The 42,223-nt window shown below is 41.3% G+C and carries 34 protein-coding genes and 6 pseudogenes; 18 read left to right on the forward strand and 22 right to left on the reverse strand.

Annotated elements, in window-relative coordinates:
• Window positions 1-307 (reverse strand): annotated as a pseudogene (locus HWQ44_RS14615) (hypothetical protein); the annotation flags it as partial.
• Window positions 308-408: 101 nt separating this feature from the next.
• Window positions 409-1,110, reverse strand: a complete 702-nt coding sequence (locus HWQ44_RS14620) for a hypothetical protein (protein WP_292719690.1) — start codon at window positions 1,108-1,110, stop codon at window positions 409-411.
• 303 nt (window positions 1,111-1,413) lie between these two features.
• Between HWQ44_RS14620 and HWQ44_RS14625 the strand changes: the two genes are divergently transcribed.
• Complete coding sequence (locus HWQ44_RS14625; RefSeq protein ID WP_292719691.1) at window positions 1,414-2,547, forward strand: heavy metal-binding domain-containing protein; 1,134 nt, start codon at window positions 1,414-1,416, stop codon at window positions 2,545-2,547.
• Between the two features lie 117 nt (window positions 2,548-2,664).
• Here HWQ44_RS14625 and HWQ44_RS14630 read toward each other — a convergent pair whose 3' ends face one another.
• Window positions 2,665-3,543 (reverse strand): NmrA/HSCARG family protein, encoded by an 879-nt coding sequence (locus HWQ44_RS14630; protein WP_292719693.1) that lies wholly within the window; start codon window positions 3,541-3,543, stop codon window positions 2,665-2,667.
• A 130-nt stretch (window positions 3,544-3,673) separates the two neighbouring features.
• On the opposite strand from HWQ44_RS14630, the gene HWQ44_RS14635 reads away from it, so the two are divergent.
• Window positions 3,674-4,591: a LysR family transcriptional regulator gene (locus HWQ44_RS14635; protein ID WP_292719695.1), complete on the forward strand. Its 918-nt coding sequence runs from the start codon at window positions 3,674-3,676 to the stop codon at window positions 4,589-4,591.
• Window positions 4,592-4,860: 269 nt separating this feature from the next.
• On the opposite strand, the gene msrA is transcribed toward HWQ44_RS14635, so the two are convergent.
• The 3 genes and pseudogenes from msrA to HWQ44_RS14650 all read right to left on the reverse strand — a co-directional run bounded on the left by msrA (window position 4,861) and on the right by HWQ44_RS14650 (window position 6,653).
• Window positions 4,861-5,538, reverse strand: coding sequence for a peptide-methionine (S)-S-oxide reductase MsrA (gene msrA, locus HWQ44_RS14640; protein WP_292719697.1), 678 nt, complete (start codon window positions 5,536-5,538; stop codon window positions 4,861-4,863).
• Window positions 5,539-5,620: 82 nt separating this feature from the next.
• Window positions 5,621-5,862, reverse strand: a pseudogene (locus HWQ44_RS14645) (hypothetical protein); the annotation flags it as partial.
• A 206-nt stretch (window positions 5,863-6,068) separates the two neighbouring features.
• The gene (locus HWQ44_RS14650) at window positions 6,069-6,653 is read right to left on the reverse strand and encodes a TetR/AcrR family transcriptional regulator (protein WP_292719699.1); all 585 of its coding nucleotides are present in this window, start codon (window positions 6,651-6,653) and stop codon (window positions 6,069-6,071) included.
• 140 nt (window positions 6,654-6,793) lie between these two features.
• On the opposite strand from HWQ44_RS14650, the gene HWQ44_RS14655 reads away from it, so the two are divergent.
• The gene (locus HWQ44_RS14655; protein ID WP_292719701.1) at window positions 6,794-7,276 is read left to right on the forward strand and encodes a GNAT family N-acetyltransferase; all 483 of its coding nucleotides are present in this window, start codon (window positions 6,794-6,796) and stop codon (window positions 7,274-7,276) included.
• Between the two features lie 133 nt (window positions 7,277-7,409).
• Here HWQ44_RS14655 and HWQ44_RS14660 read toward each other — a convergent pair whose 3' ends face one another.
• Window positions 7,410-8,030: an HAD family hydrolase gene (locus tag HWQ44_RS14660; RefSeq protein WP_292719703.1), complete on the reverse strand. Its 621-nt coding sequence runs from the start codon at window positions 8,028-8,030 to the stop codon at window positions 7,410-7,412.
• Between the two features lie 46 nt (window positions 8,031-8,076).
• On the opposite strand from HWQ44_RS14660, the gene HWQ44_RS14665 reads away from it, so the two are divergent.
• Window positions 8,077-8,307, forward strand: a complete 231-nt coding sequence (locus HWQ44_RS14665) for a hypothetical protein (RefSeq protein ID WP_292719705.1) — start codon at window positions 8,077-8,079, stop codon at window positions 8,305-8,307.
• A gap of 62 nt (window positions 8,308-8,369) precedes the next feature.
• Here HWQ44_RS14665 and HWQ44_RS14670 read toward each other — a convergent pair whose 3' ends face one another.
• A complete protein-coding gene (locus tag HWQ44_RS14670; protein WP_292719707.1) occupies window positions 8,370-9,608 on the reverse strand; it encodes an AIPR family protein in 1,239 nt (412 codons plus the stop codon).
• A 412-nt stretch (window positions 9,609-10,020) separates the two neighbouring features.
• Here HWQ44_RS14670 and HWQ44_RS14675 point away from each other — a divergent pair, with 412 nt between their 5' ends.
• Window positions 10,021-11,166 (forward strand): SpoIID/LytB domain-containing protein, encoded by a 1,146-nt coding sequence (locus tag HWQ44_RS14675; RefSeq protein ID WP_292719709.1) that lies wholly within the window; start codon window positions 10,021-10,023, stop codon window positions 11,164-11,166.
• A gap of 7 nt (window positions 11,167-11,173) precedes the next feature.
• On the opposite strand, the gene HWQ44_RS14680 is transcribed toward HWQ44_RS14675, so the two are convergent.
• On the reverse strand, window positions 11,174-12,208 hold the full coding sequence (locus tag HWQ44_RS14680; RefSeq protein WP_292719711.1) for a serine hydrolase: 1,035 nt from the start codon (window positions 12,206-12,208) through the stop codon (window positions 11,174-11,176).
• Between the two features lie 647 nt (window positions 12,209-12,855).
• Here HWQ44_RS14680 and HWQ44_RS14685 point away from each other — a divergent pair.
• Window positions 12,856-13,688 (forward strand): annotated as a pseudogene (locus HWQ44_RS14685) (polysaccharide deacetylase family protein).
• A 57-nt stretch (window positions 13,689-13,745) separates the two neighbouring features.
• On the opposite strand, the pseudogene HWQ44_RS14690 reads toward HWQ44_RS14685, so the two are convergent.
• From HWQ44_RS14690 to HWQ44_RS14710, 5 genes and pseudogenes are all read right to left on the reverse strand, one after another.
• Window positions 13,746-14,755: pseudogene (locus HWQ44_RS14690) on the reverse strand (IS630 family transposase).
• Between the two features lie 378 nt (window positions 14,756-15,133).
• Window positions 15,134-16,849 (reverse strand): SulP family inorganic anion transporter, encoded by a 1,716-nt coding sequence (locus tag HWQ44_RS14695; protein WP_292719713.1) that lies wholly within the window; start codon window positions 16,847-16,849, stop codon window positions 15,134-15,136.
• A gap of 28 nt (window positions 16,850-16,877) precedes the next feature.
• A complete protein-coding gene (locus HWQ44_RS14700; protein WP_292719715.1) occupies window positions 16,878-17,216 on the reverse strand; it encodes a DUF2252 family protein in 339 nt (112 codons plus the stop codon).
• A complete protein-coding gene (locus HWQ44_RS14705; protein ID WP_292719716.1) occupies window positions 17,170-17,457 on the reverse strand; it encodes a DUF2252 family protein in 288 nt (95 codons plus the stop codon). Before HWQ44_RS14705 ends, HWQ44_RS14700 begins: the two co-directional genes overlap by 47 nt.
• Window positions 17,458-17,943: 486 nt before the next feature.
• Window positions 17,944-18,195 (reverse strand): hypothetical protein, encoded by a 252-nt coding sequence (locus HWQ44_RS14710; protein WP_292719718.1) that lies wholly within the window; start codon window positions 18,193-18,195, stop codon window positions 17,944-17,946.
• A gap of 84 nt (window positions 18,196-18,279) precedes the next feature.
• Between HWQ44_RS14710 and HWQ44_RS14715 the strand changes: the two genes are divergently transcribed.
• The 3 genes from HWQ44_RS14715 to HWQ44_RS14725 all read left to right on the forward strand — a co-directional run bounded on the left by HWQ44_RS14715 (window position 18,280) and on the right by HWQ44_RS14725 (window position 20,935).
• Window positions 18,280-18,732, forward strand: coding sequence for a hypothetical protein (locus HWQ44_RS14715; protein WP_292719720.1), 453 nt, complete (start codon window positions 18,280-18,282; stop codon window positions 18,730-18,732).
• A gap of 161 nt (window positions 18,733-18,893) precedes the next feature.
• The gene (locus HWQ44_RS14720) at window positions 18,894-19,148 is read left to right on the forward strand and encodes a hypothetical protein (protein WP_292719722.1); all 255 of its coding nucleotides are present in this window, start codon (window positions 18,894-18,896) and stop codon (window positions 19,146-19,148) included.
• Entirely contained in the window at window positions 19,085-20,935 is a 1,851-nt protein-coding gene (locus HWQ44_RS14725) for a strawberry notch-like NTP hydrolase domain-containing protein (RefSeq protein ID WP_292719724.1), read from the forward strand. Before HWQ44_RS14720 ends, HWQ44_RS14725 begins: the two co-directional genes overlap by 64 nt.
• 106 nt (window positions 20,936-21,041) lie before the next feature.
• Here HWQ44_RS14725 and HWQ44_RS14730 read toward each other — a convergent pair whose 3' ends face one another.
• A complete protein-coding gene (locus HWQ44_RS14730; RefSeq protein ID WP_292719726.1) occupies window positions 21,042-21,476 on the reverse strand; it encodes a hypothetical protein in 435 nt (144 codons plus the stop codon).
• A 147-nt stretch (window positions 21,477-21,623) separates the two neighbouring features.
• Here HWQ44_RS14730 and HWQ44_RS14735 point away from each other — a divergent pair, with 147 nt between their 5' ends.
• The 8 genes and pseudogenes from HWQ44_RS14735 to HWQ44_RS14770 all read left to right on the forward strand — a co-directional run bounded on the left by HWQ44_RS14735 (window position 21,624) and on the right by HWQ44_RS14770 (window position 33,454).
• A complete protein-coding gene (locus HWQ44_RS14735) occupies window positions 21,624-23,681 on the forward strand; it encodes a pentapeptide repeat-containing protein (RefSeq protein WP_292719728.1) in 2,058 nt (685 codons plus the stop codon).
• A 36-nt stretch (window positions 23,682-23,717) separates the two neighbouring features.
• Complete coding sequence (locus HWQ44_RS14740) at window positions 23,718-24,431, forward strand: pentapeptide repeat-containing protein (RefSeq protein WP_292719730.1); 714 nt, start codon at window positions 23,718-23,720, stop codon at window positions 24,429-24,431.
• Window positions 24,355-26,295 (forward strand): NACHT domain-containing protein, encoded by a 1,941-nt coding sequence (locus HWQ44_RS14745; RefSeq protein WP_292719732.1) that lies wholly within the window; start codon window positions 24,355-24,357, stop codon window positions 26,293-26,295. Before HWQ44_RS14740 ends, HWQ44_RS14745 begins: the two co-directional genes overlap by 77 nt.
• Before the next feature lie 151 nt (window positions 26,296-26,446).
• Window positions 26,447-27,466 carry a TIR domain-containing protein gene (locus HWQ44_RS14750; protein WP_292719733.1) on the forward strand — a complete coding sequence of 340 codons (1,020 nt, stop codon included), beginning with the start codon at window positions 26,447-26,449 and terminating at the stop codon, window positions 27,464-27,466.
• Between the two features lie 59 nt (window positions 27,467-27,525).
• Window positions 27,526-28,065 (forward strand): pentapeptide repeat-containing protein, encoded by a 540-nt coding sequence (locus HWQ44_RS14755; protein ID WP_292719734.1) that lies wholly within the window; start codon window positions 27,526-27,528, stop codon window positions 28,063-28,065.
• Between the two features lie 30 nt (window positions 28,066-28,095).
• A pseudogene (locus HWQ44_RS14760) lies at window positions 28,096-28,878 on the forward strand (pentapeptide repeat-containing protein); the annotation flags it as partial.
• 18 nt (window positions 28,879-28,896) lie between these two features.
• On the forward strand, window positions 28,897-30,336 hold the full coding sequence (locus HWQ44_RS14765; protein WP_292719735.1) for an AAA-like domain-containing protein: 1,440 nt from the start codon (window positions 28,897-28,899) through the stop codon (window positions 30,334-30,336).
• 7 nt (window positions 30,337-30,343) lie between these two features.
• A complete protein-coding gene (locus HWQ44_RS14770; protein WP_292719736.1) occupies window positions 30,344-33,454 on the forward strand; it encodes a CHAT domain-containing protein in 3,111 nt (1,036 codons plus the stop codon).
• Window positions 33,455-33,636: 182 nt separating this feature from the next.
• Here HWQ44_RS14770 and HWQ44_RS14775 read toward each other — a convergent pair whose 3' ends face one another.
• From HWQ44_RS14775 to HWQ44_RS14805, 7 genes and pseudogenes are all read right to left on the reverse strand, one after another.
• A complete protein-coding gene (locus tag HWQ44_RS14775) occupies window positions 33,637-33,795 on the reverse strand; it encodes a hypothetical protein (RefSeq protein WP_292719737.1) in 159 nt (52 codons plus the stop codon).
• Window positions 33,796-34,099: 304 nt separating this feature from the next.
• A pseudogene (locus HWQ44_RS14780) lies at window positions 34,100-35,441 on the reverse strand (transposase).
• Window positions 35,442-35,526: 85 nt separating this feature from the next.
• Window positions 35,527-35,721, reverse strand: a complete 195-nt coding sequence (locus HWQ44_RS14785; protein ID WP_292719738.1) for a hypothetical protein — start codon at window positions 35,719-35,721, stop codon at window positions 35,527-35,529.
• A gap of 205 nt (window positions 35,722-35,926) precedes the next feature.
• Window positions 35,927-36,886, reverse strand: a complete 960-nt coding sequence (locus HWQ44_RS14790) for a hypothetical protein (RefSeq protein ID WP_292719740.1) — start codon at window positions 36,884-36,886, stop codon at window positions 35,927-35,929.
• Window positions 36,887-37,190: 304 nt separating this feature from the next.
• Window positions 37,191-38,342: a ferritin-like protein gene (locus HWQ44_RS14795; RefSeq protein ID WP_292719742.1), complete on the reverse strand. Its 1,152-nt coding sequence runs from the start codon at window positions 38,340-38,342 to the stop codon at window positions 37,191-37,193.
• Between the two features lie 211 nt (window positions 38,343-38,553).
• On the reverse strand, window positions 38,554-40,491 hold the full coding sequence (locus HWQ44_RS14800; RefSeq protein ID WP_292719744.1) for a hypothetical protein: 1,938 nt from the start codon (window positions 40,489-40,491) through the stop codon (window positions 38,554-38,556).
• Between the two features lie 569 nt (window positions 40,492-41,060).
• Complete coding sequence (locus HWQ44_RS14805; RefSeq protein ID WP_292719746.1) at window positions 41,061-41,345, reverse strand: hypothetical protein; 285 nt, start codon at window positions 41,343-41,345, stop codon at window positions 41,061-41,063.
• 153 nt (window positions 41,346-41,498) lie between these two features.
• Here HWQ44_RS14805 and HWQ44_RS14810 point away from each other — a divergent pair, with 153 nt between their 5' ends.
• Window positions 41,499-42,020, forward strand: a complete 522-nt coding sequence (locus HWQ44_RS14810) for a hypothetical protein (RefSeq protein WP_292719748.1) — start codon at window positions 41,499-41,501, stop codon at window positions 42,018-42,020.
• Window positions 42,021-42,223: the final 203 nt, after the last annotated feature.

Genomic DNA, 42,223 nt, shown 5'->3' on the forward strand with positions numbered 1-42,223 from the left:
GTAAAATCTGGGTGATAGTAAATAAACCAATAAAACTACGATGCCAGCTATTCAGTAGATTGCGATCGCTCTGTGACAAATCTGCATGACTGGCGATAAATAACTCTATAAGTGAACCATCGCCAATTTTACCTTCTGTAATAAACCTGTCAATGATTACTTGTTGTTGGGTGCTACCGCGATTACCGCTAGGCATCTGTGCCGCTGCATAAATGTCGAGTGCTTGTGCTAGTTCGCCATCAGCATCTAGGACAAAATCAACCAAGGCTTGTTTAAGTGTGTGCGATCTTTCTACTATGGCATCCACAAGCGAATCTTTCTACTCAACAATTGTATGTAGCCTATAGCGTTTTTGAGGATTATCACATCTAGCAATAGCTAGATTTCTTTAGCCATAGCGGAATGGCACTAAGAAAAGAGAAAATTGTTGAGGCTAGCAGGGGTTTGTGACTTAGATGCTACACAAGGTACAGTATAACTCCGCTCTAGTCCCTGCATCATCTGTCGCCAGTGCTGACCTCCATCATCACTGCGATAAAAACCGTTCCCAGTCGTTGCATATAACCGCAAACCATCACCAACAGGGACAACTGTATGCACATCCCAATACAATCCCTCGTTTAGGCTATCCCAAGTCTCACCCTGGTTCTGACTTAAATAGATTCCTCCCTCTTCAACTCCGATATAAACACCATCTCTATTCGGAGCTGGCGCGATGGAGCGAACATGAGGAATATGCGGTGGCGGCGGGAAAGTCCATTGCTCATAACCTGGTATTTGCCGGATCGATTCGTACCCTTTCCAATTTTTTCCTCCATCATCACTTTGATAAAGCACTGCTGGTGACACTCCTAAATAAAGTCGCCCCGTCAGATGAGGATCAATCGCAAATGACCAAACTTCCTCTTTCACTGGTTTTGGGTGAACAATCTCCCAAGAAGCGTTTTCTGTTTGACACCAGAGTGCATCCTCTCTTGTCAACGCATAAACCTTCAGACCGTTTGTTGCCAGAAATTTCACTCTTCGCGGTGCTGATTCAACTTCAACAACTGTGTTATCACTTTTTAATTGGAAAATACCATTTTCTGTACCAATCAAAATTTGAGACATAAACTTTTTCTTTTGAAGATACTTTACTACTTTCAGCTTAGAACTTTTATTAGTGAAATACATCTACCACACCGATAGCTAACGCGAACGTCTTGCATTCTGACTCTAGCAGGACTAAATTCTTCTTCAACAGTTTTTGTTTTTCAGTCTCAAGAAGTCCGTTGCGGTACAGCAATGCAACCCGAATGGGTAATAGCTGATGCCCAAGCCCCAGCTTATCCCTTGATAATCAGTTATAAATGACTAACTCCCCATTTTGAACGGGGTTATTATACACTCATCTAAATTACTGGAGTCAAAGGCATGGTTGCAATCAGCGGACTCTCTGGCAATGAAATCTTTTGTCTTCGACAACAGGGTATGTATCCGGGAGATTTAGTCATTGGAAACAGTGTCTTTTCACTGGGATTAATTGGGGGAATTTCATCAGGACTCAAAACCATTGTTGGCGGAGAAGTCTCTGAAGTCACTAGCATCATTCATGAAGGAAGGCAAAAAGCTTATGCCCGAATGTTGGCTGAAGCAGAAAAGCATGGCGGAATTGGCATCACAGGTGTTAACAATGATTTAGTGCAACAAGTCGGCAACGTCGAATTTCTCTCCATTGGCTCCTGTGTTCACAAAGGTGACGAAAAATCTGAAAAATTAGAATTTTCTACCTCTGCCGACGGACAGGAACTCTACTGCCAAATTGATGCGGGATTTGTACCGAAAAAGTTTGTCTTTGGCAATGTTGCCTACTCCATTGGAGTCGGCGGTGGAATACTTGGCTCCCTCAAAAGTTTAAAACGTGGAGAAATTAAAGAATTTTCCTCTATATTCAACCAAACCCGTCACTTAGCCTTAAAGCGAATTCAGTCTGAAGCCTTAAATATAGGTGCTAATGCTGTGCTTGGAATTCAGACATCAATTATTCCCTTTGCCGGGATGCAAGAGATGGTAATGATTGGTACTGCATCAAACCATCCTGCTCTTACAATAGCATTTAGTCAAAGTCCTATTACCAGCGATTTAACTAATCAGGAAATGTGGAATCTGATCAACCTGGGTTATATGCCTTTAAAATTGGTTTTGGGTGTTTCCGTATATTCTCTTGGTTTTGTTGGAGGAATCACATCCGCATTCAAGTCCTTTGTGCGTGGTGAAATTAATGAATTAACTACATTAATTTACGAAGCACGCGAACAAGCCATTGCCAACATCGCCACTGATGCTCGTAATAGTGGCGCTGACCTCGTTGTTGGGATTAAAACTTATGTTTATCAGTTAGGTAGTGGGATTATCGAGTTTATGGCCATCGGCACTGCTGTCAAAAAGCTGCCAGGAATTAACACTCACTCCACTACTTTAATACCACAAGCAATTATTTCAGATCGAGACACCTTTGTAAACACTGCTGAAGGTACTCTCATGACCAAATTAAATCAACCCTCATAAACATCCATTTTGCTAGAAAAAATAAAACTCGTCCCAGTTTTTATTCAGTACGAGTTTTATTCCAAATCACCTTCCAAATCAAGAGCGTCAAATTGTTTAGTTTAATGTTTACGCGCTTTAATCTGGTTTTGTCCAGTCGTGGTCGCGCAGATAGGATTCAAAGTCGCTTGAGGAAGGAAAGTCACGTTTCAACTGTGCTAAATCCGCTCCGTAGCCGACATTCTCAAACCAGCGATACATAATGGTCACTTCCTCCCCAGCTTGCTGCTCAAACGCTTCAAACGGAATTTGCTGGTATTCGACGGTTTTGCCCAACACGAGGCTGAACGCGGCAGCGATTTCTGGCATGGTCATCTCCACACTGGCGACTTCGATTTCGCGGTTCAAGAACTCGGCGGGGCGATCGAATACCTCAGCGACCATTGCTCCGTAATCTTCTTCAGAAAGTTGCTGCAATTTTGTTTCAGGACTGAGCGGTTGGGAGAGCGTGCCCTGCTCCACCATTGGACGCATTGAGGCGTAGTTGTAAAAGAAGAAAACTGGACGCATGATTGTGTAGGGCAAGCCCAACGAGCGAACGTACTCTTCGACTTGAAATTTACTGTCGAAATGGGGAATGCCCGTGTTGCGTTCGGCGCTGCCCACAGAACTGTAGACGAAATGCTCGACACCTGCCGATGAAGCTGCGTCTGCAACGCTTTTACCATCTCGGATCTCGGCTAATAATCCGCCTTCTTTGAGAAAAGTCTGCAATGAAAAAACACCATAAGCACCTTGCAGAGCGCGATCAAGCGACGCACGATCCCTGAAATCTCCGGCGACGAGTTCTGCCCCCGCTTGTTGGAGTGCATGGGCGGCGGACTTGTTTGGATCGCGCACAAAAGCACGTACCTTGAAGTTACCGCACTTTAAAAGATGACGCGCCACTGCGCCACCCTGATTGCCCGTGGCTCCGGTGACTAAAATAATTTTTTCTGCTGTTGTTTGCTGTATCATGTCTGTTTTTTTTATGCTGTTTGTGTATTTGAAATTTATCTTGTCTAAACAGTAGCTTGTGCAGAAAAAAAGAAAAAGTAGTTAAAATTCAAAACAGTTGTGCAAAAAATTCAAAGATGCGTTTCGGTTAATGGACAAGCTCAAAAGCCTGATGATTTTTATCCGCTCCGCTCAATCTGGCAGCTTTTCGGAGGCAGCACGACACTTAGGTATGGCTCCTTCAGCCGTGAGTCGAGCCGTATTGCGCTTGGAAGATGACTTGGGGGTGCGCTTGCTCCAGCGAACAACTCGCAGTTTGACCCTGACCGAAGATGGCAACCGATTTTATCAACGCTCTGAGCAAATTCTCAACGATTTGGAAGAAGCCGAACTCGGAGTCAAACAATCCCAATCAATGCCGCTCGGAACATTGCGGCTCGATCTGAGCTTTGTGTTTGGCAAAATACATATCGCTCCGGCTCTACTGCAATTTGTCACACAATATCCAAAGCTAAATCTGAATGTTTCTTTTAACGATCGCGTGATCGATCTGATTGAGGAAGGCATTGACGCGACAGTGCGGATTGGAATGAGCAGTGATAGCCGTTTAATCATGCACCATCTGGCAACTGCACGCTACATCACTTGTGCCTCACCGCAGTATCTCGCTCAGTATGGCACGCCCACAATACCCACAGAACTTTTGCGGCATCGCTGTGTCAACTTTATCTATCCACAGACTGGGCGAGAGCCTAAATGGAAGTTTGAACAAGATGGAAAAGCGATTGACCTTTGTGTTGAGAGTTATCTGCGATTCGATAATTCAGAAGTCATTTTAGAGGCAGTCATTCAAGGAGCCGGTGTAGTTCAATTTCCAAAATTTATCGCAGCCAAAGCGATCGCGCGTGGAGACCTCCAACCAATTCTTCAATCCTACGCGACCCAAGTTGGATTACCGATCTCTGTGTTGTACCCGCAAAAACGCTATCTCTGTGCTAAAGTTCGCGTCTTTGTTGAGTTTATGACAGAATTGATGGCTGCATTAAAGCGAGTTGATATTGTAGATTGAAAGCTATTTATTGAGAGACAGTAGGTGTTGCAGAAAATCTTCAGCAATTTGTCGAATCAATTCAAAATTACAAGACGCTCGTGGACTCGCTAACGCTGCGCTATCAGTGAGGGCAAGAAAAGAGCGAATTAATCAATTCAAAATTTTTGTTTCTTCTTAATGAGAGCATTTTGAATTTAATCGAAAGAAGCATGGACGAGCATCTTACAGGATAGGTTAATCTTTCAGTGGTTCAAGGGGATGTTAAGAGTCGAATGCTGTAAATCCCCTTACTTGCTATACATATCAGGGAACTTTGCTTGAAGTTTAGCCAGCTTCGGCAAGTCATTCACTACCACATAGTGATCGCTCGGATGATGCACTATATAATTCTGATGGTATGCCGCCGCCTGATAAAAACCTTTCAAAGGATCTAATTCCGTCACAATCGGCTTGTCGAAGACTCGCGATTTGTTGAGTTGAGCGATATATTCTTGTGCAGCTTGTTTCTGCTCATCGTTAGCAAAAAAGATCGCCGAACGATATTGCTTACCTGAGTCTGGGCCTTGTCGATTTAACTCTGTTGGGTCATGCGCTACCAAAAAGTAGACTTTTAGAAGCTGATTATATGATATTTTTGATGGATCGTAAGTGATTTTTACGGATTCAGCATGATTAGTTAATCCAGCACTGACAAGTGTGTAGTCTGCGGTTCTTGCATCGCCTCCAGAAAAGCCAGAAACGACATCAGAAACACCTAATAGATGCTCAAAAACTGCTGACATTCCCCAGTAGCAGCCACCAGCGAAAACCGCTACTTGCTTTCCCTGCGGTGCAACAGTCGAAATCTCAGTGGCGGGAGCAGAAAGCATCACACGAGATGCACTGTATAGGAGTACAAAAGTCAGCGAAATGATGGACAAGTTGCGTAATAACTGACGGGAGAGAGTAAAGTTATGAATTGACATGAGGTTGTGAACTCCTTTATTTAATAGACGAAGAACGGAGTTTATTCAGCTATAGAGCGATGTCTACGACTGCCTACGCCTACGCAAAACAAAGTCGCTGATTATCAAAAATACCAAAAATTCCATCTTCACCCCAACGGTAGGCGCGAGAACGAGCCCGATCGTGGGTGAAATAATCCCAGGCTGTGCTGTACTGTTAGGGCTGTAGTCTTAACGTACTGTTCCCCACTGGCGATCGCTTAAATAAATCCCCCATCTGCGCCAATGGGATATCTGATTTTGGGCTTCTGCTAATCTGATTTCTTCTTGGGTTGGAGTTGTCATCATCTCACCCTCGGCATATCTGCACTTTAGTTTAATTTATTTGCTATATGGAATATCACGTTTTTATCAAAGATGGGGCTGATATTTTGATTAAAATTTGCTAGGTGAATTGATAAATAAAAATTTAGGATAAACTCAGGAAAAATTAATATTAATTTTTATTATCAAAATCAATGATCGTTTCGATATTATCTGTTCGTTGGTGTTCAAGATGATGCAAGTATTGCATTGATATGTCGCCGCACGAGATATTTTTGTTGATCTGCGGAGAATTGCTCAGGACAAATGACAACACTAGTGCCAATACCATCCACTAGGGCGATGAGTGCATTGGCTTCGAGGGTTAAATCAAGATCGGCTCGAATTACCAAGGCTTTTTGTAAGTCAGCTAACTCTTGACAAATAATCTCCCGTAAAAAGTCATAGCGTTTTCGGTGTTCTTGAACAAGGCGATCGCGCCCGATAGAATAGCCCAAAAATGCCACCCAAACCTTCCAATCAGCTTTGTCAATGTCCTTCAGAGGCAGAGCCACAAAAATCATCTGTGCTAGTCTGTCAATTCCTTGCCGTCCCTGGGCACAGGTTTTCATGTCCTCTAAGACGTTTTCAAACACTTGTTCTAGGGCAAATAGGGTGAGTTCTTCTTTATCTCGAAAGTAATGGGTAACAACCCCGGTCGAAGAGCCAAGCTCTTGCGCGATCGCCCGCATACTAGCACGATCCAATCCTTCACGGACAATCACCCGCCATGCTGCTTTAGCGACTTCAATACGGCGATCGTCATAACTCATAGCTCTCCTCGGTTTACAGCAACATGAAACAAGCATCTTGACATCTTATCACAACAGTTGTTATGTTTTAAAGCGACATAACAACTGTTGTGATATTTTCTCCAGAGGCTAACCTGTTTTACACGCACACGGAGTTTGCGATGATTCGACCGACCATACCCGATGACACGACTGCGCTGATTGCTTTAGCCGACGCAACCGGACTGTTTGAACCAAACCAACTTGAGGAGCTTGGTGAAATACTGTCCGATTACTTCGGTGGTAGCAGCGGCAAAGGTAAACGCTTTTGGATTACCGACGATGACAATGGGGCGGTCGGGGTCGCTTACTGTGAGATGGAACCAATGACTGATCAGACGTGGAATCTACAGTTGATTGCTATCCAACCTGACAGACAAGGACAAGGACGTGGTGCGACCCTGCTACGCTACGTTGAGCAAACATTGATCAGACGCGGCGGGCGTATACTACTGGTGGAAACATCAGGTACGCCGGACTTCGAGCGCACGCGAACGTTCTACCGCAAGTGCGGTTATGAAGAAGAAGCACGGATACGTGACTTCTATCAAGCGGGTGCTGACAAAATCGTTTACTGCAAGGCGCTGTCCGTTCAGCACCAGTAAGCGCTTGCTTGATGTGACTGCTGTCATTGTTAGAGGAGAGCGATCGCACGTGGGCAATTTAACGACGTTTGATAGCACTAAATTTTTCTAAGTTTCCTGTTCCAGCAATTTCTATAACTTTATGCCAGAAATCTTAAAAATTAGATACTGAATGCTTACATATCACCTGTGCTGCTATTGAAAGATTAACCAAAATATAGTCAGCAATTCCTAAAGGAGACATTTGGTGCTGAGACTGATTGCCCTGAGCTATCAAAATCGTTTTACACCCTGCACTATGTCCAGCTTCTACATCACTGAGATTATCACCAATAAACCAAGAATTTGCTAAATCTATATTTTGTTCGTTAGCTGCACGTAGAATCAAGCCTGGTTTTGGTTTACGGCATTCGCAAGCAATTGCATACTCAGATATTACACCATTTGGATGATGGGGACAGTAGTAAAATCCATCTAGCGATAGATCCGCTTTTTCTAATATTTCATTCAATCGCGCTTCCACTCCCGCCAAGGCAGATTCTGGGAAATAATCCCGTGCTACTCCCGACTGGTTAGTAATCACAATTAATTTATATCCAGCTTTGCTAAGTATTTGTAATCCTTCAATAGCACCGATTTTCATTTCGATTAATTGCGGATCAACATTGTTTGGTACATTTTCAATTAAAGTGCCATCTTTATCTAGAAATATCGTCGGCATTTGAGATTGCGAATTTAATTTGTTAGTTCGATGCCAAATTTTCTGATTTTTCAAGAAGTATATTTCCCCATCTTAAATCTAATACCACTTGCAAAAGTTTTTGCGACCAAATAATTGGCTGTGGGAAAGTACATCTATACATTACAGTTTTCTAGCTGCCACTTGGACTCTCTACATCCCTGCGTATTATGGTTGGCAGTGTAACGATGCCTTGCCCTACTCTAAGAGCGATCGCCCACAGCAAAATATCCAGTACTTCACTAAAGTTTACGCCCGTAACCTGGGTGTTCACTTAGCACCTGTCAAGCTTTCAGAGCATAAGTCAGTTTAGGGAACTGGTGTCAGAGATAGAGTTGTCAGAGATACAGTTAATTTCCAGTAGTCGCGTTGAGTTCATCCCTTTTCCCTTTTCCCAAGATTGCTACTACCTTGTGTCACCTTGGATTTTGACTCTGCCTTACTGGAATTGACCATTTTTACCAAGTGCTGATTTAGATAACTTTGCGCCGAAATGTACAAACTTTCCCAAATCTCTTGATTGCGGCTGATTTTTGTCCCGACTGTATTTCCTGCTGTTTTCTCCGACACCAAATATTTGCGGAAGTAGTTATTCCACAAGTGTTGGAGGAAATCTTCAGCGAATTCGTTAAACGGCAGAATCCATTTATAGTCCTTGTCCAAAAATACCCGATAGGACGCAATTATCGGTAGTGCGAGGTCAGTTGGCGCACCAAACCCGAATGAATACTTGCTGTCAGGCAATAACGTAGTTTTACGTATATCTATTGATGCTAGGTCGTTAGCACCCTTTCTTCTGGGGTTGCTGATATATTCTTGAATTATTTCGTAGAGTCTTTGCTCTATCCACAGGGCATGAGTCAAGAGAGGCAGTAAAGCGGTTAACCTTTCCCTTTCTGCATCTGTGATGTTACTCGGAAGACTCATTCCTGCTGGGTGTTTGGTTCGTTTATTGCCGTCAGGGTTGTATTTATTTCTGTCGAGGCAGTAAAGGAGCTTCAGCAAATGGGTGACATTACACTGGGCATTTCTGGGAGCGCCGCTTTGATTCTGGTAATAGGCAATGCGGAATTTTCTATCTTCCTTCTGTTCTAACTGGGCTAAATACTGCTTGATGAATTTGTAATCACCCCTGGCGTTGACTTTGGAGCGAGAATCTACTGGCGTTGTAGTATTACTTGCTAGGGCTATATCTTTGGCTGATTCTTCAGTCAGTCCAATGTGGATCGTAACTTTTACTCTGGCTTCGGTTAGGTCATATTTGTAATTTTTCGCTTGCTCAAATGCTAAAACTGTATGCCCTCCGTTGATAATACCGTCGCTACCCCCTTCGTTTGCTTCTAAGACTTCTAGCTCCAGTTCAGTTTTGTTCTTGATAGGCTTAACTTTATTAGCTGACAGAACGATTCCGCTATGACGAGAGAAGAATTTTTCGGGTTCGGTTGTCAGTGAGTCGAAGACTTGTCTGTAGGTCGCGCTTTTACGGTTTGGTTCGCGGATGTTCGGTTCTAGCGGCAGGTCTATAGGGAACGAGTCTACATGGGCGGTGGCGATGATGCAATTGGGGTTGGCTTGAAAATAGTTATCTATCTTGATGTTCCAAGTCTTGGGCATAGTTTGTTTTTAGCCGAGCGTCAAATTTCATGTTAACCCTACTATTGAGCTACAGATACCGGATTTATCTGAAGGGAGGATTGAAGAAGAATTCAGGAGTCAGAATTAAGACGTTCGCAGACTCGCTCTAAGCGTACTCCTACGGAGAAGCGAGCTACGCGCAGCGTGTCGCAGACAAGCCATGTCCTTGGCGCAGCCTCTCTAAGAGTTGGCTTTACCCTGCGCTATCCGCTAACAGAACTCATTCTGTTAGCGGATAGCTAAGGTTTAGTCCATTCTGACTCCTGACTCCTGAATTCTGTTCGATAAAAAATATATGAGATTGCTCAAGAAGAGTACATCAAATATACGCAAACTACGGTATTAGGGATAACATTGGATAGAAATTGAAAACTCTTTTTAAATGCATTACATGAAATGCCAATTGTTATTAAAAGCTTTATTTACACAGATAAAAGTAGGTCATTGGTGGGTAAGTGCCTTATTGTGGATGAGTTTAGCTACCCCAAGTGGAGCATCTGTAATATTGCGAATAGCAATCGAGAGGGGTGTTAATCAGGTAACAGTTGGCAGTTCTACAACTGCGTTGGTTAAAGATAGTGCTGGCCATACTCTCGGACAATTACCAGCAATGAGTTCATTTTATGCCTCTTCAGTTCCAGGCGGTGTGGCTTTAGATAAATGGCAGTCTGGTTTATTTTGGATTGAGCCGACAGGTAAGGGATTCGTTTACATTGGCGAACACTGGTATCGAGGCAGAACTCTTGTTGTGCCAACAGATAAAGGACTAACCGCCGTTAACTGGGTTGATGACCAAGAGTATCTCTACAGTGTTGTTGGTGGCGAAATGGATACTGAGTGGCCTGCTGAAGCTTTGAAAGCACAAGCAGTTGCCGCCCGGACTTTTGCTTTCTATGAGCGAGAAAAACAGCGCAATAATCCTGTTTACGATTTAGGTGATAGTCCAGATCACTGGCAAAATTATAAAGGAGTAATCAATGAAACTCCTAGTACTTATGCCGCCGTCGATGCAACTGATAAACAGGTACTAACTTATAAAGACAGTATTATTCTCTCAGTTTTTCATGATTGTTCTGGAGGACATACTGAAAATGTTGAAGATGTTTGGGGAAGCCACGAGCCTTACCTGCGTGCTGTTGAAGATTACGATCAAAATGTTAGCGAGTGCAAATGGGTGAAAACTTTCTCCCAAAAAGAAATTAGCGCCAGGATTTCTGGTGTCGGCAATGTTTTAGATATGATTGCACAAACCTACTCACCTTTTGGTAGTGTTAAAGCTTTAAAAATCGTTGGTGATAAAGCAACCATTGTACTGCGTGGCGAAAAAGTACGTACTGCCCTCAAAATAAAAAGTACCCACTTTATCCTTACCAAAGCAGCAAATGGTAATTTTGTACTTCTTGGACTTGGCTTTGGTCATGCTTTAGGTATGAGTCAATGGGGGGCATACAATTTAGCTAAAAGAGGAGTAAACTATCTGCAAATTTTAGGGCATTATTATCAGGGTGTAGCTTTAAGTACAATTAACCCTAAATAAAATTAAATTAATATTTCTGGGATAATTTTGGTTGATCTAGATACTGATAAACTATCCGCGAAACTTGGCGTACAAATTCCCTTCCTCGCTCATCATCATGGGGTCTAATCACAAAAATCCCTGCCAAGTAATGCTTTCCATTTGGCAAACTAATAATTCCTGCATCCCCAACCAAAAATCCAATATCTCCAGTTTTATGAGCAATAGTTCCACCTTTACCCACACCAGCTGCCAGCAACTTATTATTATGACAATGACGCAATACATCTAAAACTTGGAACTGACTACCCTCTGAAATCAACTTATGTTGGTCAACTAAAGCTGACAACCTGACTAAATCTGCTGGACTAGTGGTGTTAGTACCTTTAAAGTCTCCTAACATATTGCGAATTACTGTGTTTTTTAGTCCCCAAGTGTGGAAACGCTGATTGAGTTTTGCTTTTCCGCCTAGACGGTCAATAATCATGTTACTAGCAGTATTATCACTGATCGTAATCATTTTGTTAACAGTCTCCATTACACTCAGTTTGATTCCTGCTCGTTTATACTGTAAGTCACCCGAACCACTCGCTACTAACTCACGCCGCATCACTAGCTTTTCATCAAGTTTGATTTTACCCGCATCTATTTGTTCAAATAAAGCAATTAAAATTGGATATTTAATAGTACTAGCTGCCGGAAATACTTTTTCGCCATCAATATTCAAATAATTTCCTGTTTCTACATCTAAGAAAAACATTCCCGGTTTGAGAAAACTGTAATGAGCCATTAATGCTCTAACTTGAGACTTTAATTCTGGCATTTCTTTGCCTAATGGGATGGGGATGATTCCACCAAATAAAGGAGGATCGTCTATATTCGTGAAAATTTCTGGTTGCTTGAGTTGAGGAATCAAATTTCTCTGTATACTGATTCTGCTTGAATAGTTAGCCAATAAATAATTCCAATCCCTTGCTGACACTAAAAGACTCCGATTATCATCAGATATTTGAGATTTGATATCAGACGCTAAACTGGGTGATGTTATTAATACAGCACTCATAATAGTTAGGACAAAATTGCGTAATCTCATAGAGTTATTTTCAGGATAAACTTATTTATTCAGCGGTTTTTTGGATTGATGCAGAACATCTATAACCTACTTGCTAAAACATAGTAAGATTAGTTTGAAATGTCAGTCTTATATAAATACTCTACTGGTAGTCAAATAGAATGACTATATTTTAGATTTGCTAGATTAGTTATTGACAGCTAATCTGAATTGATGATTCCAAGATTATTACATACTTAGTTGATAGAAATATTACAAGGTGATGACGAAAGTGTGTTTATTTAGATAATTGTATTGAAACCTAAGCAAATCCATTCTATAAACTACAGGTTTTCTAAATATAAATATGATCCATCTAACACGAATAGTGGATTGACTAAGGCAGAGTGTTTATCAGGGTCTTTAACAGAATAAATCTTAACCTACTAAATTGGACAATAAGCAATCGCACTCTTGGCAATACATAAATAGATAGCTATACTTTCTCTGAAGACAAGCAGATAAAAATTCTAACTTCCGATCAGCACGATGACTGATTATTTGACTATTTAAGGTATTTTTACGTGATCAATAATAAGCAGAGTCTTTGGACTCCAGGGAAATTAGTTGGGCTGCTTATCTTATGTGGTGGTTTTAGTCTGAGTTTAATCATCTTCAGCAAAATAAATTTTTTCAGTTTGAATCAAAGCAGACTCTAAATGTAAATAATGTAGCGGCAAATGTCGTCACTCAACAACGAGTTGAGGAATTCAAGACAGCAATGCTTAAAAGCTGGCAGGAGGAAGCACAAGTAAAGGGTTTTTCTGACTCTATTCCTTCAATTTTTCAAGGTGCCATAATTGAGTCGGCAAAACTCTCTCCCGAACAGAAAGTTATTGCTCTCACCTTTGATGATGGCCCCTGGCCTGAAAGTACAGCACAAGTGTTAGATATCCTGAAAAAAAATCAGATCAAAGGGACATTTTTTGTGGTTGGAGAGAATGTCAAAAATTTTCCCAACTTACTCAAGCAGGAGATTGCTGAAGGTCATGTCATTGGCAACCACACTTGGCATCATTGGTATCAATTCTTGAATCCACAAGCCGCTGCTTATGAAATTGACCACACCGAAGATGTTATTTTTAAAACTACAGGCTTAAAAACAAATTTATTTCGACCACCCGGAGGAGTGATGCATAATGGCGTAGTTGACTACGCTAGAAATAGTAAATACGCTATTATTTTGTGGTCATCTGACTCTGTAGACTATTCCCGTCCTGCTGTTTCCAGATTAATCAGCAATGTATTCAGAGAGGCAAAACCTGGTGGAATTGTGTTGATGCATGATGGTGGTGGTAATCGTTCTAGGACTGTACAGGCTTTACCAGAAATTATTGCCAATTTTCGCAATCAGGGCTATCGCTTTGTCACCATCCCTGAACTCTTACAAATTCAAGATCAAAACCAAAAATTCATCGCCAATAAAAAATAAACTAACCCTGCTTCTTTATTCAAATTGTATATAGCAATCCTAAATCATTTGTGAAAATCAATCATACATAAATATTTTTGGAAAATTAAATATTTCATGGTGAACAGCGAGTTCAAATAAACGCTTGACAATAGTAAAAGATTTACATAGATGATAAAATTATCTAATAAACTTTTTAGCAGACAACCAAATATCTTCCACTGGGTTTTGTGTCGAATCATTAGGAGCGAAGCGAATACAAGTAACTTTCCATTCGTTCTCGTTTAGCCCCTGATTTACAGATTTTAAATAATCTTGAAATTCAACTGAACGGTGATAACTAGCTCCATCCCAAATCAAACTAATGCGGCTTTTAGGATATTGAGTAAGCAGGTATTCTACGAATGCAATTGCCGATTTAGAATCACCTTTTTTTAACGGCTTAATTAAAAATTCTTGTGTGTAATAATTCAGTGCGCCAAAGTATGTCTGTCTTTGTCTTTCGTTAAGAACTGGAACTTCAATTCTTTCTTGAGTATTACCCCAAATATAACCACAGATGTCTCCCCACAACAAATGACACTCATCCTCAAAAAATACAACCATTTCTCCAGACACAATCTCGCTTTGATGTGCATTGAGCCATGCTGTAATTTCTAGTTTTTTTTTGCTACTAACTCCTCGTCTTTGCGTGGGTTCTTTTTTTGTGTTTTTTTCCAACTTATAGATGCTTCTTTAAATAGGTCATAATAGCTTTGATTTGACTCAAATGCTATATTGAAACTCTCTTCTATGTACTCTTTTAGTTCATTTAAATTCCAGTAATCTTTTTGTTTAAGCCATTCAATCACTGTTTGTTTTTGTTTGCTATCAAGATAACCCCTCGAACCTTGATATTTAAGTTTTAACCCTGCAACCCCCTGTTCCACAAAAATATATTTCCACTTATTGACAAAGCCTAAAGATACGTGCAAAATTTCTGTAATCTGAGAATGAGTGTAACTTTCCATCACCATTTGTACAGCCAGCGCTCGTTTCAATTCTCTTTTATCTGGGTTCCCTTGGATAAAATCTATCAATTCTTTCATATAGGGAGTTGTGTATTTTCTATATTAATTAGATCTAGCTTATCGTTATGTGTAATTTTTCACAACTCATTTAGGATTGCTATAATTACTTTTTATCTTGGTAGTAATTAAAGCAAAATTAGAGCTTTAATCAAGTTATTATATAGCCGAGCCAGCCTAGTTAGTTTTTCTCGAATCGGTTTCGTGGAGGTACAGTTAGTCCATCATAAAACTGCCTTTGGAGATTGCTTAGTTCTATCCATACGACTTCAAAAATTAAGCTCTTTCTCAAGCATTTTTGATGTTTTTTTATCTTGATTACCAACTATTAGCTTAATTTTACCTAGTAGTCTGGCCATTAGTCGCTCATAAGCGACTGCACAGTGACTTGTAATTCCTTTAAGTTGATTGTTCGTTGCCAACTTCGTGGAAAGCTGCCAACGCCTCTTCTAAGTGGTTAAAAAACCGATTAGCTCCGATTAAATCTGTCAGCCCGTCCCGCTCGAACTGGACTTTTACCTCCGGCGACAGACCGGACACGACAAAAGTTACATTCTGAAGGGATAATTCCTTGACGACATCCCGAATCGTTTGCGATGCAGAGTAGTCGATTTCAGTAATTGCTCTGGACTCCAGAATAAACCACTGCACGGGTGATTCTGCATTTTTCACGAGATTTTGCACCTCCTCTGAAAAGAAGCTGGCGTTAGCATAAAACAAGTCTCTACTAAACCGATAAACGATCAGACCAGATGCTGATACACTGCCCATACGCACAGGAATCGCCTGCCATAATCTCTGAGCATCGGGAATAATTATGGCTGAATGCGGTCGGTAACTATGACGCACATGCAAAATCAGCGACAAAATAATTGCTAAAACAATACCCTCTTTAACACCGATAAAAACAACCGTAGCAGTAGTAACGAGCGCAAGATAAAACTCGTCACGATGGGTCGAAAATATTGCCTGCATCCCCTGAATGTCAATCAATTTTAGTCCAATCAAAAATACAATTGCTGCTAAAACCGCATTCGGCAAATAGCTAATTGGTTGAGTCAAGAAGAGGATGACTATTAACACCACTGCTACTGTAGTCAGTTGAGCTACTTGGCTTTGTCCTCCTGCTGTGTCAACAATTTCAGTTTTGGTCGGGCTACCATTGACCACAAAGGTTCCACTCACCCCCGCCGCCAGATTCGCCAGAGCTAGACCCTCAAGGTCAATATTTTCTTTAAAATCCTCGTTGTATCGGAAGGCGTAAGCGCGTGAGGTCGCTGCACTTTGGGCAACAATGACGATACAGCACGATAGGGCAATGCCAAATAATTGTGGAATTTCACTCAGAGCAACAGTGGGCAATACAAAGGATGGCAGTCCGCTGGGGATAGATCCAACTACCATAACACCATGACTGGCAAAGTTAAACAGCCAACTGGCAAGAATTGCTACTATTACAGCCAGCAATGCACCTGGAAATTTTGGAAGCAATCTGTCGCATACTTTAATGGTAATCAAGACTGCTACAGAGATCGCGATCGCTAATGGGTTAGCATGGGGCAGACCTTGAAAGGTATTAATGATTTGCTGGATTGGATTATTCCCCCCAACCTTAAGATCCAACAATCCACTTAATTGACCGATCGCTACTTGAATTCCTACCCCAGTTAAGAAACCTACCAGCACGGTACGCGACAGAAAATCCGCCAAAAAACCCAGTCTAAACAGGCGTGCTAACAGCAAAAGTCCAGCTACTAAGATGGCTACTAATTCTGAATCCGCTAAATATTGGGAACTCCCCAACACTGCCAAGCCTGATAGTCCAGCCGCCAGGATTGCAGCTGTTGCAGAGTCGGCTGCGACCACTAAATGGCGAGAAGATCCAAAGAGCGCAAACGCCAAGGCTGGAAGAATAAGTGTATAAAGACCTGTGGCAATGGGCGTTCCGGCAATCTTTGTATATCCCATGACTTCAGGAATGCCCAGTGCTGCTAGCACAATACCCGCAACGATATCATTCCCAATTGTGGCTCCGGTCATTGGTAAAATTCCCTGAAACAGGCGAAATCGCTTTTTAGTTCGATGCTGGGCTGTATTTGCGTTCAATTTCTTCATTATTACGGATTCAAATCCTTGTCCAAAATTATTCCTCGATTGCCTTGATCTGCCCTGCCGCAACTGCATCAGCTAATGCTTTGTAATCCCGCTCGGTCTGATCGGCGTAAGCTACTGCAAAATTAGCGATCGCCCGATCAAATCTGTCACTTTGACCGAGATAACCACTAATAGCAAATCGATTCCCCGAACGAGCATGACTGTGCGCCAGCGCCCAACCACATAAATGGGAGTAGCCCCTCAAATCCGTCTCCGACATTCCTTCAATCTCGACGGAAGTTTTCATATCTCTGAGTTGCCGCAGGTAGAAGTCATGACCACTATCGCCTTTTGTCCAGCCCAGGAAGATATCGCTGGCTTCTTGCATCAAATGCTGCCCCCCTCAGAAATGCAAAAGGAGATGCCAGCATTCGTCCATACCGAATCGGTACTAATTCCAGCAATCTTCCTTGGTTGGATTCCTCCAGCAGCGCAACACAGTCAGGACGATTGGGGGCAGGTTTCCACTCTTCATGGCTAGATCGCGGCACTCGATCCCGTAGGGCTTTTCCCATCGTGCTACCTTCAGCACGAGAGAGCCACTGTGAAGATAAGTTCTGATTTTGCATTTAGGGTTGACCCATCAGTGAGAGGTTAAAGCTATTTAGCTCTTGTCAATAAGTAATAGTAATTGATTAATAATATGCAGAAAATCAGGTTAGTCAACAGATTTTTCGGGTTAGCGATCTAGAACTAACAGTGTATCTCTAGCGTGCTACTAATCGCTTGCTTATGGCTTTTGCATCAGACAGGGTTTGTGTCTCCCATCCCTGCAACAGCCAATTCACAAAAGATTCACGACTGGCCACTTGATGCAATTGCCGTAACCTTACACATAGCTGCTGCTTCAGTCACTTTTGTGCGATGGCGTAACCGCTTTTTCTGTTGGCCATCGCTCAAAACCTTGAGACAACAACTCACAGGGCAAACGCATCTAAAGTATAAGAATCCTTTAATAGCAAGGGTTTCTGCGTTTTTTAATTTAGCCGATTTTTCCGTCAAGATCCTTATCCAGCAAGGGTTTCAGAAATCCCGTGCGTTCGCCCTGCAACAACTCACCCTTCAATATCTTTGCCACTCTTGTAGTTCATCGCTCTGGGTTTCCTCTTGCCTATAGGGACTACTTTCAATTGCTTGGGAGGTTGTGGCGGACGGCATTTCTCGCAATATAGAGGTCGGACACCAAAGGTTTCTCGTTGTGTGGGTTGCTCACACTGCTTACATACGAAGTTGAAAACGCGAGTATGAATTTCCCGCTTGTGCGCTCTGACGGTGTACTCTCTGACATCGATTGTTTTGCTGGACATTGCCTATTGCAATTAGTGACTTTTTGGATCTTAGCTTTTGCTAAGAAGATTTCAATGGTCTAGGTAAACATAATCACCCGTTTTGTGAATGGGAATTTTCATGGCTACGCCAAAGCCAGAGTGAGAGTTGCAACGACCAAACACACGCTTCAAACCCAGCTGCAACGCCTCACCACATTGAAAAATCACAAACATTTGGAGTTAATCATGGATATCCAAGCTACTCTCACCCTGATGAGCCAAGCAGTTGTTATCAGCTTTGTTGCGCTGATGGTTTTCGATTTCATAGATGGTTTGTGGGTTGTACCCTTGCCGCCAATCGGATGGGAGCCATCGGTTATTGAACAGCCCACAGTTTCCGCAACTTCCCCACAACCTACTCCAAGGGCGATCGCATTTGAGAAAATTTCCGACCCCTGGACTCTAGAACCACAATCCCCTCACCATTGTGTTCTCATGCCAAGTTATAATCCCTTTCCCCAGACTCCGACTACTCCCACCTACCAAAGTACAACCGATCAAACCCAAGCGGACTAAAGCAAAATCGTCCACGTCTAAGAAATCCGCCTCAACTAGTACTAAGCGCCAGTCCACCAAGCCACGCAAGATAACTGGAAAGTACCAAAAAAATTATAGTTAACACGTCCTTAGCTCAAACGGCTACGCCAAAGCGAAAGTGATGTATTCATATAATAGATATGGTCAGCCTTATAGCCACGCAAGGAACTCTGTTTGACCTAGAAACAGTTCTGGATTATGGCCAATCAATCCTCAACGTTGCTCAAGAACTCACCAAATCACTGATTGAGCAACGGACTATCTCCACCAGGACAATCCAAGCCCAGATGAATCGCTACTTTCTAGGCACTGCTGCGTCCGGTGCGTGGCAGTGGCGCAAATATTATTATATCTGCGTCAAAAAGGTTACAAGCCTTTATTGGAGTCGCCGCTAACAGTATTATTGGAATTGGAGAAGTTAATAGCCCTCTGCCCGACGCATACTCGCCGTAGTGAAGAGTCAGTACAGCTTCAGCAATTCTCCACCCCTCTGCCGCTTGCTTATCTGGTAGCCAAAGCAGGATTTATACAAGCTACTGATTTGGTGCTGGAGCCAAGTGCCGGAACTGGTCTATTGGCACAAATGGCTAAACTGCACAGTGCAAGTCTGATGCTCAACGAGCTTACACCCGATAGATCGAAGATTCTGCGACGGCTATTCCCTGGCACTCCACTATTCTCAGTAAACGCGGAACAAATTAACGATTACCTAGCTGGTAAAACTCAGCCCTCAGTTGTGCTGATGAATCCACCTTTCTCCGCATCTCCCAAAATCAACAGTCGCAATCCCGACGCAACAAAGAGGCATATCAACTCGGCATTGCAAAGACTGGCTGATGGTGGACGACTAATAACAATTACAGCCAACTGGTTCTCACCTAATAATTCCACTTGGCGCGAGACTTTTGTTAGGTGGCACTCGGAAGCACGAGTTCTAATGTCTGTAGGAGTCAGTGGCAAGGTGTACTCAAAACATGGTACACAGATTGACACTCGAATTACAGTGATCGACAAAGTTCCGGCTGACTCCAGCGAAATCCCTTGCATTACTGAAACTTTGGATCTGCCTGAAATACTGCCACTGATTCAGCAATTGCCTGGGCGTTCGTCTTTGACGTTGCCGCAGGCATCGCAATGGAATGCTGCAACTATTAAAGCTGCTGTGGTTCCAGCGAAGGTTGTTAAACTGCCAACGAAGCGTACAGCACTCGCTAAACCAGAATCCTCCGCAGAAATTTCAGATGTGGTTGTTCTGGAGTATGAGGTTATCGAATGGATGGCTAGTGAGGGTTTAAAAGATACCCTATACGAAACCTATCGCCCACAGCGAATCCGAATCAAGGACGCTTTACCTCATCCCTCGCTGCTTTGTGAGAGTGCAGCCCTCGCACTTGTCTCGCCACCAGCACCAACTTATAAACCGCATCTCCCACGAAATATTATCACACAAGGCTTGTTGTCAGAGGCACAGCTTGAGAGCGTTATTTACGCAGGTCAGGCGCACTGTGAATTTCTGTCTGGGTCTTATATTGTGGATGATTCATGGGATAATGTGACTTTAGCGGCAACTGGCGAAGAAAATGCTGTCAAATTTCGTCGTGGCTGGTTCTTAGGCGATGGGACGGGTGCTGGTAAGGGTAGACAGTGTGCCGGAATCATCCTCGACAATTGGTGTCAGGGGCGAAGAAAAGCAATCTGGGTATCCAAAAGTTCTGCCTTAATTGAAGATGCCCGTAGAGACTGGTGTGCGCTCGGAGGTAGTGAGAAAGATATCATTGACCTGGGCAACATCAAACTTGGCGATCCCATCCCTTTCACCCAAGGTATTCTATTCTGCACGTACTCAACTTTACGTTCTCAAAAGGGTGGTAAAAGTCGGCTCAAGCAAATTGTTGAATGGGCAGGTAAGGAGTTTGATGGTGCAATCGCTTATGACGAGTGCCACAGTATGGGCAATGCAATGGCTATTGAGGGTAAACTCGGTATGGTTGCAGCATCCCAGCAAGGCATTGTTGGGCTGAGGTTGCAAAATGCTTTACCCTCTGCACGAGTTATCTACGTATCAGCAACTGGAGCAACCAAAGTCTCTAACTTATCTTATGCAAATCGTTTGGGGCTTTGGCAGAGTGGAGATTTCCCATTTACTTCGCGTGAAGACTTTGTGGAATCCATCTCTGTCTAGAAACTTTTATAGCCTTGTGTATTATAGCAGTTTGAATAAATAAAATTGATAATTCTATCTGTACAATTACACTTTTAGTCCAGCAACAGAAATTGCTCTAATTCATCTAATTAGAAGGTAAGTAAAAAGATAACGGTGAAAAATTACAATTTTTTATACATAGTCCTAATATCAATACACAGATACATCCTGAAGGACATTTACATTTTCCTTTAGAAATTCCTTCTAATCGAGCATCTAGGGTCAAGTCTCCTGTATCATTTCCTGCATCAGTTACGTCTTTCGTATGCAAAGTTGACATAGATAGCGAGGATATATTTTGCTGATTGGCATTCATTTGTAAGATTGTATCTAAACGAATTAGAAGGTTGCCAATGTCCGTCAAACTGTGATCTCTAAGCAAATCTTGTAGTGACAAGACTTCACCTTTTAACAAAATTGCCACTTCTGAATCGTTAAGTCTCAAACCCAAACTCTTAGCAAAATTTTCCCGAACTGCATTTTGGCGTTCTATTTCTAACTGGTCATTTGAGATAGACATAGATGACTTTACATATACGTAGAAGATACTATACTTTAAGAAGAATTTAGCGAACAATAATTTTCATAAAAATACTGAATTTTTATGAAAATTTTATACTTAGGTTTTTCTATTTATTCCAAGTATGGCAAAGGAATATAAATTAGTGTGAACGCGAAGTTTAAAGAAAATGACATTCGTGGCCTTAATCACAGGCAAGCTAATCTGCATCAAGCAAATTTTACTCGCTCCTATGCTGGATTACCGCACCTTCAAACTGTTATTCAGATAGTAGTAATGTCTATCGGGGCAGCGACTACTGGAGTTTTAGCATCATTTGGAGCAATTGTAGCAACAGCACTATTATCTCCCAGTAATGTTTCTCGGTTTGGCATATTACCTGGAGCAATAGTTATTCTATTAACCTTAATAAGTCTAATAGGATCTGTCATTATAGGATTTGTTGCCTCAGCAGGAACAAGTACTATTTTCCTGGCTGTACTAGCTATTTTGTCTATTTTCGATCAGAATTCACCAGCTAGTACTACTCTTTTTTACGCTCCACTTACAGTTATTCAAGAATTAATAGCTCTTTGGTTAGGTAGTGTTACTGTAGCCTCGGCTCAAACTCATTCTAGGTTGATACTTAGAAAATCAATGCTAGTAGCTTTTATAGGAATGGGAACCACTTTAGTATTAGTTCGTGGCTCTGGTACTGAAGCTTATATAGATATAGGGGATTTTGTACTGGCTGCAAGCATCATACTGACAGCTAACATTATTGGCTATAAGTCATTTCAACCTAAAAGTAGGTTTTTAGACATTGCACACTTAGCCGTTAGCTTAACAGCAATAGGAGGCACTTCGTTCCAAAAGGCTGATCTTACCGAAGCCAATTTTTCTTTTGCCAATCTCAAGCATACAGATTTTCGCGGTGCGAACTTAAAAAGAACCGATTGGTATATGGCAAAAGGACTTGAGTTCTCGCGCTTAGAAAATACATATCTCGCAAACCCTAAAATTCGGCAGCTAGTGGTTACACTTAGCGGCAAAGCGCAAAAGTTTGATGGATTGAATTTGGAAGGTGTAAATCTAAAAGGTGCAAAGCTGGAGAATGCCAGTTTTATCGGTACAAACCTTAACTATGCCAATTTGCAAAATGCTGATTTATCTAAAGCCATCTTGAAGCAAACGCAACTGGATGGTACAGACTTTACAGGTGCAACTCTCACAGGCGCATTCATTGAAGATTGGAATATTACTACTGATACCCTTTTTGACGGAGTACGCTGTGAATACGTTTATATGCGCCTGCCCACCCCAGATAACCCAGACCCATACCGCAAACCTGATAATCGCCAAGAAGTATTTGGAGATGGGGAATTTGGAGATTTTATCAAGCCAATCTTCGACACCCTCGACCTTTACCATAGCCAAGGTGTTGATCCAAGAGCGATCGCAATTTCGTTAAAGCAGTTAGCCGAGAATCACCCCGATGCTGAATTAGAAATAGTGGCAATGGAAAAACGTGGGCAGGATAAGTTTCTGCTTCGTGCCAAAACCGCAGCAACGGCTGACAAATCTGAACTGAGTGCAGAGTATTTCACTACCTATAATCAGCTAAAAGCTCTGGCAGAACAAGAAGTTAAAGCACTTATCGCTGAGAAGGATGGCAGAATTGCTGATTTACAGAATATGGTAGTCACAGCACTACAGCGTCCCAGCTTTTATTCAAACGTTGAGCAGGTAGGTTTTATGACAAACAATCCCGGTGGCTTTTCAGTTGGTGGTTCAGTTGATGGCGATATTAATAATGTTCAGGGTGAAAATAACCAACAAAGGGTAAGTAATAAAAGTTCTAGTTTTAACTTACAAGGTGCTCAATTCGCAGGTGGGCTAGTCAATGCTGATACCGTAAACGCGCACCAAATTGGCGGCAACATCACCAACTACAACCCCGAACAAAAGCAGAATCTAGCCCAAGCCGCAGCAGATATTCAGCAGCTTCTTAACCAATTAGGGCAGGCTTACCCTACTAACACTCCACTAGAAAAACAGATAGCGGTGACAGAAGCACTCAAACAAATCGATAGTAATCCTACTTTGAAAGCGCGGGTAATTGGTGCATTGAAAGCTGGAGGAACTGAGGCATTGAAGGAATTAGTGGATCATCCTCTTGTTAATATACTTTTGGCAACTTTAGAAGGTTGGCAGGATACTGAATAGTTCAGTTGCTACAGAGGAAGCAGGGGAAAAATGGTGATGGCGAATAAGGAGCATTTGGCAATACTTAGGCAAGGGGTAGAGGTTTGGAATCAGTGGAGGAAGGATAATCCTAATTTAATACCAGAACTAGATGAAGCAAACCTAGAAAAAATTGGTTTTTATGAAATTAATTTCGCTGGCGCTAATCTTAGGCAAGCAAACTTTAGTGAAGCACACCTTAAAAGGGCTAATTTCAAAAGAGCCAACCTAAAAAGAGCAACATTTATGCATACTTTCCTTAAGGGAGCAAACTTTAGTGAAGCACACCTTAATGAAGCCTTCTTTGCTGGGGCTAATCTTAGTAAAGCTAAATTTATAAAGGCAAACTTAAGAGATACAGATTTCAGTGGTGCTTTCTTGAGTGGAGCAGACCTTAGCGAGGCAAATCTTTATGGAGCTAGTCTGAATGGAGCAAGAGTTAATGCTGCTAACCTCAGTGATACTTGCCTTATTAAAGCAGAATTAATGCGAGTAGAAGCATTGAGTACTAATTTTGCGAGAGCAACACTTACTGGAGCTTGTATACAAGATTGGAATGTTAATAATATTACAAGATTAAATAATATTGAGTGTGATTATATTTATCTTCGCCAAGGTCAGCAAGAACGCCGCCCCAGCAGTGGAAATTTTGCCCTTGGCGAATTCACGCGGAGATATTTGGAATATCTTCTTGGGACAGCCAACAGTAACACCAGTAGGCAATCCTGCTAGACCAAAGAATGAGCGTTTACTACTAGCCACAGTCAAACAAGAAGTTACAGCGCGGTTAAGCCAGTCTCTACATAATACTCTACTGATTAATTTAGGAAAGGAGTTACAACCGCAACAAGTAAAGCGACCTTGGGATACAGAAATAAAAATTGGTTTAAAGCCTGCTGAAGTTCTCTCAGATAGCACAACAATTTTAGATATTTTTGATTCTCAAGAAATAGCAGGTAAACTTTTAATCCTGGGTAATCCAGGTTCTGGGAAGGCAACCACACAATTAGAACTAGCACAAGCTTTAATTCAACGAGCAGAAGAACAGTCTGATTATCCTGTTCCAGTTTTATTTAATTTATCCTCTTGGAAAGATAACCGCCAAACTTTAACTGATTGGTTACTGACTGAACTTAAATTGAAATACGGTGTCTCAACCAAACTTGGTAAACAGTGGGTAGAAAATCATCAGCTATTACTCTTTCTAGATGCTCTCGATGAACTAAAACCACAGCGCCAAGAAATCTGTGTTCAAAGAATTAATCAGCTTTTACTAAGCCAAGAGCGTCCATCTTATATGGTTATATGTAGTAGAAGTGAAGAATACAACAATTACTCTACTCAGGTTCAACTCAATGGTGCTATTTGTTTACAGCCTTTTAATAATAACCAAATTTATAATTACCTTTTTAATATTAAGCGAATAGACTTATGGGCAATTATTAGCAACGAGTCCGATTTACTAGAGCTAGTTAAAACACCTTTATTATTAAGCATTACTGTACTAGCTATGGAAGATATATCTCTTGAAAAATGGCAGTATCTTTTAAATACGGAAGCACGCTTAGAATATTTACTGAATACCTATGTATCAAGAATGTTAGAGCGTGAAGTTAAAATTAAAACATACGCAAAGTTGAGCTTTCCGAAAAAAGAACAAACTATATTTTGGCTCCATTGGCTAGCTCAACAACTTAAAAAAGATTCAAAAACTGAGTTATTGATTGAACAAATACAGCCATATTGGTTAGTTAGCAAAAATAGTAAAAATTTATACAAATTTATATTTGGATTAATATTTGGATTGATTGCTGGATTAAGTGGAATTCCATTATTTGGACTGATTGGAGGAGTAATTGGAATTCCACTTTGGGGAGTAACAAGAGTACTAATATTGGAAATATTTTTTAATTCTATTTATGTACGTAATTTGCAAGAAATTACACTTGTAGAAAATATCGCTTGGTTTAATTTCAATTATGAATTGCTAGATTTGATTTTATTTTTTGGGCTAGTTTTTGGGCTAGTTGGAGCATTGGCTGGAGGAATGCTTGCAGGATTAGTTTTAGGAGTAGTTGGAGGACTAGGGGGAAAGCTCATTGGACTAATTACAGGACTAATTACAGGGCTGATTATTGGGTTAATTATTGGGGTAATTGGAGGATTGGTTTTTGGGTTGGTTTTAGGATTAGTTTTGGGGTTGTTTTTTGGACTAGTTTTTGGTCTTGCTGGAGAGCAGTCTGGTTCGTTTATAGAAACAAAATTAATTCCTAATCAAGGCATTTGGAAATCTAGTATCAATGCTGTTTTATTAACCCTATTATTTGGGGTAATTGGATGGCTAATTTTTGGACTGCACAGAGGGGTAATGTTTGGGCTAATTACAGGACTATTCTGTGGTGAAGCCTGTATCCAACACTTCACCCTACGCCTCATTCTTTACTTCAACGGCTACATCCCCTGGGACTATGCCCGTTTCCTCAACTACTGCACTGAGCGTATGTTAATCCAGCGTGTTGGTGGTCGTTACCGCTTCATCCATAAACTACTGCAAGACCACTTTGCCCAAATGGAATTCAAGCGCGATTCAAGGTAATTTTTAGCCTGTAAATTGAGTCTCAGATAGAAGCAAAGCACGCGATCGCAATTCATAAACAGGTAGCATAGTCAACGTCAACACTGTTAACTCCGAACGAATAGGTGGTAATATTCACAACAATGACGCTTAAACCTGCCCAAACCGACCCATGACCGATCCAGAAGACCCAAAGCAAGTCAGCAACGACTTACGCAATGCCCAGTTTTGCGGCGGGTTGATTAACGCTGACACAGTGAATGCTGGGCAAATTGGTGGCGATATCTACAACATTCACCTTGGACAGCAGACGGCGGCATCAGGTAATTCACTCCAATCACAGAATCAAAGAGAGCGATCGCAACAAGAAAGAGACTCACTCGAAAAGGCTTACACCCTCCAAAGCCAGAAAGTTGCAAATATACGAATAGCCTTGCTTATTGAAACCGATGTATCCCGCAAGTTCCAGTATGAACAACAGCTTCAGGCAGAGGAACGCACACTGGGGGAGCTTGGTGACAAGTTGGATGCTATTGAACAACAGTTGCAAGCTAGTAATTTTTCTCATAGTAAACAGGAAGATAAACAAAAACAGTTACAGAAGGAGCTAGAACAAGAGAGAAAAAAACTCAAATATGAGAAAGAAATCTTCATCTCCTATGCTTGGGGCGGAGATAGTGAAACCTATGTAAATCACTTAGACGAAGTTTTACAATCTAAAGGTATCGCCATCATTCGAGATAAACGAGACTTGGGTTACAAAGGACTAATCAAAGCTTTCATGGAAAAGATTGGAAGCGGGAAATGTGTAATTGCTGTGATTAGTGATAAGTATTTAAAATCGCCAAACTGTATGTTTGAATTGGTGCAAATTGCTAAAAATGATGATTTTTATGACCGATTTTTCCCAATTGTGTTACCAGATGTCCAAATTTATAAACCGATTGAAAGAATTAAATATATTAAATATTGGGAAGAGCAAATTAAAGAATTAGACGAAGCAATGAAATGTGTTTCCGCCACTAATTTACAGGGGTTTAGAGAAGAAATAGATTTATACACCGAAATTCGTCACACCATTGCTGAACTTACTAATCTACTCAAAGATATGAATACACTAACTCCAGACATTCATAATGAGTCAGTTTTTGACGAATTATCAAAGGCGATCGCACAGCGTTTAGATGAGTAATAATAGACGATTTCTGAGTTGAATTGCTTGCTAAATAGAAGCTGAGGGGGTAGGTGGCAATGGCGAATGAGGAGCATGTAGCGATACTAAAAAAAGGTGTAAAAACTTGGAATAAATGGCGAGAACAACATCCAGAAATAATACCAGATTTAAGCGGTAATTTCATACATTCTTGGTATTGGGAAGAAGCTGAATTTAAAGGAATTCTAACTAATCAGTGTAGTCATATTTCAGATAATAAATGTAATCTTTTTCCTAAAAAACTAGTTGATATTAATTTTGAGAATGTTAATTTAAGTAGAGCGGATATTAGTGAGGTTGATTTTAAAAAAGCTAACTTAAGCAGAGCTAATTTGAGCGGAGCTAATCTAAACGATGCAGATTTAACTGATACTAACTTAACTAATGCTGACATAACAGGCGCTTTAATCAATGGAGCTATCCTAATTAGAGCTAATTTAACTAATGCTGATTTAAGCGGTGCTGGTATTGTGTATTGTGATTTTACTGAATCTATTTTAGAGGGTACTAAATTTGCTAGAGTTAAGTTTAATGTAGATGCTATTCATCTTCCAAAAACAGATTATTCTCCTTCATGAAAATTTGTATTTAAATTTAACCTAAGTAAAGCAAATCTAAGTGAAGCAAATTTAACAGGCTATGACCTTAGTGAAGCTAATCTGTTAGCAGTTAATTTAAAAGGTGCTAATCTTATTGATGCAAACCTTAGCCATGCCAACTTAACTAAAGCTGACTTGACTGAAGCAAACCTCACTAGAGTTCAAGCCTTATCGACAGATTTTACTTCTGCAAATTTTACTGGTAGTTGTTTAGAAGATTGGAATATTAATAGCTCTACAAAATTGGATGATGTAATCTGTGATTATATCTACCTTCGCCAAGGTCAACAAGAATGCCGTCCTAGTAATGGAAATTTTGCCCTTGCAGAATTCACCAAGCTGTTTCAAAAAGCTCAAGAAACAGTTGACCTGATTTTTAACAATGGTATTGATTGGCAAGCATTCCTGACTTCGTTTCAAAAACTACAGGTTGAATGTGGAGGTGAAGAATTAACCATACAAGCAATTGAAAATAAAAATGATAGTGCTTTTGTAATTCGGGTAAATGTTCCTGCCGATGCTAATAAAGCTGAAGTTGAAAAATACTTAAAACGAGAATATGGATTAGCACTTGTAGCATTAGAAGAAAAATATCAACTTCAGTTACAGGGTAAAGATGAGCAGATAGATATTTACCGCAAGCAAAGTACCGATTTGACTGAGATTGTAAAGCTCTTGGCAGGTAGAGCTACTTATGACCTCAGAAATTCTCAGATTGGTGGAAGCCTAATTAATGCCGAGACAGTTAACACAGATGAAATAGGTGGTAATATCCATAACAACAACGCTTAAATCTGCCCAAACTAACCTATGCCAGAGTCAGAAGACCCAAAGCAAGTCTCCAGTAATGACTTACGCAATGCCCAGTTTGGCGGTGGGTTGATTAACGCTGACACAGTGAATGCTGGGCGAATTGGCGGTGACATCTACAACATTCACCTTGGGCAGCAGACTGTGGCATCAGGTAATTCAGTCCAATCGCAGAATCAACGCCAGCGATCGCTTTCTGAAAAAGACTCACTCGAAAAAGCTTACACTCTCCAAAGCCAAAAAGTTGCAAATCTACGAACAGCGTTAGTTATTGAAACCGATGTATCCCGCAAGTTCCAATATGAAAACCAGCTTCAGTCAGAAGAACGCACACTTAAGGAGATTGGTGACAAGTTAGATGCAATTGAACAACAGTTGCAAATTGGTGACAAGTTAGATGCAATTGAACAACAGTTGCAAGCGGCTGAGAACTCTGGACTAAGGGCAGACACAATTATATATATTGAAAGACCACCAATTGAGGACAAATCCTATAAAGCAATCGTGCAACCAGGGGCATTGATTCGTCTCAAAGCCCCGCAGAGAATGGGTAAAACATTACTGCTGGAGAAAACCCTAGACTATGCAAGACACCAGGGTTATCAAACCGCGAAAATAGATTTACAACTGGCTGATATTGATATTCTGGCTAACTTAAAAGCATTTCTACAATGGTTGTGTGTTGATGTGGCTGACAGTCTGGAACTAGAACCGCAACTAGATAAACAATGGCAAGAGGTTTTTGGGCTGAATAAAAACTGTACCCGTTATTTTCAAAAATATTTATTATCACTTACTGATACTCCCTTAGTTTTAGCTATAGATAACTTTGAGCGACTGTTTGATTATCCAGAGATTTTCCCTCAATTTTGTTTGTTACTGCGCGGGTGGTATGAAGCAGCGAAACAGGGAGACAAGATTGGTAATATCTGGAAAAAGCTGCGGTTAGTAGTGGTTCATTCCACTGAATCTTACCCTTCCTTAGACAGTAATCATTCCCCGTTTAATGTAGGATTGGCAATTGATTTACCCGAATTTAATCTGCAACAAGTAACAGAACTCGCCAAGCAGAATGAGTTAAGGCTGAAGGAACAGGACGTAACTGGGTTGATGGAGTTGCTAGGGGGACATCCTTACTTGGTACAATCTGCCATTGCCCATCTCAAAAGCCAGCAAGTGGCCTTAGAAGAACTCTTGAGACTTGCGCCAACAGAGCAAGGAATCTTTAGTGACCACTTGCGACAACAACTATGGCATTTACAACATAATCCTCAGCTTGAAATAGGGTATAAAAAAGTAGTGATGACGAATGCACCCGTGAGGTTAGATACAGAAGTTGCGTTTAAGTTGCATAGCTTGGGATTAGTAAAACTCTCCAGTAATGATTGCGTTCCTGGTTGTGATTTGTATCGTCAGTACTTCTCAACTCGTTTGGAGTAGGTAAATCGTGGTTGACCAATATATATTCTCTGGAAGTCTACCTGAAAATGCCAGCACCTACGTCATACGAGAAGCTGATGCACAGTTATATGAAGGGCTGAAGGAGGGAAAGTTTTGTTACGTACTGAATTCCAGACAGAGTGGAAAATCTAGCTTGCGTGTGCGAACCATGCAGCGATTGAGAGATGATGGCGTACAGTGTGCAGCCGTTGACCTTTCTGCTGGAGGTATTCAGAATGTACCTCCTGAACAATGGTATGCAGATTTAATTGACACACTCATTGACAGTTTTGGATTAGATTTAGACTTTGGCGATTGGTGGGAGGCGAATCAGTTAAATTCGCTAGTTACAAGATTTCGCAAGTTTTTGGAAGAAGTATTACTTGTTGAAGTTCAAGAAGATATCGTTATTTTTATTGATGAAATTGATAGCGTACTCAGTCTGAATTTTCCCACAGATGACTTTTTTGCATTGATTCGTGCCTGTTATAACAAGCGTGTTGATAATCCTGAATACAATCGCCTCACTTTCTGCTTACTGGGAGTAGCATCACCCAGCAATTTGATTGAAGATAAACAGCGTACTCCGTTTAATATTGGTCAGGCTATCTCCCTCAAAGGTTTTCAATTGCATGAAACTGAACCATTAAAAAATGGTTTGCAGGAGAAATTCAATGATCCCCAAGCGATAATACAGGAGATTTTGCAGTGGACTGGGGGGCAACCATTTCTGACTCAAAAGCTGTGTCAGTTCATGGTTGAGGAATCAGAACAAGACAACCCTCGTTCAGTAGAGCAAGTTGTCAGGTCACGGATTATCGAAAGTTGGGAATCACAGGATGAACCTGAGCATTTACGGACGATTCAAGCCAGGATTTTGCGAGATGAACAACGGGCAGGGTACTTGCTAGAACTTTATCAGCAAGTCCGACTCATAGAGGAGCAATCCCAGGTAAAAGCAGATGAGACATTAGAGCAAAGTGAATTACAGTTATCGGGTTTAGTTCTTAGACATCAAGGGAAGCTGAAAATTTATAACCAGATTTATCGGGAGATATTTGATTTTAATTGGATTGAAAACCAACTCAATAACCTGCGTCCCTATTCGGAAAGTTTTCGCTTTTGGGTAGCTTCTGGAAGCAATGATGAATCGCGGTTGCTCCGAGGAAAAGCATTACAAGAAGCAGAAGAATGGGCAAAAGATAAAAAATTAAGTTATCAAGACAAACAGTTTTTAGCAGCTAGTAAAGAGCAAGAAATTCAGAAGGAAATTGCTGTTAAAGAACAAGAAGCTAGATTGAAGCGGGAAAGACAGGATAGGGAAGCAGTAGAAAAAAGGAATCAGGTATTGGCTGAAGCTAATAAAAAAGCTCAACAGAGGATTAGTATTGGAACTGTTGTTTTAATTTTAACTTTAGTAATTACAGCTATTTTAGGAATTATTGCAAGGAAGGAAATTACCTCTGCAAAAATAGAGATCAAGCAGATAAATAAAGAAATTAAAAATGTATCCCAGCTATCTGCACTGGGTAGAGAACTGTACAAAGCCCAAAAGCAATCTGAGGCTGAACAAGTATGGAAACAAGCTTCTTTATCTTTTGAAATTCGAGACTATAGATTAAAGCAAGCTATGCTACTGAATAATATTTCAATAGCATACCAGCAACTTAATAAGTTAACAGAGGCGAATAAAGCAGTCTCAGGCAGCTTGGAGCTATTACAGACGGATATAGATCAAAAAAACTCTACTTACCAATTAGCACTCCTTTGCCAAAATTTTTATATTAAAGGTCGTCTGCTTAAACTTCAAGGAGATAGTCAAGGAGCATGGTCTGCTTATAGAAAAGCATTTAATACTTTCCAATCTTTTAACAATGATTTTACCAATATCAATACGGCTGTAGATTTTTCCTTTGGAGAGATTATAGAAAGCTTTTACCTAGGATTAATCCAGTCTCTTTTTGATTTTCAAGAAACTAGTCCTAATCCGCAAAATCTCCAAGAAATACTTCAGATAAATAAATCTTTTAAAATAGCTGAGTTAAATAACTTTTTTGGCGAAACATATTTAGATAACAGGTATTTAAAAGATAAGTTAAAACAAATTGAAGAGATTAATCCAACAACAGCAATTATCTACCCATTTATTCTCCCTGACCGAATCGAGGTAATTGTCAAAATTCCCAAACAACGCCTGCAAAGGTACGCTACTAAGATTTCCCAAGCAGAATTAGAGGAACTCTTATTAAAACTGCGAAGAAATCTTCCCAATCCAACTGCTACCAAAATTGTTCAAACCCAGTCACAACAAGTTTATAACTGGCTGCTCAAACCCATTGAGTCACAATTGCAAAAAAGTGGTGTCGATACCCTAGTTTTCGTTCTACATGGCACCTTACACAATATACCAATGTCAGCACTCTACGATGGTAAGCAATATTTGGTGGAGAAATATGCAGTTGCCCTGAGTGTGGATCTGCAACTCCTCGGCCCTAAACCGCTAGTAAAACAACAGCTAAGAGCGCTAACCGCAGGATTAACTCAGCCGCCACCAGGATTTCCCAAGTTTGCACCATTGCTGGCGATTAAATCTGAATTTGACGGTATTGCGAAAGCAGGAGTTTCGACAACCAGCCTATTGGATGAAGATTTTAAGAAAAAGAATTTGGAAAGTGAAATTGGTGCTGCTTCATTCAACATATTGCATTTAGCAACTCACGGTCAGTTTAGTTCCCGCCTCGAAGACACTTATATTTTGGATTTCGATGGTCAGATAAATATCAAGGATTTTAATACTCTCTTTCGCAGCCAGGGTAAAACTATAGTAGAACTATTAGTTTTGAGTGCTGGACAGATAGCAACAGGAGACAGCCGTGCAGCACTGGGTTTGGTAGGAGCATCTGTACGATCTGGGGCACGCAGTACCATAGCTTCCCTGTGGCAGATTGATGATGAATCCACGGCAATGTTTGTTAGTGCCTTCTATCAAGAACTCAATAATGGCAACATCACCAAAGCCAAAGCAGTCCGACGTGCCCAGTTACAACTCCTGAAACATCCTAACTATAAAGCACCAACCTTTTGGTCTAGTTATATTTTAATTGAAAACTCGCTTTAAAAGTATAGTGATAGTGTCCCTTTCTATATCCCCAAATTTCCTTACTCAGTACTGATTATTGATAATTGATAACTGAATCAAGCTTGGTAGGTGCAAACCAAACAGTTGCTCAACCCTACAAACTGCTTGCATGATGAGATGGTTGATTCACTCAAACTCTGGTGGCCATAATCCTGTGAGCGCTAACCATTCCACTTCATCAACACCCCATCAACACAAGCGATACCCCACTGCGGAAACTTCGCCAAAAGCTTTTTGATCACGATTTGTAAGGCAGGGTCATCATGACAGCATTGTTGGAGGAAGTCAAAACCAGGATTTTCCCCAACCAGAGAAGCCATTTTCAGTTTCTCCATTCGCAATAGTCTAGCTTTAGAAATCTCCAGCCCTTTCAAGGTGACCAACGAAGATACATTGTTTGAATGTTACTATCTTGAAATCCTGCACTCAGATTTTGGGCTTTTTGAAGATTCAAATGACCAATCTTCATTCCGAATTTCACCACCTTGAAAGGGCTGGTTAGAAATCTCTTAAAGTTCGATGATTATAGTATCGTTGCTTCTATCATCGAGTTCACCATCTCTATCACTACCTCCACTATCATCTCGCGGTAATTAATTCTGTTTCTTCAATACCATTGCCAATTTACGAGGGTTCAACGCCTGTAGAAACGGGATGAATACGACCTAAAGCAGTAAGCTTGGCAAAAATCTGGGTTAATAAAATAGGCTCAGGGATTTCGGGAAGCATTTTTAACATTTCACGAACATATCGAAAACCACGGTAGTAAGCCTTAAGATCAATAATGCCGGAGTCGGGATTGTGTTGACGGAAATCAGCGAGAAGATGATGAGATAAATTCACCATAAAGAATGCGTGTTTTAGCAGCATTAGTCACCGCAGTTTGACCAATGTTTATAAAGTCTTCCAATCCCCAAAATTGCTTGGCATCACGGAAGTTAAACTCGATTTGAAAACGCAGTTTGTAGTAGTCAATTATTTTCTCAGATGACAATTTTAGGTCACTAGAAAAAAGAATGACATGACTGTGAGCATTAGTTTTGAGATTGGTTTTGACCAAAATAACTATATTCAGTGCTTGGGCAAATTCCTTGTGAAGGAGAGTGCATTGATAAATATCAGTTTTGATATCGTCTTCAATGGTACTTTTACATAAATATTTATCAGGTATGTTACAGTAGTCAATCTTATCACCGTATTTACGACGAGAGCGACTATTGGAGTCATGATGTTGATAGGGTACATATAATGCCGAATCATGGCGCAACTTGGAAATTATGTGCAAGTTAACTTGCCGAACCATTTGCAAGGCATTATTGTTTCCAAAATGACCGTCCAAGACTAAATAAGTTAGGGGGATAAAGTTAGCTATTAATTTGACTAACTCATTAATCATCTTCTTAATTCTTAGTAATTCCGATGTGAGAATTACTTCTGTTTTGTTTTTATTTTTACTCCCTTTTGGTCGTCCTCGCCCACGTTTTTCTTTGGGTTTTATTTCTGTTTTTGGCGAGCCACTACTTTTTTCTACATCGCTCTTGATTACCTGTTCTATTTGAATCGGAAACGAGTGTCTTCGCTCAACACTTACTAATGATAATGTAAAAAAAGATAGCCCTAATATAGGTTTGCTGACCAGGCTAGAAAAAAATCTATCCAGCCCATAAGTTTGTTTCCCTGATTTACTGATTACAACTTCATCTCCTGCAAGCAAATATACCTCATTTGCACGGAACAAATGCTTACGGAAAAATAGCCAAAACAAGGTCGCCCAAGGGATTACTGTATGAAAGAATCTCAATATCGTCCGATAACTACCACCACCACCTGTCCAACGAGATATTCCCAACATGCTGACTCGTCCACTCATTGCTAACATGGCTAGGATTATTTGGTTCAGTTGCCGCATTGTTGTCGCGTTTATCTGCGGTAGCAGGCATTGTAACAGTGATAGGATATCGAACATGGGCGAATTGTAGCTTTTGAGTTGTCGTTTGGGAAGACAACAACTCTACTACAGAGCGCCCTCTCTCTTCATACTCTTTTTTTGGCTAAGGTATTGAATATTTATCACGCCCATAGATAAGTCCAGATGGCTCTTTCGAGTCTTTTGCGTTGGCAATTCCCACATCCTCTGTCGCCAGATATTTCATCTCCTCAAACTTTTCCGCTGCGTACAACTCGTTCCAACGTTTGGCAAACTGTTTCAACTGCTCAATCACCTGCTTAGTCTCTTCACTTGTCATTTTTTTCTCCTTTCTACTGAGATGACCATATACTAATATCCTAGAAATACCTTTGCCAGAACGAGAATGAGTTTTTAGACTGGATAAGGGTTTCAGAACAAAATTTGTGTAATTAATTTTGTATTACCACTTACTTGTATCCATTCTTTAAAAGCCAGCAACAGATAGAGCCTTGTCTCATCTGTTGCCAAATTTTAGCTTGGTATTAGTCAGGACATCGTTGTTGATACAAGCAGCATTCTTTCGGCTGCTCTGGTAACATTTTTGCAATTTTGCTCCAAATCTTTGAATCTGGCTGTTCCATCCGGAAATTTGTATAGTTCTGACTCACTAACGGGGCTTTAGCTTCATTTGAATTACCAGAGAAGTAGAAAGATTGGGGATGGCGATAAGGTTTAGCCGTCTTGTCAAAACTGTCTGGAGTGGGGTTTTTATAAAAAGCGTATCCAAATAAAATTTCTAGTTTATCTTTTGGAAGAAACATGGAGTATGCTTGCAGAGAATTATTGATATGAGTACTTTGTTTTGGTTGATAAGGCAAATGCTTAATAAAATCAGTGCGTGGAGGGTGGTTATGAGGTGAGAACAAACAGATCCTTGGCTTCTGGTTCGGTTCTTGACCATAATTCAGAAAATAGGCTTTATTCCCCAAAGACACAAAAGCACAGGTATATTTATTGCTACGTGGGAAGATAGGCAAACACCGATCTTGATAATATTCCATCATCGCCCCAGTCCCATTCTTCTGATCTTTGGGAATGTAAGTGGAATCGTAGTACGTTGTACCATAAGAAACCTCGTAATCACTGGGGGTCAAATTTTCAGGTGGTGAAGTGTAGGGAGGACGAAACTTATCCTCTTTATAATCTTGAAATACCCGATACATTCTCCAATCACTAATCCACCACTTTGGGTATTGTGGATCGGTTGGTTCACCTTCCTTTCGCTTTGCTAGACAATTATCATCAAAATTTTCTGATTCTTGGCAAGTCTCATTATGTACGGTTCGAGTGGGGTATATGTCGTCGGAGCCATCAGAGGCTGTGCGTAATCCAGAGGCACTCGCGTCACCACTGCCTATAAAGACTATAGTAATTAAAAAACAAACCACTAAGGAAAGTAAGACTCGCTTTGTTATCAATAGAATCCAACTGAAATTGTTCATGAAGCCTCTTAAATTTGATGTTGGGTGTTCTTTTCACTAGGCTGTAAACCTGACTTCAAATCTCTAGATTTGGCTTTTCCATGCATAAATTAGTGTAGTTTTGGCTAGTGTAAGGACGGAGGTACTGTTTCCGAGCAAAAAATCTGTTCCACTACCAAAAAAGTGCCAAGTTCCGATTCTAGAAGTTGATTCGGAACTTCATTTGGGAAGTTGGCACTTGATGACACCGACTCTAACACTACCCCTATCAGCGTGCTAAATGACCCATTAGTAAATCTATTGTTAAGGTATGGTAGAGTTGAATTTAAATGAGGGAGCTAATTGCTTTTTCTGCCCTTGACAATTGGTATTCAAATGAAGGTGCAACACGCTTCTCAGCATCAGTCCCTGTTTTAATTTTCAGTTCTGCCATCTCCTCAGCTTGCAACTTTAATTCAAACATCACTCCGATAGTTGTATTTAAGTAATCTGGGTAACCATCGAAAGTCTTTTGCAAGCCGTTCAATAAACTTGTGTAAGAGTAGTTGAACTGATCTACCAAGCGACGTGCTCGGCTACCTTCGGGATACATCTCGGCTTTGGAATTCTCTACAAGTGGATAAATCTTTTCAGAGTCTAGATTGATTGGTTGATTCAGGTCGTAGACAAATCCACCTGGATTTTCTGGGTCTGGCACCAGGCGACCACCTTTGATAATTTGAGCAAAGCGATAGTAATGAGCAGGCTGATTTTGTGGATCAAAGGGGCTAAACGTCTGGGTGGCTTGGCTTCTATCCTTACCGTTAAGAGAGCATACTCGTGTCTTCTGTACGGTTGTCGTTCCTTCGCCCTGCACAATAATCAAGTTCAAGGCTGAGGTGGCTGTGTCCAAATCTGTGATTTCAAATAATTCCGTTCTTGGAAACCATTTTTCATCGACAACCTGATTGCGCCGTTGAATGCTTAATGCTCCCTGGTGATGTAAGTCTGTGATTTTTTCAATAATTGCTTGATAGAAGTCTCCAATCGTTTGATACTCTTCGGTTGCTCTCAGGGCGAAGGGGACGGGCTTGGCTGGGTAATCTTCCGGGTCTATAGAGGTTTCTATTTGCATGAAGGTCTTGGTGATTTGATCTATCGAAAGAGGCGCAAGTCCCACGATTAGATCCGGTTGCACCAATGGTAAGTGCCCTGGATAGGTGGGGATAAAGTCAGGTTTATTGACTTGGGGTGTACCACCAATGGCATTCAAAACATTGGCTGCAATGACCATATGCAGCATTTCTTCCCGCACCACTGAGAAAAGGATTTTGGCTACCTCTTGATTAGAGTTAGGTTGGATAGAATATAGTGCTGTCAGGTAAAGCGGAATGGTTGAATGTTCTAACTCGATCGCTGCTTGCAGATGTCGATAAAGATCCGCAGCTTGTCTGGCGTTGTGGATCTCTTCAATGATGCGAACGGGAATTTTTAACATACACTTCTCCTTCTTATGTAGAGCGTTTTTATCAAACAGAATTCAGGAGTCAGGAGCCAGAATTCAGAATTGAATTCTGAACGAAAGAGTGGATGAATAAACGGGTTTAAAACCCCATCGTCTGCACGGTGTCTACAATTGGTTGGGGTCTGAATCCCCAACGAACATTGATTCTGACTCCTGAATTCTGACTTCTGAATTCTTCTTCAAGTTATGGGTTACGTTGAATTCGCCGCAGGGCAACTTGGAAATTTTGGTAACCGTGTGCGGTGCTATCGTCTTCTAATGGTGCGTCTGCGACTTCAGGCTCTTGTGCAAATGATGGGATAGATGTTTTCTCAATTGCTTGTAGCCCTTCTGCTAGAGACGGTTTCTGTCCTGGCCGCAGGACATAGCTGCCATCAGCGTATTGCTCGCGCAACCATCGCAGAATTGTGACTCGCTTGGCATGAGAGAGGTCACGGGTAACAGGCATGGAATTTGGGTCGTCAACATTTAAGGAGAAAGCCAATTCTAAAATGGCCCGATTCTCCCGCACTGAATCGTAGTCTCCCAGGTCAACCAAGCGCTTACTCATAATGGGATAGAGGTTGCCATACTGTTGGAAAATGGGGTGAATATGCTCGAACCAGGTAGGGCGATCGGGAATTGGATAGCCATCAAAGAGTAAAACGTAGATGGCATCAAGGGATTGTTTTTGATTTTCTGCTTGCCCTTGCAGAGAGTATAGCAGTGTATAAATTTGCCCATCAATGTAACCACGGGGATTACCAGGGTCTTGCGTTTCAATTAACAACTTGGCTTTACCAGTAGCATCTGTTGTCAGCGTTAGAGGTAAGTTTTTGAGTGCTTCCTGGGGCTTGTTTGTCCAAGGTATTTGAGCCTGGGGAGGTGCGGGATCTTTTGGCGAACCGCCGCCCTCAGTATTATCTGGAGGACTGAAAGCTATACTCACTGAGGCATTGGGTAGTAGATTGCCATAACGACTAGCAAAAAGTTCGATCTTAGCTGTTTCTGTTGGCTCAACTCGTTGCACAAACTTGTCGGCGCGAACCAATAACCCGTTAATACTTTCCCGCACCAAGACTTTCCCTCTATTGCTATCAAGCATCTGAATCAGCGCCAAAGGACGTTCGCGTATTAGTTTCAGTTGTTCGGGAAGCACAGGTGTAGCCCAAATTCCAGCCGTTTTGGACAACCAGTGTGGTGTTCGATAAGGAATTGGGATACCTAATGTAACAAACCCATCGCCTGTGGACAGGGTTTCAGACTCTTGAGTATTTTCATCTATAAGAACTGCCAACTGAAGTTTATCAAGGTCTTGCAATGTCAAATCAAAATTCAAGGGTAGAGCATTGCCCAAATCAACCAAGACAGAGCTTTCTTGTTCATCAACTAAGGCATCAAAGAAGTTAATTTTGTTAAAGGGCGCTCCTGTATTTTCATCAACATTCGGTACCATCCGTCGCCCCAAAACAAACGAGTGAGGCTCATTCTCATAGTAAGGGCCGATCGCTCCAATTACCGTACCAAGGGTAAACCGATCCTCGGTCTTGCCTGTACTATAGCCAAAGGTAGTAAACCGGATTGACAGTTTCCCATTTGCTGATGCAGCCTTCTTTAGTGCCTCTAAAAATTTAGATCCCTTTAAATCATTGCCCCATTGCAGGTCTGTCAGCACTGACTGAAAAGCAGCAGAGGCTCCTGTAGAGCCAGGTGCTCCCTGACGACGACCAAACATGATGTCCCGAAAAGAAGCTGGCTCGAACTGCCCAACTAGAAAATCTTCCTGACCGTCTGTTAACCGGATGGTTAACCCCCAAATTGCAGAGGCCATCTGCAACTGTGGGTCAAGATCCACCATCTTGCCTCCCACTCGGTTGTTAGAACCATCTATGACAAGATTTACAGCAGAATCGTCGCTCATTTCGCCATCAATAACGACGGACTTAACTCTACAGTTGATTAAACGGAATGCTCCTGAACCTGTGGGGTTCCACCAACCATTGAACACTTCGCCCATTTGAAAGTCTTGAAAACGCTGTTCAAAAGTTGCATTGTCATAATGTCTCACATCGTTGTTGACAGTTGAGACATCTGATTGAAAATCACCGGCAAACACCAGACGTAAGTTATTTTGATAACTCATTATTGTCTTTAATTATAAACAGATGAAGAAGGCAGGAGGCAGAGGGCAGTCCCGATGAAAGAAGTTTCAAAAGCCTTGCATGAAAATGTGATGTGAGACGGATCTATATGTATAGATACTCATCGAAGGAGCATTTTCAAGTCAGAAGGAAGGTTTCGTTCAGATAGGGATTCAAACCCCACCTGAATGAGAACCACCAAATTGAAAATTTGGTGTTCTTGTCTTAAACCCTTGCTCCCTCCGGTCGCGCAGACGGTTCAGACACTCAGAGAAGGGATAAATCCAAATCCCTTCTGCCTTTCTTGATAAGACACTACTATTTTTATACACGAGATGCGAATAGCCGAAACGATACTTAACATCAGATAACATCATATATGAGGGCGGAGAATGTCCCAACATCTACGGCTTATGTGAGATGGGAGCGAGTCACAGATTATGCGTCCCCGTTTTGCAGAAAATAATTGGTCGCTTGGCAGTATCATTGCAAGGGAATCTTGATGTCCAACCGTCAAGCAGCAATCACTTTAGCTGCACGCTATTCTAAGACAGTGTGAATTCTCTCCCAATCAACCAACACAAGCAATTCCCCACTGCATAAATTTTGCTAGCAATTTCTTGATCACAATTTGCAAACCCGGATCATCATCCCAACACTCCTGCAAAAAGTCAAACCCCAGATTTTCCCCTGAATTCGCCGCTCGATTCAGTTTTTCCTTTCTTACAGGTCGCATATTTGACCGCGGAACTATCGCCTCATGCGACCATTTTTCAGCATTTGGCACAGACGCGGCGGAACAAGTACCTTCATCAACGGCTTTGACTCCTACACTCGAAACCGAGTTTTCAAGCAACAACGTTCGCGTAGCGTCTCGTAGAGAAGAGGGATTTCCCTGTTCTACAAGCTCTGGTGTTTGATTAGCGATCGCTACTCGTCCTCACATCAACACGAAGCGCGCTAAATGCTAAATTTTACTTAGCCACCCAGCAGGAGTTTTCTTTTTCTTATGTGGTTCTGGTCTGCCGATTCAGTAGAACAAGAATTATTTGATTTATACGCTCCAGCCCTGCAATCGCTCGGCGTAAATTTTAATGATGAGCAACTCCAAGACACTCTAGAAGCAGCAAGCTATGGCTTAGAAGATGCTTTCAGGAGCGCAATCGTTTATATACTCTGGCTCGAAGAAAACCTAAAGCCGATCTACCCGACTGCAATACTAATCGAGGCACTGGCAAATCAATGGCGCACCAAGTACTGGAAACCGGAGTATTTAGAACTTGAACAGTTGCTCTCACCCGGAAAGCGCTGGTGGAGGGCAGCAGTGGATAAGTGGGGTTACGACGAGCGTAATCAACTAGTTGCAGACATATTTTACGACCACGGGCAGGAATTCATTAAGTTCCGCAATGGTAAAGAAATTCTAGTCGATACTGCTTATAAGTGGGGATGGGAGCGAGTCGCAGATTATGCGTCCCCGTTTTCAGAGAGTAATTCGTCGTTGCGCGGTATCAATGCAAGGGAATCTTGATCTACACCTTCTGCATTATTAGATAAGCACCATCAAGCAGCAATCACTTTAGCTATTATGAGTAACCCTCTTTGGGGTTTTTTGTATAAACCCTCGAAAAGGGGGATTCTGGAAATTAATGAGACGGGGCTTGGGTTAGCTGCTGAACCAGGGCAAACGCATCTTATTTACTAATAAAAACTAAGGGAGATTCCAAAATGACA

Origin of the sequence: Nostoc sp. JL34, assembly GCF_017114945.1 — a bacterium.
Classification (GTDB): domain Bacteria; phylum Cyanobacteriota; class Cyanobacteriia; order Cyanobacteriales; family Nostocaceae; genus Nostoc.

Coding starts and splice junctions, on each gene's coding strand:
- HWQ44_RS14620 (WP_292719690.1), bottom strand. CDS start 1,110: ATGTCTCAAATTTTGATTGGTACAGAAAATGGTATTTTCCAATTAAAA.
- HWQ44_RS14625 (WP_292719691.1), top strand. CDS start 1,414: ATGGTTGCAATCAGCGGACTCTCTGGCAATGAAATCTTTTGTCTTCGA.
- HWQ44_RS14630 (WP_292719693.1), bottom strand. CDS start 3,543: ATGATACAGCAAACAACAGCAGAAAAAATTATTTTAGTCACCGGAGCC.
- HWQ44_RS14635 (WP_292719695.1), top strand. CDS start 3,674: ATGGACAAGCTCAAAAGCCTGATGATTTTTATCCGCTCCGCTCAATCT.
- msrA (WP_292719697.1), bottom strand. CDS start 5,538: ATGTCAATTCATAACTTTACTCTCTCCCGTCAGTTATTACGCAACTTG.
- HWQ44_RS14650 (WP_292719699.1), bottom strand. CDS start 6,653: ATGAGTTATGACGATCGCCGTATTGAAGTCGCTAAAGCAGCATGGCGG.
- HWQ44_RS14655 (WP_292719701.1), top strand. CDS start 6,794: ATGATTCGACCGACCATACCCGATGACACGACTGCGCTGATTGCTTTA.
- HWQ44_RS14670 (WP_292719707.1), bottom strand. CDS start 9,608: ATGCCCAAGACTTGGAACATCAAGATAGATAACTATTTTCAAGCCAAC.
- HWQ44_RS14675 (WP_292719709.1), top strand. CDS start 10,021: ATGAAATGCCAATTGTTATTAAAAGCTTTATTTACACAGATAAAAGTA.
- HWQ44_RS14680 (WP_292719711.1), bottom strand. CDS start 12,208: ATGAGTGCTGTATTAATAACATCACCCAGTTTAGCGTCTGATATCAAA.
- HWQ44_RS14695 (WP_292719713.1), bottom strand. CDS start 16,849: ATGAAGAAATTGAACGCAAATACAGCCCAGCATCGAACTAAAAAGCGA.
- HWQ44_RS14700 (WP_292719715.1), bottom strand. CDS start 17,216: ATGCAAGAAGCCAGCGATATCTTCCTGGGCTGGACAAAAGGCGATAGT.
- HWQ44_RS14705 (WP_292719716.1), bottom strand. CDS start 17,457: ATGCAAAATCAGAACTTATCTTCACAGTGGCTCTCTCGTGCTGAAGGT.
- HWQ44_RS14710 (WP_292719718.1), bottom strand. CDS start 18,195: ATGTCCAGCAAAACAATCGATGTCAGAGAGTACACCGTCAGAGCGCAC.
- HWQ44_RS14720 (WP_292719722.1), top strand. CDS start 18,894: ATGGTCAGCCTTATAGCCACGCAAGGAACTCTGTTTGACCTAGAAACA.
- HWQ44_RS14730 (WP_292719726.1), bottom strand. CDS start 21,476: ATGTCTATCTCAAATGACCAGTTAGAAATAGAACGCCAAAATGCAGTT.
- HWQ44_RS14740 (WP_292719730.1), top strand. CDS start 23,718: ATGGCGAATAAGGAGCATTTGGCAATACTTAGGCAAGGGGTAGAGGTT.
- HWQ44_RS14750 (WP_292719733.1), top strand. CDS start 26,447: ATGACCGATCCAGAAGACCCAAAGCAAGTCAGCAACGACTTACGCAAT.
- HWQ44_RS14755 (WP_292719734.1), top strand. CDS start 27,526: ATGGCGAATGAGGAGCATGTAGCGATACTAAAAAAAGGTGTAAAAACT.
- HWQ44_RS14765 (WP_292719735.1), top strand. CDS start 28,897: ATGCCAGAGTCAGAAGACCCAAAGCAAGTCTCCAGTAATGACTTACGC.
- HWQ44_RS14775 (WP_292719737.1), bottom strand. CDS start 33,795: ATGGCTTCTCTGGTTGGGGAAAATCCTGGTTTTGACTTCCTCCAACAA.
- HWQ44_RS14785 (WP_292719738.1), bottom strand. CDS start 35,721: ATGACAAGTGAAGAGACTAAGCAGGTGATTGAGCAGTTGAAACAGTTT.
- HWQ44_RS14790 (WP_292719740.1), bottom strand. CDS start 36,886: ATGAACAATTTCAGTTGGATTCTATTGATAACAAAGCGAGTCTTACTT.
- HWQ44_RS14795 (WP_292719742.1), bottom strand. CDS start 38,342: ATGTTAAAAATTCCCGTTCGCATCATTGAAGAGATCCACAACGCCAGA.
- HWQ44_RS14800 (WP_292719744.1), bottom strand. CDS start 40,491: ATGAGTTATCAAAATAACTTACGTCTGGTGTTTGCCGGTGATTTTCAA.
- HWQ44_RS14810 (WP_292719748.1), top strand. CDS start 41,499: ATGTGGTTCTGGTCTGCCGATTCAGTAGAACAAGAATTATTTGATTTA.